Origin of the sequence: Neobacillus sp. (assembly GCF_031988165.1) — a bacterium.
Lineage (GTDB): Bacteria > Bacillota > Bacilli > Bacillales > Cytobacillaceae > Neobacillus > Neobacillus rhizosphaerae.
In genome coordinates, this window is sequence record NZ_DALZYO010000015.1 from 1 (window position 1) to 46,104 (window position 46,104).

Consider the following 46,104-nt stretch of genomic DNA (forward strand, 5'->3'; position numbering starts at 1 on the left):
GGGGAGACCCCACAGGCGCGCATTAGCGCCGAGGAGGCTCCCCCGGCACGCCCGCGGAAAGCGAAGCGCCTGGAGCGCAAATCAACAGACATATCGCATTAATAATATTACAACAAATTAGCGCGGTGAAATGTTAAAGCAAAACAAAAAAATAAAGGCTATCGAAGGTTTTTCGACAGCCTGAACACCTGTCTATAAAAAAGAGACAGGTGTTTTTTCATATATATCATCATAAATGAGCAACTTAACATTAAGACATTTGTAAACCTATGTCAGAAAAGATGGCAAATAGAATGAATTTGTTGATTTACAAAAGAACAATATTTATTTACAAAACCTTTACAATCCATTAAAACTCCGTTTACAGTAATCCGTTATTCTAAAACATGTAAGGCAGACAAACATTATCACCACCAAAAACCTTAGGGGGAATAAAGGAAATGAAAAGTGTGAAAAAATTAAGCCTACTTACATTATTAGCCGCGTTAATGGTATTCACGGCTGCTTGTGGAGGCGGAGCTTCTACAGATAAAACAACAGGAAAAGACAAACAAACTACACCAAAAACTGAAGAAAAGCAAGAACTTTCGGGCTCTTTATCTGTTTCTGGTTCATCTGCCATGCAGCCATTAGTAGCAGCAGCTGCTGAAGAATTTATGAATGCAAATCCAAAAGTTGATATACAAGTAAATGCTGGTGGATCTGGTACTGGCTTATCACAAGTTGCTGAAGGTTCTGTGCAAATTGGTAACTCAGACGTATTTGCTGAAGAAAAGCAAGGTATTCCTGCCGATCAACTAGTTGACCATAAAGTAGCGGTTGTAGGTATGACAGCTGCTGTTAATCCTAAAGTTGGCATTAAAGATATTAAAAAAGCTGATTTAATTAAAGTATTTACAGGAAAAATCACAAACTGGAAAGAACTTGGCGGAAAAGACCAAAAGATCGTTCTAGTAAACCGTCCTGACTCTTCAGGAACACGTGCAATATTCAATAAGTTTGCCCTTGATGGAGCAAAGCCTGCTGAAGGAATTACAGAAGATTCTTCAAACACTGTTAAAAAGATAATTAACGAAACTGACGGTGCAATTGGTTACCTTGCATTCTCATACTTTACCGATAATTCTGTAACACCTCTTGCAATCGATGGTGTTGAACCAACTGCTGAAAATGTACAATCAGGAAAATTCCCAGTTTGGGCTTACCAACATTCTTACACTAAAGGTGAGGCTAACGGTTTAGCAAAAGCGTTTCTAGACTATCTAATGTCAGATGATATCCAAAACACTCTATTAAAAGAACAAGGATATCTTCCTGTAACAAAAATGCAAGTTGAACGCGACGCTAAAGGGAATCAAAAAAATAAGTAATAATATGGTTCAAATAAGGGACGGGGTAAATGCGATTGTGCATTTACCCTATTATGACGTATTTTAGGGGTGTTTGGTGCATTATGGAAAAGTTGATTCCTGCCAAGGATAGGTTGTTGAAATCTAAAAATAATTGGATGGACGGTGAATTACGAGGGAAAGTTCTTGTTGTTTTGTGTGCAGTGATTATGATATCAGCAACCATATCAATAACAATATTCATAGGAACAAAAGGTCTGCAGTCTTTCATAAAAAATGGTGTAAGTCTTTTTGAGTTCTTAACCAGTACGCACTGGAATCCTACTGATCAAGCTAAGCCTGAATATGGAGCTCTCCCGTTTATTTTTGGCTCCTTTGCTGTTACCTTTCTATCAGCACTTGTTGCTGCACCATTAGGGATTGGTGGCGCGATATTTATGACCGAAATTGCTCCATCCTGGGGGAGGAAAATACTACAGCCAGTTGTTGAGCTTTTAGTTGGAATACCGTCTGTTGTTTATGGATTCATCGGGCTTACAGTACTAGTTCCTTTTATCAGAGAACATGTGGGAGGATTAGGCTTCAGCTTATTATCTGGTATGATTGTTCTTTCAATCATGATATTGCCAACCATTACCACCATTGCTACGGACGCAATAAGTTCGCTGCCAAATAGCTTAAGAGAAGGTTCATATGCTCTTGGTGCAACCAGGTGGCAAACCATTAGAAAAGTGCTTATCCCTGCTGCACTGCCAACCTTACTGACAGCCATTGTTTTAGGTATGGCGCGAGCATTTGGTGAAGCTTTAGCCGTTCAAATGGTAATCGGAAACGTTAGAAATTTACCATCAAGTATTTTGGATGCGTCAGCAACTTTAACGACGATTATTACATTAAATATGGGACATACCACATACGGAAGTGTCGAAAATAATACGCTTTGGTCGATGGGCTTAATTCTATTAGTGATGTCATTTGCGTTTATTCTACTCATCCGCTATCTATCATCAAGGAGGAAGCTGTAATGAAAAGTAAAACAGCTGACCGAATTGCAACCGGAGTATTTGTTGCTATTGCCATAGTTATCATTTCAATTCTTGTCGGATTATTCTCATATATTTTGGTTAATGGACTTAAACATATTTCATGGGAGTTTTTAACCACCCCTTCAAGCAATATTCGTGCAGGAGGGGGAATACGCGACCAACTATTTAATTCGTTTTATATTTTACTAATTACGATGATTATTGCAGTCCCACTCGGGGTCGGTGGGGGAATCTATATGGCAGAGTATGCAAAGCCAGGCAAAGTAACGGATATTATTCGTTCCTGTATTGAAGTTTTAGCATCGCTGCCATCTATCGTGATAGGAATGTTCGGTTTATTGATGTTTGTTAATGTTACAGGATGGGGCTATACGATATTAGGGGGAGCCTTAGCGCTGACAGTCTTTAATTTGCCTGTCATTGTGCGAGTAAGTGAAGACTCGATTCGTGCCGTTCCACGTGATCTGAAGGAGGCCAGTCTTGCCTTAGGAATTACCCATTGGCATACAATAAAAACCGTTATTTTACCTAGTGCTTTCCCATCTATTCTAACGGGTGTCATTCTTGCAGCAGGAAGGGTGTTTGGAGAAGCAGCAGCCCTATTATTTACAGCTGGTCTTTCCACACCAAGGCTCGATTATACAAATTGGAATCCATTTTCCGGTCAATCACCATTGAATATATTTCGTCCTGCGGAAACGCTTGCCGTTCATATTTGGTCTGTAAATACGCAAGGATTAATTCCCGACGTGGAAGAGGTTTCGAATGGATCTGCAGCTGTGCTAGTGATCTCGGTTTTACTATTCAACCTACTAGCTAGATGGATTGGAAGACTTATTCATAAAAAAATCACGGCGACTAAATAAAGGGCGGGTGAGCACTTTTGGCTTCAGCGTTAATGAATAAACCAATTGATAATAAAGTAGTACAATCAGTTAGGCAATTTAACAAGGAACTGATTTTAGAAGTAAATAATTTAGAGATTTTCTATGGTGAAAAACGTGCCGTAAACGAAATATCAATGGCAATTGAGAAAAATTCAATTACCGCTTTAATTGGACCTTCAGGTTGTGGGAAATCAACTTTTCTACGTAGTATTAATAGAATGAATGACCTGATCCCTGGTGCAAGGGCAGAAGGTGAAATCATATATGAAGATCTCAATATTTTGTCTGAGCAGATAAATGTTGTTGCTTTACGCAAGGAAATTGGCATGGTATTTCAAAAACCCAATCCATTTCCAAAATCAATTTATGAAAATATTACACATGCCCTAAAGTTTGCTGGAATGAAAAAGAAAAGCATGCTAGATGAAATTGTCGAAGAAAGCCTACAGAAAGCTGCTTTATGGGATGAGGTAAAGGACAGACTTCATAAATCTGCGCTCTCACTTTCGGGTGGACAACAGCAACGACTTTGTATTGCAAGGACCATTGCGATGAAGCCAACCATCATGCTCCTTGATGAACCTTCCTCAGCACTGGATCCCATTTCCAATGCAAAGGTAGAAGAGTTGATCATTGACTTGAAAAAAGACTATTCAATTATTATTGTGACACATAACATGCAGCAGGCTTCACGTATTTCAGATAAAACGGCCTTCTTTTTTAAGGGAGATTTAATTGAATACGATGCTACGGAAAAAATCTTTACAAATCCTTCTGTAAAAAAGACGGAAGAATATATTTCTGGACGGTTCGGATAAGGGGGGAATGTTGTGTCAATTAATACGTTAACAAGACAAGTGTATGACATTAATGATTTGAATTTATGGTACGGAGAACATCACGCTTTAAAAAATATTAACTTTCCGATAAATAAAAAAGAGGTTACAGCTATTATCGGTCCATCCGGCTGCGGAAAGTCAACTTTCATAAAAACACTAAATTTGATGATTAATATGGTTCCGCATGTAAAAATGACAGGCGAAATTAATTTTAATGGACAAAATATCTTAGATGACAAAATGGATCTGGTAGAACTTCGGAAAAACGTAGGAATGGTTTTTCAGAAGGGAAATCCATTTCCTCAAACAATTTATGATAATGTTGCCTATGGTCCGAGAATTCATGGAATCAAAAAAAAGACTCATCTTGATGAGGTTGTCATCAAATCATTGATGGATGTGGCTTTATGGGATGAAGTAAAGGACCGATTAAATACTCCTGCTTTAGGGCTATCAGGAGGACAGCAACAAAGGTTATGTATCGCAAGAGCATTAGCTACAAAACCAGGTGTTTTGTTAATGGATGAGCCAACTTCTGCCTTGGATCCGATTTCCACCTTGAAAATTGAGGAATTGATTTTAGAATTAAAAGAAAAATATACGATTGTTATTGTTACTCATAATATGCAACAGGCTTCACGGGTATCAGATAAGACTGCTTTCTTTTTAATGGGTGAACTAATTGAACTAGATACAACTTCTACTATTTTTTCTAATCCACATGACTCACGTACTGAAGGTTATATTACAGGAAGATTCGGATGATGGGGTGACTAATTTGAGTACCAGATCTAATTTTGACAATAATTTAAAACAGTTAAATGAAATGCTTTTAAACATGGCCAGTCTAACAGAAAAAGCAATAAAAGAGGCAATGCTTGCATTAATCAATCAGGATATGGAGCAGGCAAAAGCTGTTATTGATGGTGATAATGAAATTGATGATTTGGAACATGAAATTCATGATAAAGCACTATTACTAATTGCCAGAGAATCTCCGGTAGCAACGGATCTTAGAAAAATAAATGTAGCATTAAAAGTTTCATCAGAAGTTGAGAGAATGGCCGATATGGCAGTAAATATTGCAAAATCTGCGATACACATTGGCAGGGAAAAGCATATTAAAGAAATTGTTGATATACCCAACATGATGGAAATAGCGTTAGAAATGGTATCAGAGTCCATTACGGCCTTCTATTCTGAAGATATTTCACTTGCCCAAAGATGTGCGAAAAGAGATGATCAGGTGGATAAAATGTTTGGAAGTTTGATTCAGGAACTTTTGAGCTATATTCCGCATAATCCAAACTCAACGAACCAAATTATCCAATTAGCGTTTGTTTGTAGGTTTATTGAAAGGATCGCAGACCATTCAACCAATATCGCAGAGAATGTTGTTTACCTTGTAACAGGAGAACGGATGAATTTAAATGATTAGAATATAAATAGAGATTTTTTAAGATGGAGCTGATATTTTGGCTTCATCTTTTTTTTTGAAAAAAATGTCGAAATAAATAGAGAAACAACAAAGGGAAATGTTGATTTTTGTTGGAAAAAGAGTTATTTCAAGTCCTTTTAAAAAAATTCCCTCTCTTACATTTGCTGGTAGTAAGAGCATGCACAATACGACAAATTGTGTTTATTGTGTGCCTGTCAATCTGGTGATACGATTAAATTATCAACGAAAATGAATAATTTGGCTATTTTAGCATATATTGATTGGTTACGGAATGGAGGAAGTTATGAAAAAGGAACTTAATAAACTAAGAGAGGATGGTTTATCATTTCGAAAAATCTCCTCAGAACTCGACACAATGGTTGGTAAGGTTCAAAACAGCTTGAATAAATATCAGGATAGTGGAAGACCAACTCATATGACTAACGGTTGTCTTCAAAACAGTAAAGATGAAAAAATCTCCGATAGCAGCATGACACAAGCTTTTGTCCCTTTAAAGGGTGAGCTGGCAGCAAAGCTTGTCACACCTCGAAAGATGTTCATTTGGTGGGAAGTTTCCGAAACACCAAAAAGAATGATAGAACTATTTTTTAACAGAAAGTTTTCAGACCTCGTTCCGGTTACCAGAATTTATGATGTAACGGATATCATCTTTAATGGAAAAAACGCCCACCACTTTTATGAAATCACCGTGCCCTATCAAAGGGGGTATTGGTTTATTAGAGGATTGACAGAAAATCGCAGCTATGTAGCGGAATTAGGAGTTTATCTTTCTGAAACGAGCTTTTTTCCTATTTATCGGTCAAATTGCCTGCAAACTCCTGCGAATGTTTTATTGAACGAAACTGAAATGTGTCGGGATATGATTCAATATCAACAGTTTGAGGACCATCCTCCCAAATGGATTGATCATGTAAGTACCTACAGCTATTATTTGGAATCTTCCACCTTGGAGGGGGAAAATGGATAAAATAGTATCCCAGCATGTTACTAACAGTCTTAATGGCTGGAAATTTAGAATACTAATGTTTTGCTGGGAATATCCGCCTAATATGGTAGGAGGTTTATCAAGGCATGTGGTCGGCTTATCTGTTCAATTGGCCGAAATGGGGCATGAAGTGCATGTTTTGACTGCGGGAAATGGTGATCTTTCAGCTTATGAAAAAATGAATGGTGTGGATGTTCATCGGGTTAAACCCATTCATGCTTTCGATGATGACTTTCTTTCCTGGATTGGCGGACTTAATTTAGCCATGGCGTTCAAGGCCGAAAAATTAACAGAAGGGATTCAATTTGACTTCATACATGCCCATGATTGGCTAGTTGGTTCAGCGGCTATTGTATTAAAAGAGTCGCTATCAATTCCGTTATTAACGACAATTCATGCTACAGAGCACGGAAGAAATAATGGCATTCATACCGAAATGCAGCAATTTATTCATAATAAGGAACAACAATTAATAAATGAAACTGATCAGTTAATCGTTTGCAGTGATTACATGAAGGATGGACTCATTTCAATTTTTAAAACATCTGCTGAAAAAGTTTCCGTTATCCCAAATGGAATTGAACCGTTGATAATAAAAGACAAAGCAGTGGAGATTTTCCCCAATCTTAAGCAAAAAAAATATATTTTTTCAATTGGGAGGATGGTCCGCGAAAAAGGATTTGAAACGATAATTGAAGCAGCAGCTATAGCTAAGGAAAAGGGGTTGGACTCTTTTTTTGTTGTTGCCGGGAAAGGACCGATGCTAGAAACTTATCGACGGCAGATTGTTGATTGGAAATTAGAAAACTATGTTGAGTTTGTAGGATATATTAGCGATGAACAAAGGAATGCACTAATGGAGGGATGTGAGATGGCAGTCATTCCAAGCTTGTATGAACCATTTGGTATTGTTGCCCTTGAAACCATGAGCCTCGGGAAACCCACGATTGTTTCCAATACGGGGGGGATGAAAGGGATTGTGAAACATCTGCAAACGGGATTGCTGATGGTCCCAGGGAATGCCCGCAGTTTGCATGAACAGATTGATTTTTTATTGAAAAACCCGCTCGCGGCAAAAGCTATTGGCGGAAGAGGAAGACAAATTGTGATTAGTTTGTATGGATGGAAGCGAGTGGCTACAGAAACGATGCGAGTTATGGAAGACTCTTTGTTATCTAAACGTGTAAAAGGGATTAAGGAAATAGAAACACCAAATACATTGTAAATAAGGTGTAAATGATGATGAATCTAACTAATACTGAAAAAAATCAACTGACCCCAAAACAGCAGCTGTTAAACGATACACTGCAATTTATTCCTGGAATATGGGTAAATGGACAATATTATTGGCTGCAGAATCGCACAGAAATGGTCCTTTACGATGAAGAAATCATTATTAAGGTAAAGCAAGAGCAGCTCCATTCGAAAATCCGCTTTTGTCATATATATGTTAGTAATCATAGCATGCAAACGAAAGAGGTAAAGGTTTTAGTGATGCACCATTTTTCAAATGTAAGTCAAGATAACATCACATATATTTCACCAATCGATAATCGGATTTTTCACCACACGAAAAAAAATGTTTATTTAGTTAATGGGCAATTTAAGGGAGACGGTTTGACAGAGTATACGGCAATACCTCAATGGTATGCTTATACAGATCAAATATGGAATTCATTGCAAAAGGGAAGCTTAAAATATCAGCCGATTGCTAAGGGACCGGCAGCGAGTATCTTCACAATTAAAATGTCAATCCATCAACAAGAAACCAGTAAAATGAATACATGGACTATTACAGGCTCAAGTAAAAATGAATTACTTGCAATGGAGGAAGGACTTTTTAAAAACGCACTAGCATTTCCTTTTGAAAAATGATATTATAGAAAAGTCGTATGAATGAATAGCTTAATCGTTTGGAGGGAAATTAACATGCGTGTGAATATTACATTAGCTTGCACTGAGTGTGGAGATCGTAACTATATTTCAACAAAAAATAAACGTAATAACCCAGATCGTCTTGAGCTTAAGAAATATTGCCCAAGAGAGAAGCGTACAACAGCACATCGCGAAACAAAATAAGCAGTAGGGCTTCCTGCTGCTTTTTTTGTTGGCTGATAGGAAACGATAACTTTCCTATCAGGCATAAGGGCAACTACGCCTCTGTCTTCGCATTTAAAGCTCGCCAATCGGCGAGTTTTCTTTAGCTAAAAATAAGGAGGTTTCTAAAATGATTGATAAAAACTCCCTTCGAAAACAGATGAAAGAAACACTCTCAACACTTTCAAAACCCCTCTATGAAGATTATTCCTATAAAATTGCAACTAAGCTCTTTGAAGATAAGGACTGGATTCAAGCACAAGTCGTTGGTATTACTGTTTCGAAGGTGCCAGAAGTAGATACCTTTCAAATTATCCGAAAAGCATGGGAATTAGGAAAACAAGTGGCTATTCCAAAATGTTATCCGAAGGAAAGGAAGTTATCTTTCAGAACCTTAAGCGAATTTTCCCAACTGGAATCCGTATACTATGGGTTATTGGAGCCGATTGCCGAATTGACAACGGAAGTTCCTTCTGAAAAAATGAATCTCTTAATTGTTCCCGGAGCAGCATTTACAAGGGAAGGATATCGCTTGGGATTTGGTGGAGGTTATTATGACCGATATTTACCTAGTTACTCCGGCCAAACCCTATCACTTGCTTTTAATGAGCAACTAATTCCTGGAATCCCTGTGGAAGAACATGATATATCCGTTTCGAAAATAATTACAAATCTTGAGGTCATACAACCAAAATGATGGAAACAACGATTATTTTAACCGTTATTATGTTAACAGGACTGGTGGGATACATACTCAAATCATTGACGAGATCTGGAGCATTTGCTGCTGTAATGGTAGGACTAGCCGTCTTCCTTGGATTTGGTGTAAACGGTCTGGTTCTACTTGGTGCATTCTTTTTGACTTCAAGTCTTTGGTCCAAATATAAAAGTTCTGTAAAAAATCCCATCGAAGAAAAATTGGCAAAAGGTGCAACAAGAGATTGGCGTCAAGTGCTCGCAAATGGCGGGGCTGCCGGACTTTTTAGTTTCATCTATTATTTTAACCCTGATAGTACTTGGTTAATTGGCTTTGCTGTTAGCCTTGCCAGTGCAAACTCTGATACGTGGGCATCGGAAATTGGTCCGCTGAGCAAAAAGGCTCCCATCTACATACGAACCTTAAAACGAGTTGAAAAGGGAACATCAGGAGCAATAAGTTTATTAGGAACTCTAGCTGCAGTTGCTGGTTCGCTGCTCATTTCACTGCTCAGTTTTTGGCTGTTCCATTTGGACATCCTGCTTAGTTTCCTTATTTTTTTATTTGGTTTTATCGGAAATATAATTGATACCTTCATTGGTGCCTATTATCAACAAGTATATCAATGTGATCAATGTGGAATGGAAACCGAAAAAGAAGTTCATTGCGATTTACCGACGAGGCGAATCAAAGGGACTGCTTATGTGGACAATGATATGGTTAATTTTCTTTCAGGGTTTCTTGCGGCGATGATGGCGATTTTTCTTATTCATTTGTTGATAAATTTTTTCAGCCACTCATTTTAACAAAATTTGATCAATAGACAACGGTTACATTGAAATTACTTAGTGAAAAAATTTTATGAAATAATATACAATATAATTGTAGGAGAAAATAACCCAAGCTTTATCCTATTTTAATATCTTTGTTAGGAGGAATCTTTATGTTAAAACGTGTGAATAGAGTTGCTCTTATAGGGACAGGTTTTGTTGGTTCAAGTTATGCCTTTGCCATGTTGAATCAAGGAATCACAGAAGAGCTTGTCTTAATTGATTTAAATAAAGAAAAGGCTGAAGGGGACGCAATGGATCTTAATCATGGACTTCCATTCGCACCTTCACGTACAAAGATTTGGTATGGCAGTTATGCTGATTGTGGTGAAGCCGATCTTGTTGTAATCACTGCAGGAGCAAACCAAAAGCCTGGTGAGACGAGACTTGACCTTGTAGAGAAAAATACAAGAATTTTTAAAGCCATTGTCGAAGAAATAATGGCAAGTGGATTTGATGGTATTTTCCTCGTTGCTACTAATCCGGTGGATATCTTAACCTATGCAGTTTGGAAGTTTTCCGGACTTCCAAAAGAGCGAGTAATCGGTTCTGGTACGATTTTAGATACGGCTCGTTTTCGCTATTTGCTAGGAGACTATTTTGATGTGGATACCCGTAACGTCCATGCCTATATTATTGGTGAACATGGGGATACCGAATTGCCGGTTTGGAGCCACGCCGATATTGCAGGTACGTCCATCTCGGATTGGACAAAAAATAAAGAGGGATATAACAAAGAAGACCTTAATCAAATCTTTTTGAATGTTCGCGATGCTGCATACCATATTATTGAGCGAAAAGGTGCCACCTACTATGGAATTGCTATGGGATTAGTGAGATTAACAAAAGCGATTTTACAAAATGAAAACTCAGTTTTAACTGTTTCTGCCTATCTTGAAGGTGAATATGGGCAAAAGGATATATACATTGGTGTTCCTGCAGTGGTTAATCGTAAAGGGATTAGACAAATAGTAGAGTTAGACTTAAATGAAGATGAACAGGCAAAATTCATGAACTCTGTTAATGTATTAAAGAAAACAATGGAGCCAGTTTTTCAGAAAATATAAAACGAAAAGGGGCAGATTCTTTTGAATTTGGCCTTTTTTTACTGACATAGGGATAAAATTGATGTCATCTTCACAGAATAATCGTAGGAGGGATGACAATGTCTCGCATGTTAACATCCATTTTGATGATTGGTTCCATTGGTTATTTTGCCTTCCGGTACAGATACCGGATTCTCAATGTTCTACTTGCTTCTGGCTGGATGCGCCGTCTTGCGGTAGGCTCGATTATGAGCTTTCCAGGAATAAAAAACAAAATGATGAAATCAGTATTTGGAGGACCATCTGAATGGTGAAAACCACAGATGGTTTTTTATTTTGGGAATATGTCTAAATAGTTAATTATTATCATTTCAGGTTGTTACATTCATGTAAACTCTGAATTTAGTCTATAATGAAAGAAACGCTGTAAAAATGAATGTATATTTATTATCTGATTGTCATTTATCGATGAAGCCAATATGGCTCTAGTGATAGAAAGAAGGGGAGAAATGAATACGAGAGAGAGTTACATCTTTTGGAGGCTGGCCTATTCTTTCATCTCTGATCATGGTTATCGTATTATTCAATTATTTGAAAATCAAAAAGAACTATGGCTTGAAAAATTAGAAAATAAGAAAGCTCCCATTATACGAATGCTGCTCCATGATTTAGACTGGAGCAATGCCATGCAAAGAGATATAGAATTTACTGCTTCCAATGGGGAAAGAGTGCGCAAGCAAATAGGTCGAAATGAATTAAAGGTGATCAACATTTACATCAGCCAATTTCCGCCGGTTGATGAATATGAATATCGACTTGCCAAGCCATTTATCTATCCAGACGGAAATAAGACGGAAGTAAACTCGATATTATTGACGAGTGAAGATTATGAGCCGGGTTTTCAACGGCTGACAGATTGGCTTAAAAGCGAGTTAACCTTCCCGATTAATGATGAATACTCCGAGGAGGAAGCCGAGAATCAAAAAAAAGCAACACTCGAATATGCCATGAAAAAAGTAAAATCAGAAAAGGCGATTTTTACTAATGGCAAACCTTTTTTTACCTATTTATTGATGCTCATTCAGGTGGCTATGTTTTTCTGGCTAGAGACACATGGAGGGAGTACCAATACATCGACTTTAATTAAGTATGGGGCAAAATTTAATCCATATATATATAACGGTGAATGGTGGCGATTCCTTACACCAATCTTTCTTCATATTGGATTTGCCCATCTTGCAATGAATACAATCAGCTTGTATTTCTTAGGAACAATGGTTGAACGAATCTTTGGAAATATCCGCTTTTTATTTATCTACTTTTTTGCTGGAATACTTGGGTTCATAGGTAGTTTTTTGTTTGTTGATAATATTTCTGCAGGAGCAAGTGGAGCCATTTTTGGCTGTGCAGGGGCGTTGCTTTATTTTGGTTTAATGAATCCGAAGCTTTTTTCCCGGACATTGGGTCCGGCTTTCATTGTCATTATTTTAATCAATTTATTCTTTGGATTTTCAGGTAATGGCATTGATAATGCAGGACATATCGGTGGATTAATCGGGGGGTTCCTTGCAGCAGGAATGTTGCATCTTCCTAAGCAGAAAAAGCCACTAGTGCAGATGGCATTTTTAATTTTATCCATAGCCTTAGTTTGGGGTTCCTTAACTTACGGGTTTAGTCATTCAGCAAAAAGTAAGGATGAAAACTCTATGTTATTGTTGGCGCAGGAAAATATTAAACAAAAGAACTATCAACAAGCATATAATGAATTGAAAAAAGGGGAAGAAAATTCAAATCATCCTTCAGCACAAATATATTTTTTATTATCCTTTACAGAAATTAAGCAGAACATGATTGATGATGCTCGGACCCATTTGCATAAGGTTCTACAATTGGAGCCTAATTTCCCAGAGGCCAATTACAATCTGTCTCTTATTTATCTTGAACAGAATGATTTTGTACAGGCGAAAAAGTACGCTGAAAAAGCAGCGGAGCTAAACCCGGATAAAAAGGAATATACAAATTTGGTTCATGAAATTAATCAATATCTTCAATCATCTGGCGCAGGAAAATAGGCTCACCTCTTACTGTTTCAGTTAATACTAATAGATGTGATTTGTTATTGGCTAATAGGATAAGTGGGAGGGTGCTGCCAATGGGATTCGCAATGGTACCATTAGGCCCTTTTATTCCAAGGAAATAATTTTTATAAAGGCCTTCCCATAATTGACCGACAATCGTATCCGTTTCTTGTTTTGTAAAACCTGGAAGACCGGACTTTGCTCGCTTGTTGAATTGATTTAAAGGAAAAGCCTGATAGTCACGTAAATGAATACCATAGTACCTGACACCCTTATTCCAGCTGTATTGTAGCTTTCGTTCTGTCTGTTCATCCAATTCCTGTTTCGACTTGTTCTGTTCTCTTGTTTTTGGATCCCGAAAGGAATAAGCTGTGTTTTCGTCTTGAAGGACGATGTACAATTGATCAGCCGACAAGGCCTGTGAACTGTAAATCTGTCCTTCATTCTTATGAAGCTCGGCATAATGGAAGCTGATTGCTTGTAAAAAGGCACTTTTATCACTGGATACCCGTTTTTCTTGGATAATTGCAGCCTTGTTTTGTTTCCAATTACCAAGTTGTCCGATTAGCCTGCCATTTGAAAATAAAAATCCGACATCTTGGCGTAGATAAGCTTTTCGATCAAGAGTAGAGTCCATTTTCCAAAGTAAAGAATTATGGTTTACAAGCTCAAGGGACGTTTCAGTTGTTATAAAGGTTACTTTTGGATCAATTGGGAAAAAAGTAATACTTTCCTGTGCTTTAGGATTTTTTGAATGGAAAAAAACCATTGCAGTAATACCTAAAATCAATATGCCAATCAGAAAATATATTTTTTTCACAAGGACTTCATCCTCCCGTGGTTTTACGTACATACCTTGTTTGTCCTATTACTGTTATATGGGAAATCTATCGAAGAAATGACAGTTGAGGATGTGTTATCCCAGAAATGGTCAATAAAAATATTTATTAACATTATTGCCTTGAGGGGAAATGCCGCATGGGTTATACTTTTTTTAGAAATCTTAATTATTTTTCTCCATTATTAAAATTAAGGTGGGACTTCCTTGATGAAAACGGTTTATGAAATTCAGCAATTTTTAAAGCAATTTGGCACGATTATTTATATAGGCGATCGAGTTTCCGACCTTGAATTAATGGAAACAGAGCTAAAAGAGCTATATCAATCACAGTTGATAGAAACACGTGAATTTCAAACAGCACTTTTAATAATACGTCACGAAATTCAATTTCAAAAAGAAAAAAATAAAGATAGGTGAATAAATTGTCTAATCAATGGATTGTAGGGGTTGACTTAGGTGGAACCACTACGAAATTAGCTTTTATTACAATGGATGGGAAAATTGTTTATAAATGGGAAATATCGACTGATAATTCAAATGAGGGACAATTCATTACTTCCAATATAGAAAAGGCTATCAATGAAAAACTTAATGACCTTGGCCAAACAAAGGCAAAATTATTAGGCATTGGCATGGGTGCACCAGGACCAGTGGACTATGAAACTGGGACAATTCTAAACGCGGTGAATTTAGGCTGGAAGGATAACTTTCCACTAAAGGAAAGTCTTAAAGCTTCCACTTCACTAAAAGCGGCAGTTGAAAATGACGCAAACTGCGCGGCATTGGGTGAGATGTGGAAGGGTGCAGGGAATGGAGCGAAGGATCTTGTTTGTGTTACACTGGGAACTGGTGTTGGTGGCGGGGTCATCGCAAATGGAAATATTATTCAGGGTATCAACGGTGCCGCAGGAGAAATAGGCCATATCACGGTAATCCCATTTGATGGTGCTCCTTGTAATTGTGGTAAGACAGGGTGTCTTGAAACGGTTGCTTCTGCAACTGGGATTGTCCGGTTAGCGATGGGTGAGCTTAAAAAAGCTGAGTCAACGGGTGAATTAAGAGCACTGCTTGCAAAGAACGGAAAAGTTACCGCCAAAGATGTTTTCGATTCTGCTCGTAATGGTGATGAATTGGCGCAGCAGGTATTGAATGAGGTTTCCTTTCATTTAGGGTTCGTCACAGCAAATATTGCCAATACCCTTAATCCAGAAAAAATCGTTCTTGGCGGCGGAGTTTCAAAAGCTGGAGATATTTTATTAGACTCCGTAAAAGAATACTTTGCTAAGTTTGCCTTTTCAGCCGTTAGGAAGTCCACACAACTTGCTCTAGCAACCTTAGGAAATGATGCAGGGGTTCTTGGCGCTGCCTGGCTGATAAAAAATAAATTAAATCAATAAGTTATTCAAGAAAAACACAAGCGCCTTGGTACTTGCGCTGGACAATTCTCAAAGTCGAATGATATAAATTCTAATTCTATAAAAAAGCCGGTAATTTACGGCTTTTTTCCTATTTATTGAAACATTATGAAAACCTTGAAACATTTTTGTCAAAAAAACGTACTAACATATGTGAGGTATAAAGGGAGGGGGAAATGGTTTAAATTGAATCGACTCAAGTATAGAAAGTATATGTTAATAATCGTTTTTATTTTTTTGCCCCTCCTTTTAAGTGCATGTACAAGTAAGGAACAGGCAAAGCCTAAAATTCCCGCTAAAAATGAAAAACCGAAGGCTTCTCTTTTAACAGGGAGTGAATGGAAATTACCTATTTCTATCCCAGAAGGGGAATTTTACAAGCTTAGCGGCTGGATTTCAGATGAAGAGGTTCTTTATATCACTAATTTAGAACAAACTTCAACGGTATATCGGTATCAGCTTTTAACTGGCAAAAGTGAATTAATTTATAAAAGTGAATGTCCAATTGTTAACGTTCAAATTAGTCCATCCAAGAAATTAATCTTGATCCATTCAGCACCGTCATCTTATGAAGGATTAATTACTATCATCGATGCAAAGGGAAATGAGAAATATCACGAAGCCATCCCCTCCCATGACCTTGTATTTGAATGGAATCCAAATAATGAATCACAAGTCCTTGTGTCAAAATTTAATGAAGATTGGACCTTTCAAATCATGTTATTGGACATGAAAAATTCAAAATCAACCGTAGTTTCCTTGCCACAGCCTTTTGTTAAGTGGCTGGATGAAAAAAAACTTGCATTTCTAAATTGGGATGAAGATAATCCTGCATTATTTGCTCCCTTAATGGTAAAGGGTTTAGATAATGAAAACGAACAAACATTGTTTCCAAAAGTGTTCCAATTTTCTACCTTTCGTCACCTCCTGATGACAATCACAGTTAATGATCAAGATCAAACAAAAGCAACATATTCTTTTTTTGATAAGCAGAATAAAGAGATATTTACGTTTTCAATCCCGCAGCTAACAAAGTTTTCCGATTGGTTAGTTCCTTTTTATGACTTTAATGAGCAAAAGGGTCAATTTATGACTTTTAAGCCTTTAAATAGCGGGGAGGTTGATTCCTATAGGGGTGGCTTCGAGCTCATGGCTTATTATCTTAAGAAAGGGAGCAGCGAACGGATTATGAGCGGCCTGGAAAATGAGCCAATCAATTTTTCACCCTCAGGAGAGGCGCTTCTTTATGGCAATCGATATGAAAAAATTATCGACATTAAGGGAAGAAAAATATATAAGCTAATTAAGGAATGACATTATCCTTATTTATTGAAAAAAAAGACTGCCAACCGGCAGTCTTTTATCTTAGTGGGTCCCCATTGGAAATCCAGATTCTTTAATTGTCATAAAGACAAACCAGCCAAAAACAACGAAAGAAGCTAAACCCCAAAAAGCGCCTAATAAGTTTTTATTCTTTATTGCACTATATGCTCCGAATGCTGCAAGCAGGGTTACGATAGCAAAAATAATAACTAAACCCATGGAAAATCCCCCTTTTTAGTCGTAAGCAGGCAAACGCCTAATAATTCAAAGAAAATTATGTAACTATATTATATACATTCGTTTCCTATTTTATATTTTTTTCTTTCATTTGTCGAGGGCAAAAACGTGGAATGTTAAGCATTGCTTTCTTACTTTAGGTAAAATAGTGTAAAATGATGGTATCGCAATTTGTTATTGGAGGTATTATTAATGAAATGGCAGCAAATTCCCTTAGGGACTCTGCAAACAAACTGTTATATCGTAGAAAATTCTCAACGTTCCTGTTTAATTTTCGATCCTGGAAGTGAAGGAAAAAAGCTGATTCATTTGCTGAATCAGAGAAAATTAACACCTTGTGCGATTTTTTTAACACATGCACATTTTGATCATATTGGAGCGGTTAATGAAGTAAGAGATACCTATAAGATCCCCGTATATATACACAAACAGGAAGAAAAGTGGTTAGGTGACCCTGCCTTAAATGGCTCACAATTATTTATGTTTCAGGATTCAATCAGAGTAAGTCCTGCCGACCATATCATCAAAAATGAGGGACCGATGGAAATCAATGATTTTACATTCAGCGTTTTTCATACGCCTGGTCATTCCCCGGGAAGTGTTTCTTACTATTTTGAGAAGGAAGGGTTTGTTATCTCAGGTGATGCCTTATTTCAAGGCAGTATCGGCCGTACTGACCTTCCGGGTGGTAATCAATCACAATTGTTAAAAAGCATTCATGCCAAGCTTTTGTCCCTGCCAGAAGAAACGTATGTCTTGTCGGGACATGGCCCTGTAACAGCAATTGGTGATGAAATGGACAGCAATCCATTTTTAAATGGATTTTAAAAAAGAAAAGCCCTTCTCAGATTAAGAGAAGGGTTTTTCTGGGGGATGTTCTATTTCATATAATGGGAGGGGATATTGTTAAGCTACTATCCTAACAATATAATAAAGTTTTCACTGTGTCAATAGTGTTAATTCGAAAAGGAGCTTCTATGATTACATATTTACAACAGTTAATTTCACTTTCTCCAACAAAGCTGATTTCCTATGCTGATTATATCGGAGCTGTTCTATATCATCCTGAACTTGGTTATTACATGAAGGATAAGCAGAAAATTGGGCGGCAAGGAGATTTCATTACCACTAGCAATATTTCTGATGTTTACGGTAGATTGATGGCAAAATGGTTTTCCAATGTCTGTAACGAAACAAATTTGGAACCGATCTTTTGCGAAATTGGAGCTGGAAATGGCCGTTTTGCAAAAGCTTTTTTACAAGAATGGAATGAATCCATTAAAGGTCCTTTACAATATTATATTGTAGAAAGCAGTCCTTTTCATCGAAAACTGCAAAGCGAATTACTGATGCCCAATTTTTCGGTGGTCCAGATAGAGAGTTTGGACAAGATGAAGGAATTTCAAGGAATAATCTTTTCAAACGAACTTTTTGATGCATTGCCTGTCCATGTAATTGAAAAGATAGACGGCCAACTTTTTGAGGTGATGGTCGGCTATCAAGACGATGAATTGTTTGAACAGCAAATTCCATTATCAAATCCAGATATCTACTCCTTTTTAAAGGAGAGTAACATCGAATTAAAAGAAAATCAGCGAATAGAGATTCCCTTAGCAATGGAGATGATGCTCCAAGAGATTTCGAAAACTTTAACAAAAGGATTAGTTGTCTCAGCAGACTATGGGTATTCGAACACGGAATGGATGGACCCGCGAAGAGCAAAGGGGAGTTTAAGAGGATTTTATCAGCATAATATGATTGATGATGTATTGAAGTATCCGGGAGAAATGGATATTACCACCCATATCCATTTTGATTATCTGATTCAAAAAGGTGAGCAAGTAAATTTGGAGTTGCTAACAAAGTTAAGGCAGGATGAGTTTTTATTAAAGGCAGGTATCTTGAACGAATTAGAAAATAATTATGACCCGAATCCGTTTTCAGAGGTCAGTAAACGCAACAGGGCGATTCGGAGTTTAATTATGCCAGCGGGAATGAGCCCCTATTTTCACATAATTATTCAGCAAAAAGGTTTATCTTTGAGTGAAAGGGATATGTTCCCTGACAAATAGAAAAAACGCCGGAGCTAACCGGCGTTTTTTACTGCTTATTGACCTCCGCCAAGCGGCATCATGAACGTAGTCCAATAGGTGAAGCCTGCGAAGAAAACTGTTAAATATCCTCCGAATACCCATAAGTACATTCGCTCAGAAAGTTTAAGATAGCTAAGCAGAACGAAGAATCCTGTTTGGGCTAAGAATAACATTGCGGTTTTATCCATACCACCTAGATAAAACATTACGGTAAAAATGCCCGTCCAGAAACCACATACTCTGAACATGCGATCCATATGTATCCCTCCTTTTACCCCATCGATACCATCATTACAATATTATAAAGTAAAAGGAGGTGTAATGTAAATAATGGTTTCGAATTAGTTTGTTACAAGTGCTTGATAAGAGCAAGTTTCACAGCCTGTAATCATATTTTCTTTTTCAATTAACTCAACAGTTTCGAAAAGAGCACCGAACATTCCTTTGAGAAACTCATGGTGCATACTGCAAACTGTTTCCGAATGATCCTCGGCCACCTCTTTAAATGGACAATTAAATATTTGGAAGTAGATTTTTGTTTTTTCACCGTTTGCTTCAAATTCAGGATAGAAACCTGCAAGGGTTGCAGCACTTTTTAATATCGTTAGCTTTTGATCGAATTCTAATTCCTCACCAAGTGATCTTTTTGCCATTTCCTGCTCAATCACTTCGGTACCAAACCGTTTACCTGTTAAGAAAAGTGCTTCCTTACCAACTTCACCAAGTGAAATCATCGTTTGAATAGCCACTTTGGACAAAAGCATGTAGTCACGGTACGGAAAATGCAGCTGAATAACGTCGTCAGACAGACGATATAATCGGCTTGGTCTTCCACCTTTACCCGTTTTCTTTGTTTCAGATGCTAACATGTTAACATCCTCAAGTTTTGATAGATGTAGTCTAGCTACATTCGGATGAATATTAAAATTTTCTGCTACCTCTTGTACGGTTACTTCTTGATGGCGTTTCGTAATGTATTGATAAATGTAGTATCGTGTTGGATCTGACAAAACGTTTGTAATTTTTAATGTTTGTTCCATCTCTATTCACCTCGGACCCCCATAATTTATTACATTATAATACAGCCGTAATAACAAAGGAATGAGGTTAACAATGTTAACACTATATGTTTAGAAAATGTTCACAATTACTGCCTTTATATTGTAACAATATTATAAAAATGATGTGTATTTTAAAAGGTTTGTGTTTGTTACCACTTGTTTTTTAGATTTAAAGAAAAAAAAGAAGCAAGTGTTGTCCGCTTCTTTAAACCTTCCGTCTTTTCTTAACTTCCCAATAGAGGATATAGGGGAGAATTCCGAACCAGCGATACCAAAAAGAAGCTCTTGCCTGTTTTCGTTCCGTACGGATTCGTTTTCTTTCATCTTTTGGCTGATCCGCATATTTAACAATGGTTTGGGTCATGTATTTTACATAGTCGTTTGTCTTCATGGACATCCACCTTTTTATGAAGGAGTATAATATTTATACTTCCACGCCGCTAAACGGGCACTTGCGCTTTTCTTATTGTCCAGCTCCATAAGAGTAAGCTTCGGAAGCAATACCTCGCACGAAGGAAAAGCGTTAGCTTTTTCGAGGAGTGCCCAGCGGCTAGTGTATTGGTCCTCTCCTCCTTACGATAAGTCAACATCGACTCGCTTACGCTCTTCGTGTTTCCTTTATCTCATGCGGAGCGGCCCAATCCATACGCCGCTAAACGGGCACTTGCGCTTTTCTTTCATTATGCCCATTATTTTTATTTCAATTCTACCCATTTTATTAATTTTTTGGTCCTTGTATCAAAAAATCCACGCCCGATGATTGCTTCATCAGATCGGAGGCGAAGGGTGAAATTGACCTTTTGAACATACCCAGTTGGGGTTTCGGCTTGGTAATCCATGTTTCCATTTACATAGGTAATTGTTCCTTTTGAAGGGATGGTTCCTCCAGTCTGAAATATCCCTTCAATTTTTTTTACAGAAGAAAGGAAATAATATTCCTGTTGTAAAATTACAGCTGTTTCATGTGCCATCTTTCTTTCGGTTAGTAATTGTTCAACGTGTAGTGAGAAAAATAATAGAAAAAGTAACAACAAGCACAAGGTAAGTGGATAGGTAAACCCCTTTTCATTATTTTTCATGGGACTGTATTCCAGTCGACTAATGAGTAGACTACTACCGAATATTCTTTTCCCCAGAGATCCGTGACATTTATCTTAACGGAATTATTTAAAAGAGTGAAGGAGTATTGTGATACATTTTGGAGGAGAATTTCATGTCCAGTGGAATTCACACGCCTTCTTAGGTTTGAACCATACTTCTCATATTGAATGGTTTCCGTATCCTTTGTTAAAATCAATCGGTTTGCGATTACTTGTGCCCGGGTGGACAGGCGAATTTCCTTTTTTATTTGGCTACAAAAAACTTCCCACTCCATTGCTTGTATTTGTGCATGCGAATCCTTATTGTTTAGGATAATTTGAAAAAAAGGTGTCATAAAGAAAATAATGATGGTAAAAATAGAAAAGGCAAATAACACCTCAAGGAGCGTAAAGGCTTTTTCATTCGAGCAAACCGCATATTTCGGTTTGGGGTAGAAAAGCATTTCTTTCAACTTTCACGCACACCTCCATTTGGCCAGCCGCTCGAGAATCTTTCCAGATGATTTTGTATTCCACTCGATTTTGTCTCAATGTGTAATTTACAAAAGTTTGATTTTCGATTAATTTTGCTTGTAATTCTTCATACATAATTTGCCGTGTCCTATTCTCGATTTCCAATTTTATCGATTGGCCCCTTAGCTCCATCAATAACGGGAGCAAAAACAAACTAAGCATAATCAAAGCTGATAATGACAGGAGCAGTTCGAGTAAAAAAAAACCTTTATTGTTCCGCAACATAGAACCGTCCCTTTCCGATCAAAAAAGTAATTTTATAGTTCCTCTTTTTTGTTTGGATAAAGAAGGAGCCAAACTTGTTTATATTCCCATCAATTAGGAATTTGAAATATAAGGGAATGGATCCTTCGGTGAGATAAATATTGGTTGAGTAATTTCTCTCGACAATCGGTGGCAGCTCTGTATCCAAAATCATATAGTACCTGTATTGACTTGGCACAAAAACAACAGAAACTTCATGCTGATGCGAGATTGCATAGTTTTGCGCATAATATAAATCTGCTTTTAGTTGGGTTAAAAAGGACTCATCTTCAATCATGGAGTGGTGTGGCTTTAAGGAGAAGACTGTTACCGAGGAAATAATCATAAATATCGATAGAACCACTAATGACTCAATTAATGTGAACCCCTTTTGATTGATAATCATTTTTCAACAGTTGTAACATTTCCCTCTAAATCAATTACTACTTCCTTACCGTTTGGACAACCTTTTGCATCTTCCTTTAGATATCCCTCTGTTTTAAGCTCCGCAAGTGTTGGAATCTTGTTCTTATCCATTTCATACGCTTGGACTTGAGCCTGAACCATTTTCACGTATGCCTGACAGCCTTTATTGTTGATATTTGAATTATGTTTGGCGACGTTCGGAATCGTAACAATTAACAAAACAGAAATAACAAGCATGACAATCAACATTTCGATTAATGTGAACCCCTTTTCATTATTCCTCTTTTTTAAATTCATTTTTTAAACCTCCATTTTTTAAATTCCATCCAATAGATGGAACATTGGTAGTAGTATTGCTAAATACATTGACACTACAAGAAATCCAATAAACAAATATAAAATAGGCTGGATGGTTTTGAAGTTTTTTTCAATCATTTCCTCCATATTCGTAACACAGTGCTTGCTGAAAAATAATAACTCCTGTTCTAATTTTCCATTTTCTTGTCCATGTTTGACAATCATCGGGAATTCTCTTTCAAAAAATGAAAAAGCGGCAAGGATGGTCTCCAATTTTTCTCCGGTTACAAGCTTATATTTAATTTCCTTTGCAAGCTTGCTGTAAAAAAGTTGTCGTTGGTTTTTTTCAAAGAGACTTAAGGCTTCAGAGACCGATATTCCACCGGATAAAAGGAAGCTGAGTTGAATGGAAAAGTAGTGGGTAAACAGTAATTTGAGGATCCTGCCTGCAATTGGAATGCGAACGAGTTGTGACCTTTGTTGAAGGACGGAGAGCTTACGAAATACAAAAAAATAATAGAATACCCCTATTAATAGGATAATCAGGACAGACTCGATCACAATTGGGAAATATTGATCAAACTTATTAATGACCTTTGTGAAAAAATTCTCTTCAAGACCGAGAGATGAAAAAAGGCTTGTAAACTTTGGCAGTAATGTGTTTTCCACGAAAACAAAAAGAAAGCCAGTTATCATTAGGAGCAGCATGGGATATTGCAGTAATTTTAAAAGCTTTCTTAAATCCTTATCCTTTAATAAGGCGAGTTCACTGCCCTCAAGTAAGGCGTCCGAAAAACTGCCATGCTGTTCGGCAAAATAAACATACCCAATTAGATCTTTTTGAAAACTAAGATTACTTAAGACATCATGAAAGGGTGAGCCATTTTTTAACTCTACTAAACAACGATTTAATTCCTCCTTTCGTTTCAAAGGTAATTGTAATGCTATGGATTCAATTGCTTCCGCAATTGGATATCCCCTTGCGAGTAATTCACCAGTTCTTTTCAAGAACCGGGCTTGTTCATTTACAGACCATTTATGACGTTTCATCATCATACACCAGCCGTTCATATTCCGATTCTTGAATGTATCCAAGTGCGATTCCCTTGTTAATCACTTCTTTAATCGTTCGGTAATGTGTTTCAATTTTTTCGCCCTTTGCTGCTTTCATGGCGCTGTTTAAACTCCGGCCTGATAATAACTCAAACACACTTGCCCGTTTCCATCTGCCGTAGGAATAACAACATGGGGAGCACTCTCTTCCGCAAAATGGACATGTAAGTTCTACTAGTCTTTGTGCGGTAACGGCAATCAATGTCTGCTCAACTTCTAGCCAATTCACGCCAAATTCACGGAGTCTGTAAACCGCACCCTTAGCATCCCGAGTATGCATTGTAGAGAGAACTAAATGGCCCGTTAAAGCGGCTCGAACAGCAATTTTCGCTGTTTCTGCATCCCGGATTTCACCGACCATTATGATGTCGGGGTCATGACGAAGAATCGCCTTAAGGCCTGCAGCATAGGTAACGCCCGCTTTTTCGTTGACTTGAACTTGCAGAACAGAGTCATAGTTTTTTTCGATTGGATCTTCGAGTGTGATGACATTGCGATGAAATAAGTGGGCCGTTTCATTTAATAGGGAGTAGAGGGTGGTCGTTTTACCGCTGCCAGTCGGCCCGGTGAAGATTATTAAACCATGAGCATGTTTGAGTAGGGCAAGTAGTTTTCGCGTCATTGCAGGGAATAATGAGAGCTGATGAAAAGGAATCTGTTCTTGTTGGGGTAAAAGCCGGATGACAAGGCTTTCTCTGTTGTTAGATGGGAGTGTCGAAAGTCTAAGGCCCATTAATTGACCGTTTACCTCGCAAAAAATGGCTCCGCTTTGGGGGCGTCGTCTTTCTCCGATATCCATATTGGCTGTGAATTTAAAATGTGAGATTAATCTGTCGCATTCATCTTTTGGAAGGGATAATCGAGGAATAAGCTTGTTGGTTAAACGGATCTGAATAAGTGTGTCGTTTTTCCTTGGAATAATGTGAATATCTGTTGCCTGATTTCGTGCCGCATCTGTGACAATCCTGTTTGCTAATATTTCAATTGCACTAACAATGGCAAACACCACCTTTTTATTTTGTCTTTGCTTACTATTCGACACGGTTCTATCTTTTCCTTCTTTATTTTTAAAATTTTTTTTACAAAGATATGGATAAGGGTGTCAGGCACCATGTGAAAATTTCCCATGGTGCCTGACACCCTTATTGTTTAAATGGCCTTTTCGGTTAAATAAAAGAGTCCGCCGTTAATAAATGAAATGATAATTTTGGGCTCATATTGTTCCTGGAGTGCCTTCTTTTCTGTCTCGTAGCTCTCATTTTCTTCTTCAACTTCTTCATAAAAACGATCTAAAAGTTGTAAATCCTTATCCCAGCGCTTTCTGGCATCTTCAGCCCATAAATGGTCTTCCTCTTCAATTACCGATTTAAGATAGTTTTCAATTCTTGACATCCCGCTTTTGGGCTTTACTAGTGGGGATAATGTAAAGGAATAATCCGGTATTTTAGGCGTCAGCGTTATTTGCTGGAGGCGGTCATGAAAATTCTCAACCATTTGACCATTAATCAGCTGTAAGCCGATGGATTTAAAAATATCACGCTTACGGTCACATTGATACGAAATTTTAACATTCATACACAGCCAAGGGAGCAACGGAGTTTGTTTGCAGTGCTGCTGATGATTTTCATACAGACGAATGTAACGAGATAAGTTTTTTGTCGAAGCAAAAATTTGATGCAGCCTTGGTGAGCCAAAATGAATAATTTCACCCTGTAGTTTCTCGGGAGCTGCCTCTTTATTGGTAATGAAGGTAAGTCTCATCGGGTTGGGATTCCCGCCGGTTTTCTCTAAATAATGCCAGTAAAAAGGGCGGTTCATCAACTCTTTATCAAGTTCAATCGTTAACTGAACTGTTAAATATTCAGAATGGTTTTCAAGGATGGGGCATTCATTGGCCTGAAAATAGCTCAAAAGAAAGTTATGAATTTCCTGTTGCTGCATGTGAATCTCCTTTCTTCATTTTCTAGCTCCAGCGCCTGATCAAGGCGCTGGAGCTTTTCTAATACCTTCTGCAAATTCAATCATTGACGATAAATTTTCCATTTTAATTCGCATTTCACCTTCTGATGCGGATTGTCCAAATATATCAAGTAAATGATCCTCGATATTGCCAAAATCTAACTTAGTTAAAATATCATCAAGCTCGCCAATCACTTTTTCAAATAAATGTATTTTTTCGTATAATAGCTTTAAGATATGTTCTTCGATCGTATTTTTTATCGCAAAATTATAGATCATCACATCCTTTTCCTGGCCGAGACGATGAATACGTCCGATTCGCTGTTCAAGTCGCATCGGATTCCATGGCAAGTCAAAGTTAATAATATGGTTACAAAACTGCAGGTTAATTCCCTCGCCGCCTGCTTCAGTCGCAATTAGAACCTGGGCATGCTTTTGGAATAATTCTCGCATCCAATCTTTCTTTCCGCGCTTAAACCCGCCGCGGAAAGGGACAGAAGAGATGCCGTGCTGCTTTAAAAACCATTGCAGATACATTTGTGTTGCTCGATATTCTGTAAAAATAATAACTTTGTCATTTACATTTTGAATTAATTCAAGCGCTTTTTCTGCTTTAGAATTTGACCCGACGGCTTCTACTTTTTTAAGCAAAAATTGGATTTGTTCATCGAAGGCTTTTGTTGGATTTTCTTTCTTTTGCAACATGTTTTTTAGGGTATAATAAACTGCCTCTCGGCTGCTGCACGCCTCACGCTGCAACGTCATCACAGAGAAAGCACTCGTCTGGACCCAGTCACCCTCACTTTTTAACTGAGTAATCGACTCGTAGAGATTTTTCTCTTGTGCTGTAAATTCGATGGGGATTGTTTCTACATGTCTTTTAGTCCATTCAATTCCCGTATCAGCCCGGCGGTTTCGAATCATGACCTTGTTCACTAATTCCTTTAAATGCTCATCATCATTTAAGGAACGGGCATCCCGTTGGTATTTTTCATAAAAGGCCGTCTCACTGCCTAAATGTCCTGGCTTTAACAGGGAGACAAGGTTGAAAATTTCCTCGATTCGATTTTGAATCGGTGTTGCAGTAAGCAGTAAACAAAATTTCTTTTTCAGGTTTTGGACAAATTCGTAGTTTTTCGTTTTATTGTTTTTCAGCTTATGGGCTTCATCGATAATAATAAGATCATAATCTTGTTTGTAAATAATGTCCCTGTGAGGATTACGTTTGGCCGTGTCGATAGAGGAAACAACAACATCACACTGCTCCCATACATAACTTTTTCTTTGTGTAACAGCTGGGATAAAAAATTTGCTATTCAGCTCGATGGCCCATTGTGTGACCAAGGAAGCAGGGACGAGGATTAATACCTTTTTCACTAGTCCGCGAATCATGTATTCTTTAAGAATTAAGCCTGCCTCGATTGTTTTACCTAGTCCAACTTCGTCGGCAAGAATAGCCTTGCCGTTCATATTTTCAATTACTTGTTTCGCCGTTTCAAGTTGGTGGGGAAGAGGAGTTAAATTAGATAAATGATTCGGCGCCTGTAAGCCCTCAAATTCAGGGACGACAAGGTGTTTTTCGACGCCGATTGCTAGTTTAAAAAGCTCCCAATTTCCCCATGGACCATCATTCTCAATTTTATGTAAAAAATCATCCTGCCACGAGGAATCAAATTCGATTAAAACCGACATCATTTCAGCTCCTTTTCTCATAAAAGCTATTGCTCAATATATTGTTTTAATGGTAGGATGATATTAGCTTTGAAAGTTTTAAATATTTTAATAAGGTAATTTATTTTAGAAGTATAATTAGTATGGCCAAATTGGATAATTTTATGAATGCGAATGACAACAAGGGGAGAGACTACCTTGGTAGCGCCGAAGGAGCAAGCAGATGATGTGAATCTCTCAGGCAAAAGAACTCTTGTTTGACGCAGCTCTGGAGAGTGCTCAGAAACTTTGAGCCACCAAAGGGGAAAGCCGTTTAGGTAAACTTTCAGGTGCAAGGACAGAGACCTTCTTATGTTACAAGGAAGGTTTCTGTCCTTTTTTATGCTTGTTTGCCTTGTTATCAAGTATCTAAATGTTTTTCTAAAAAGAACATTAGGATAACAATTTCCCTAATCAATGAATGGGTTCAATCTCTTTTAAAGAGTCTTTTTTTAAAAATAATGAAGATGTGAATGATTAAAGGGGGATTTAGGGTGACTGAATTAAAACGTACTCCGCTTTTTGAAGTGTATAAGGAATACGGTGGAAAAACGATTGATTTCGGAGGCTGGGAGCTGCCTGTCCAATTCTCAAGTATCAAGGAAGAACATGAAGCTGTCCGTACAAAGGCTGGATTGTTTGATGTTTCCCATATGGGAGAAGTAGAAGTAAAGGGTACTGACAGCTTAATCTACTTGCAAAAAATGATGACCAATGACATTTCCAAAATAAAAAATGGCGGTGCCCAGTACACAGCGATGTGCTATGGAAACGGCGGGACAGTCGATGACCTTCTTGTTTATAAAATCGAGGATCATCATTACCTGCTGGTTGTAAACGCATCTAATATTGAAAAGGATTATAAATGGCTAGAAGAACATTTAGCGGGTGACGTCCGTATCGAAAACCTATCTGAGAAAACAGCTCAGCTGGCAATTCAGGGACCTCTTGCTGAAAAAGTTCTACAAAAGCTTACAGATACGGATTTAAGTGGAATCGGCTTTTTCAAATTTCAACAAGAAGTAAATATAAATGGTAAAAAGACACTCGTTTCTAGAACGGGATATACAGGTGAAGATGGCTTTGAAGTTTATTGTGCAACCAATGAGGCTGTGGAACTTTGGAAGGCAATTTTAAAAGTAGGAGCAGAAGAAGGCATTGTGCCAGTTGGCTTAGGGGCACGCGACACCCTTCGTTTTGAAGCTAATTTAGCCCTTTACGGTCAGGAATTGTCAGCGGAGATTTCACCACTTGAAGCAGGTATTGGTTTTGCAGTGAAATTAAATAAGGAAGCTGATTTTATAGGGAAAGAAGCTCTAGTACAGCAAAAAGAAAACGGGCTGCCAAGGAAATTAGTTGGAATTGAAATGATTGACCGAGGCATCCCTCGTCATGGATACCCAGTTTATAAAGGTGAAGAACTTATTGGTGAAGTTACCACCGGAACACAGTCACCAACCTTAAAGAAGAATATCGGTCTTGCGCTGGTTAAGACAGAATTCGCTGGTCTTGAGTCAGTGCTGGAAGTTGAAATTCGTGGTAAACGCTTACGAGCTGCAGTAGTTCCAACACCTTTTTATAAAAGAGAAAAGAAATAACAGAAGGGAGTTAGGTTTATGAAACATCGCTATTTACCTATGACTGAACAAGATAAGAAGGCTATGCTTGAAACCATTGGTGTTTCTTCAATTGATGAACTGTTTAGCGATATCCCTGAGAAAGTAAGATTTAAGGGTGATTACAACATTAAAGCGGCGAAGTCCGAAACGGCGTTAATGAAAGAACTTTTTATGCTAGCGGACCGCAATGCCGATCTTAAAAGAAATGTATCTTTTCTAGGTGCTGGTGTTTATGACCATTACATGCCAGTAATCGTTGATCATGTGATATCACGTTCTGAATTTTATACAGCCTACACGCCGTACCAGCCGGAGATTTCCCAGGGTGAGCTCCAAGCGATTTTTGAATTCCAAACGATGATTTGCGAATTAACGGGAATGGATGTTGCTAACTCCTCGATGTATGATGGCGGAACGGCTCTTGCAGAGGCGGCAATGCTAAGTGCAGGTCACACAAAACGGAAAACCATCCTTGTTTCAAGTGCGGTTCATCCTGAGTATCGTGATGTCCTTAAAACATATGCAAAAGGACAATATCTAGAGGTAGTAGAAGTACCTGTAAAAGATGGAATTACGGATGTAGAAGTTTTAAAAGGATTAGTAAATGAGGATGTTGCAGCAGTTATTGTTCAATATCCAAACTTCTTCGGGAGAATTGAGCCGTTAAGAGAGGTTGAGGAAATCATCCATGCCAATAAAGGGATGTTTGTTGTTAGCAGCAATCCTTTATCCCTTGGGTTATTAACACCTCCAGGAAAATTTGGTGCAGATATTGTCATTGGGGATGCACAACCGTTCGGCATTGCGACTGCATTTGGTGGTCCTCACTGTGGATATTTTGCAGTAACCAACAAATTAATGCGGAAGGTGCCAGGGCGTCTTGTCGGCCAGACTGTTGATGATCAAGGACGTCGTGGTTTTGTTTTGACTCTCCAAGCACGTGAGCAGCATATTCGCCGTGAAAAAGCGACATCGAACATTTGTTCTAATCAAGCCCTAAATGCCCTAGCAGCTTCCGTTGCCATGACAGCTCTTGGTAAAAAAGGTGTCCGCGAAATGGCTGCCGCCAATTTACAAAAGGCTCATTATGCAAAAATTGCTTTTAAAGAAGCCGGTTTTGAAGTCGTTTATGATGGCCATTCCTTCAATGAATTTGTTGTCAAATTTAACAAACCGGTGAAAGAAGTCAATCAAAAGCTGTTACAAAAAGGTATCATCGGGGGCTATGATTTAGGACGGGACTATACAGAGCTGTCAAATCATATGCTGATTGCGGTAACAGAACAAAGGACGAAGGAAGAAATCGATACTTTAGTGAAAGAATTGGGGGATATGCATGCATAATCAAGACCAAGCACTCATTTTTGAATCTAGTACACCTGGCCGAATTGGATACAGTCTCCCTGAAATGGATGTACAAGAATTAGATTTGCTTAGCCTTCTTCCAGAGGGGTATTTACGAGAGGAAGAAGCCAATCTTCCAGAGGTTTCTGAACTTGATATCATGCGCCACTATACCGCCCTATCAAAAAGAAACCATGGCCTAGACTCAGGATTTTATCCATTAGGCTCTTGTACGATGAAATACAATCCGAAAATAAATGAAAATGTCGCTCGCTTTAATGGCTTTGCCCATGTGCATCCGCTACAGGACGAAAGCTCTGTCCAAGGCGCTCTTGAGCTTTTATACGATCTACAGCAGCATTTAATTGAGATTACTGGAATGGACGAAGTGACATTACAGCCAGCGGCAGGCGCACACGGGGAATGGACAGGATTGATGCTAATCCGTGCCTTCCATGAAGCAAACGGTGATTTGAACCGCACGAAGGTCATCGTTCCTGATTCTGCCCACGGAACAAACCCTGCCTCTGCTACCATCGCAGGTTTTGATACAATTACGGTAAAATCAACAGACCAAGGTCTTGTTGACCTTGAGGATTTAAGAAGAGTTGTGGGTGAGGATACAGCGGCGCTAATGTTAACCAACCCAAATACGCTTGGATTATTTGAAGAACATATTCTTGAAATTGCCGAAATAGTCCACGATGCAGGCGGTAAAATATATTATGATGGAGCGAACTTAAATGCTGTTCTCTCAAAAGCCCGACCAGGTGATATGGGCTTTGACGTGGTCCACTTAAATCTTCATAAAACCTTTACTGGCCCTCATGGCGGCGGTGGCCCTGGTTCAGGTCCTGTTGGGGTTAAGGCTGACCTTATTCCTTTTCTGCCGAAACCGATTATTTCGAAGCGTGGCGATGAGTTTGTGCTAGATTATGATCGTCCACAATCAATCGGTCGCGTGAAGCCGTTTTATGGAAACTTTGGTATTAACGTCCGTGCTTACACGTACATCCGTTCCATGGGCCCTGATGGTCTAAAGGCAGTAACGGAGTATGCGGTATTAAATGCAAACTATATGATGAGAAGATTGGCTGAACATTTCGATTTACCATTTGATAAACATTGTAAGCACGAATTTGTTCTCAGTGGAAAACGCCAGAAAAAATTAGGTGTCCGCACATTGGATATCGCGAAACGTCTGCTTGACTTCGGCTATCATCCGCCAACCATTTACTTCCCACTAAATGTGGAAGAATGTATCATGATTGAGCCGACAGAAACAGAATCCAAAGAGACGCTTGATTCTTTCGTCGATATTATGATTCAAATTGCCAAAGAAGCAGAAGAAAATCCTGAGGTCGTTCAAGAGGCGCCACATACGACGGTTGTCGGTCGCTTGGATGAAACAACTGCAGCAAGGAAACCAATTTTGAAATATCAAAAGGCTTAATTAATGGAAAAGGTCAGATTCGAAGTGTGAATCTGACTTTTTCTATTGTGGAAGTGGTTTGGTTTTTTGGGATAATTGGTAAAAAATGTTTAAAAAGCCAATATTGCGAAAAAATGAGCCAATAATGATAAATTTTGAGCCAAACCATTCGAAAACTTGAAGCCGAAAATCGATAAATCTGAGCCATTAATGGTGAAAAATGAGCCAAAAGAATTTTTCGCAACAATAAAAGGCTCCGAAACGCACCCGGAACCTTAAATTTATCTATTATTTCTTTGCTTTTACTTTACCTGACCATTTCTTGAAACCGCCTTGCAACTGGGTAAGGTCTTTATAGCCTTTTTTGTGTAAAAATTGTGCCGCACGTGCGCTCCGCATCCCGCTTTGGCAATACAAATAAACAGGCATATCGTTGCGAATTTCCTTCATGCGCATTTTCATTTGTGACATGGGGATATTACGTGCTCCTAAAATATGGCCGCCATCGAACTCATTCGCTTCTCGAACATCTATTAGCTGTGCCTTTCTGTATCCCGCACGGAACTCTTCTTCTGAAACCGTTTTAACAATCCTTTTTTGATAGAAATAGGTGAAAACGGAGTAGATGATAACTGCTGCGATAATAATTAATAAGACATAAAGTGAACTCAACTTCTTTTTGCTCCTTTCAAGCTTTCTTGCACTAGTTTTTATTATATAAGCCATTTCCATAAAGATAAAGATGAATGCAAAAAATCTTTTATATTTGGCATAATAAAATTATACCAGAAACGTCACGTTTTGAATTCCTATTAGATTTTGGTAGACTAAAAATCGTATTAAACTACATCAGAATGAGGTTTTTGCATGAAAAAAGAAGTTTGGCGTTTTATTGACACAGGAAACAGTTCACCATCTTTTAATATGGCGTTAGATGAAGCGTTACTTGATTGGCATAGTGAGGGAAAGTTTCCTCCAGTGATTCGCTTTTATGGATGGAATCCAGCTACATTATCTATTGGCTATTTCCAAAAGGTTGAAAAGGAAATTGATATGGATGCCGTTAAGGCTCACGGACTTGGCTTTGTTAGAAGACCAACAGGCGGACGTGGCGTCCTCCATGAACACGAACTTACCTATAGTGTGATAGTTTCGGAAGAGCATCCAGAAATGCCAAAGTCCGTTACAGAGGCTTACAGAGTAATTTCTGAAGGGATTCTAAAAGGGTTTCACCATTTAGGACTTGAGGCGTATTTTGCGGTACCAAAAACTGCAGAAGAACGTGATGCGTTGAAAAATCCTCGCTCCGCTGTTTGCTTTGATGCTCCGAGCTGGTATGAACTTGTGGTTGAAGGCCGGAAGGTGGCAGGAAGTGCTCAGACGCGACAAAAAGGTGTCATTCTCCAGCATGGGTCGATTCTATTGGATTTAGATGAAGACAAGCTGTTTAGTTTATTCAAATATTCAAATGAGCGGGTCAAGGAGCGGATGCAGAAGGCCTTTAAGGACAAGGCGGTCGCCATTAATGCCATTAGTACGAAGCGGATCACACTCGAGGAAGCAAAAGAGGCTTTTAATAAAGGTTTTGCTGAAGGGCTGAATATTGAGCTTGAACACTATCAATTAGCAGATGAAGAATTGGAATACGTTCAAAAGTTAGCAAAAGAGCGATATGAAAGTGATGAGTGGAATTTTAAAAGATAAATTGGAAAAGCGGTGATTGCCGCTTTTTTGCTTTTACATCTTTTTAAAAAAAGAGGCAACCTGCGAAATTTGTTAAAATATCGTATATTTTAGCCAAAAACGTATAAAAGCTATCATTCTCTCTAAAATATAGATTTTTTTAGGTTTGACAAAACTTATGTTTTTTGCGTCGACCACAATATGTAGTGGTGTCGAAAAAAATCCAAACACTATATATTGATTTTTCCTGTTCATCTATGATAAATTATGTTTATTAAGACAGCTTGTTGCAGCAAAACTTACTAGGATCTTACACAAGCTTGAGATTTTATTTTTTGAAGGAGTTGTTCTAATGTCTGTAGTTTTTAGACAAAAAATGAATATTGATTTTGAAAGGTTGAATGAGGATATCCACTTATTCCCCCAGGTACACCCAGTAACCCCAGATATGAAAATAACTCACAAGGGTGTTTCGCGTTTGGTTATGTTGGACCGCTACACCTTTAAAGACACGGCAAAAATTACCCTGACAAATGGCGACTTTGTTGTTCTAACAATTAAAGAGGATCCAAAATTTCCAGCACGCGGCCTCGGTACCATTATGGAAATTGACTGGGAGAAGAAAAACGCTAAGGTTTTGGTTGAAGAGGAATTTAGAGCTGTGCTCGATGACCCAGAAGAAGCAAGAACAGGCTATATTTGGCGGTCACTTGATGTCATTGAAAAACCGTTAGAGCTTTTCTACGAGCAAATTGCGAAGCGGAATGCAACTGGTCTAGCATCGGTGGAAAAAACGGAAGAGAAGCGAATCGAGTGGTTTGAAAAGTTTTATCAAGAGCTTGTAACCCTGAATTTTATTCCTGCTGGCCGTGTTCTTTATGGGGCAGGGGCAAATACCGATGTTACATTTTTTAATTGTTACGTTATGCCTTTTGTTCCAGACTCACGTGAAGGAATCTCTGATCATCGGAAGCAGGTTATGGAGATTATGAGCCGCGGTGGCGGTGTTGGAACCAATGGTTCGACATTAAGACCACGAAATACCTTAGCAAGAGGCGTAAACGGAAAATCATCTGGTTCGGTTTCATGGCTGGATGATATCGCGAAATTGACGCATTTGGTTGAGCAAGGTGGCTCCAGACGCGGAGCGCAAATGATAATGCTAGCGGATTGAAAAAAAGTGACAATAAATGTAATCTTTGGTATGATTTAATTAGAATGTATGTTCTTCCTCAGAGGAGGTCAATCATGTTAAATCTTACTAAAGAGTTACTTTATCAAAGGTATATAATTGAGAATCAAACTATTCAGGAGATTTCTAAGGATACGGGGTATACAAAATCAACTATTAAGGGACGTCTAAGAAGATTAGGAATTAGGAAAAAGGAGTTATGCTTAGGAGACAACCTATATGATAATAAAGATTGGTTATTTGACCAATATATAGTACAGAAAAAAGGGTATACGGTAATAGCAAATGCACTAAATGTAAGCTATACAACAATCTTAGATAGGATTCTATATTTTGGATGGGAAATAAGAGGTCATAACGATATCGATAAAGGTGCACCTAGAAGAGGGAAGAAGCATTCCCAAAAGTCCATTCAAAAAATAAAAAATACCAGAATAAAAAATAGGATATTTTTTAAATGTAATAATTGTGGAGAGGAAATAGAAAAAGTTTTCTCTGCTTATAGTAAAAGCCAGAAAAGCTTTTGTAGTTACAATTGTTATATTGAATATCTTAAAAAGAATCGGGTTGAAACTGAAGATATTACAGACTCCGCAGAATATAAAGAATGGCGGAAAAAAGTCTATATTCGTGACAACTACAAATGTAAAATGCCTGGTTGTTCTTCTAATTCTAAGCAAATAGCAGCCCATCATATATACCCTAAAAAACTATATCCTGAAAAACAGTTTGATGTATCAAATGGAATAACTCTTTGTAAAAAGTGCCATGAGAAAACCTTTGGGAAAGAAACCATTTTTATTGATGCACTAGTCCGCGTCGTTCAGAAAATGAGCGACTAGAAAATCGGGTGAATTGCAGGGAAATCCTTAGAGACTTGCAAGCTACAACGTGACTGGAAACGGTGAGCGTGAATGCTATAAAAATTGTAAGTATTGGAAAATCTGCAGCCAAGCGTCATAGGGCATTGGTTATGGCGAAGGTCCAACGACTAGAGAGTGAGTCCCAACAATAAACTCTCACAAGCGCCCGGCCCCTAACAGAGTATTGCTGAGGGTGATGATATAGTCTAGTCCGTCTGCTAACGAATAAGCAGAGTAAATATCCTGAAAAGGACGGTATACACGTGGCATCCAGACATTATTGAATTTATTATTTCTAAGATGCAAAATCCTAGAATTTTACGATTCTTGATTGAAAATACAAATGATGAAACGATTAAAAAACATGCGAAGGATAAACTAAAATTCACACCGCTATCCTTACAGGAAACAGCTATGTACCAGGGAATTGTGAATTACAAAAATATTCCCGGCTTAGGTGGATTTGATGAATTTATCATTGCTGATGCTGAAGAAAAATTATTAACCGGCGGTAGCTACACTGTTCAAAATCCAGAATTCCTCACTGGCGCAAACATTTCCGTATGTTTAACAAAGGAATTTATGGAAGCTGTCGAAAATGATAGTGAATATGAACTTCGGTTTCCATATGTTGAACATTACAATGAAGAGGAAATGAAAATTTACAATGAAGAATGGCAGCAGGTCGGTGATGTCCGTGAATGGGAAAAACGTGGTCACAAAGTGCGTGTTTATAAGAAATTCAAGGCTAAAGAGCTTTGGAACTTAATCAATATTTGCGCTACCTACTCAGCTGAGCCAGGAATATTCTTCATCGATAACGCCAATGACATGACAAATGCCAAAGCTTATGGGCAACAAGTAGTGGCTACAAACCCTTGTGGTGAACAACCTCTTGCACCTTTTTCTGTGTGCAACCTTGCGGCGGTTAATCTCGCGGAAATGGCTGATAAGGAAACAAAAACGGTTGATTTTGAAAAACTCAAACAAACTGTCACTATAGGAGTAAGGATGCAAGATAACGTAATCAACGCTACACCATACTTCCTTGAAGAAAACAAAAAGCAAGCACTAGGTGAGCGGCGCGTGGGGCTCGGAGTTATGGGTCTTCACGATTTACTTATCTACTGTGAAACAGAGTACGGCTCACCAGAAGGAAACAAATTAATTGATCAAGTATTTGAAACAATTGCTACCACAGCATATAGAACATCTGTCGAATTAGCTAAAGAAAAGGGTAGCTTTCCATTCTTAACTGGAGAATCACAGGAAGACACCAATCGATTGCGACAAGCTTTCATTGACACAGGCTTTATGAAAAAAATGCCTGATGATGTCCGACAAGCGATTTTAGAAAATGGAATAAGAAATTCACATTTGCTAACTGTTGCTCCAACGGGATCCACTGGGACCATGGTTGGGGTTTCCACTGGACTAGAGCCTTATTTCTCATTCTCTTATTTCCGTAGTGGACGTCTTGGTAAATTTATCGAGGTAAAAGCAGATATTGTTCAAGAATATTTAGACCAGCACCCTGAAGCGGATCCAGACAATCTACCTAACTGGTTTGTTGCAGCAATGGAACTGGCACCAGAAGCACATGCAGACGTTCAATGTGTGATTCAGCGTTGGATTGACAGTTCAATCAGTAAAACCGTCAATGCACCAAAAGGATATAGTGTCGAACAGGTAGAAAAAGTTTACGAGCGCCTATACCGAGGCAATGCTAAAGGCGGTACTGTTTATGTAGATGGATCTCGTGACACTCAGGTTTTAACACTTAAAGCTGAGGAAAACACAAACGAACAATTATCAATATTTGAGGAAAAACCAAAGCAACATGTTGTACTAGTTGACACGATCAGCGACCTACGTTCAACCGATGTAACAATTGGCTCTGAGATTGGGAATACATGTCCTGTCTGCCGCAAAGGAAAAGTAAAAGAAATTGGCGGTTGTAATACATGTACAAATTGTGGTGCCCAATTAAGATGTGGTTTATAGATGAAATAAACGGGGATGGAGATTCATTTTTCCATCCTCTTTTCTATATTAAAAAAGACAAGTAGAAGGGGTCACAACTTCTGTGAACTATATCGAAATAGTTTTTTAATCGAACTGTAATCTTACTGTGACGTCCTTGTTATTCTTTCCTTGTATAGTATGAGTATCAAAGCAAATCACTTCAAGGGGGAATAACATTATGCTAAAAAAATTCATCTTTGCACTTGCAATCACAATTGGACTTAGCTCAGTGTTTGCCACTACGGGTGAAAAAGCAGAAGCGGCCTACTATCATACAAAAGCAATCTCAGTTGCAAAAGCAAATCTCGGTGTTCCATATCGATGGGGCGGAATAACACCGAGTGGCTTCGACTGCTCAGGTCTTGTTAAATATTCATTCGGTAAAGCTGGGAAGGTATTGCCACGTACGGCATCCGACATGTTCTACACAAAAGGGTATCGTGTAGGTTCATTACAGGCTGGAGACTTAATGTTCTTTGCACCAAATAAAGCAAGTAAACCAACACATGTTGCCATGTATATTGGAGCCGGTAAGATGATTATGGCATCATCGTCAAAAGGTGTTATCGTTACCTACACTTCTAACAGCTATTGGAAGCCAAAATATATTGGCGCAAAACGTATTTAAATAGTAATAGACCGTTAGAGTATCAGTACCTCCTGATGCTCTTTTTTTGTACCCCAAAAAAATGGGACCTGGTACTTTGGAAATTAACGACTATTATTGGAACAATCCCATTTCTCCACACTTTCTGCATTTTATTATGCTATCGTCATTCTATTAATAAAAAGTTTTGGGTGATTATATGTATAGCTTACTAAGTGAAATAAGTTCTATCCTAAGTAAACCGTTTTTTAATTTGGCCAATAATTTAGAATCCTGGCCTATTATTTTTGCGTTACTATTAGGACTTGTGGGAGCACTTGCACCATGTCAGCTTACTGGCAATATCAGCGCAGTTACGTTGTATGGAAACAGTTCCATTCAAACGAAAATTGTGTGGAAGGATGTTTTCTGTTTCACATTGGGGAAAGTAGTTGCATTCTCTTTATTAGGTGGATTAGTATGGTTGTTGGGCAAAGGGATTGAACAGAATCTAACGCTATATTTTCCCTGGATGCGGAAGATTATGGGTCCCATCTTAATCCTTGTGGGATTGTATATGTTAGGCTTAATAAAATTGAAAGGGACTGTCAATTTATTTAAGTGGTCCAAGGATTACAAGCAGGAAAATCGATTTGGTTCCTTTATGCTTGGACTTAGTTTTTCTCTAGCTTTTTGTCCGACAATGTTTATCCTATTTTTTGTCACATTAATGCCGGCCGTGTTGTCAAGCCCCTATGGATTTATACTCCCATCCATATTTGCTCTTGGAACGGCCTTACCACTTTTAATTATCATTTTCATTATTTGGTATCTTGGTGGGAGTGGTGTGTTAATGAAAAAGGGAAGAAAATTTGGTACCTTTGTTCAACGGTTAGCCGGCATTTTTATGCTACTCTTAGGAATATTTGACACATTAACATATTGGTCTCTATGATTGAATAAAAAGCAAAGTCCCTAATGTACAACTCATACTCCATACATGCCTATCTCTTCATGAAGGGATAAGAGATCATAGTATTTAAGACCTTAAAATTGCCTAGTTGGCATTTTAATGATGTGGATTGCACCAATCAAATAAATGGAGGGGGTTAATATGGTCATTCAATCTAATATGTCGCCAAAAGCTATAGTTGAAGTTTGGGAAAACACAGTAGATGTATTTAATAAGTATAAAGTGCCACTAACGGAAGAAATACTAGAAACATTTGTTGAAGCTGATATCCTTGGAACGCTGCTTAAAGAAATAAATACCATTGTTGGTAGTTCCACTGTTACTTGTGTAGAAGGCGGCTGACAAATGCCAACAAAAAAGGAATAGGATATTCCTTATCACAAAATAAAACTACTGAAATATAGTAAAGAAAGCACTGACTTATCAGTGCTTTCTTTGCCTTTGGAATTGGAATCGGATGCAAACGTTGTACCTATTTAAGTTTAACTTGTGAACAAAAATGGAAAACGGAAAAAATAATTGTAAAAAATAAAAATGATCTCTTTACATAGGGTAGGGGGGTATAGTAAAATGAATATGAAAAAGCATACCACAATTACAATAGAATCAAATTTTATGTTGAAAGGGTGTTTATTTATGGAAAAGGTAACGCTAAACGTACAAGGAATGTCTTGCAATCATTGTGTGAATGCAGTAGAAGGAAGTGTAGGTGGACTAACCGGTATTCATACTGTTAAAGTAAATCTAAAAGCTGCTACTGTTGATGTCGAATTTAATCCTCAACAGGTTTCATTGGAAAAAATAAAAGAAACGATAGATGACCAAGGTTTCGACGTGAAATAAATAGGTAAAAGACGTGCTAATTGCTAGCACGTTCTTTTTACAATAATATATACCTATATGGGGTATAAGGAGTTGGCTTTTATGAGTCAAAGCTTAAAAGAGACAAATTTGCAAATTTCTGGGATGACTTGCGCAGCATGTGCGACAAGAATTGAAAAAGGTCTTAATAAACTTACAGGTGTCGAGTCAGCTACGGTAAATCTTGCATTGGAAAAATCCGCAATCAAGTATGATCCAGAAAAAATAAATGCGGAGGAGATCGAACAAAAAATCAAGGATTTAGGATATGATGTTGTCACAGAAAAGGCAGAGTTTGATATTACCGGAATGACTTGTGCTGCCTGTTCAGCAAGAATTGAAAAAGGACTAAATAAGTTAAATGGCGTAGTCAAGGCAAATGTGAATTTGGCACTTGAAAAAGCAACAGTCGAGTTTAACGGCTCCATGCTCACGACTTCTGAAGTTATTAAAAAAGTAGAAGGCCTTGGTTATGGTGCACGAATTAAAGAAGATTCGAAAGATACGAGCGACCATCGGCAAAAAGAAATTGCCAAACAAACGAAAAAGTTTATTTTTTCGGCGATTCTGTCCTTTCCCCTGCTATGGGCGATGGTTGGCCATTTTTCGTTTACCTCTTTTATTTGGGTTCCTGAAATATTTATGAATCCTTGGTTCCAGTTACTTTTGGCTACTCCCGTTCAGGTTATAATTGGCGGCCAATTTTATATTGGTGCCTATAAAGCACTTAAAAATAAGAGTGCCAATATGGATGTACTCGTTGCTTTAGGTACCTCAGCAGCCTATTTTTACAGCCTATATTTATCCATGATGACCCTAAGTGAAAGTGCTCCCAAAGTTGATCTCTACTATGAGACAAGTGCTGTTCTTATTACCTTGATTATTTTAGGAAAGCTTTTTGAAGCGAAAGCAAAAGGGCGTTCTTCAGAAGCAATCAAAAAATTGATGGGTCTACAAGCTAAGACTGCAACGGTGGAACGTGGATGTATAGAACAGGAAATTCCACTTGAGGAAGTAGTCGTTGGCGATATCCTTCATATTAAACCTGGTGAAAAGATTCCAGTTGACGGAATAATTGTTGAAGGTCAATCAGCTATTGATGAATCCATGTTAACCGGTGAAAGTGTCCCAGTAGATAAAAAAATTGCGGATGACGTGATCGGTGCAACCCTTAATAAAAATGGTTTCCTAAAAGTCCAAGCAACAAAAGTCGGCAGGGATACTGCTTTAGCACAGATCATTAAAGTAGTAGAAGAAGCACAAGGCTCCAAGGCCCCTATTCAACGTCTTGCTGATAAAATTTCTGGTGTATTTGTCCCAATCGTGGTAGCTCTTGCTGTTATTGTTTTTATCATTTGGTATGTTTGGGCAGCTCCTGGAAATTTCGCAGAGGCACTAGAAAAAATGATTGCTGTCCTTGTCATTGCCTGTCCGTGTGCCTTAGGTTTAGCGACTCCAACTTCCATTATGGCCGGTTCCGGTCGTGCTGCCGAATATGGAATCTTGTTTAAAGGTGGAGAGCATTTGGAGATGACCCACCGAATCACCACAATTGTCCTCGATAAAACAGGTACGGTTACAAACGGAACTCCTGTTTTAACAGATATTTTCCCAGCCAAATCATGGTTAGAGGAAGAATTTTTAGCATTAGTAGGTTCTGCCGAAAAGCAATCGGAACACCCGCTTGCAGAGGCAATTGTTAAAGGCATTAAAGAAAAAGGGATTCCAATGAAGGATGTTTCAGAATTTGAAGCCATACCTGGCTACGGAATAAAAGCAGTTATTGATGGAAATGAAGTTTTAGTCGGTACCAAAAAATTAATGAACATGTATAACGTGGGTGTAGCGACTGCCCTGAAAAAAATGTTTGAATTAGAAACGGTAGGAAAAACAGCTATGCTTGCTGCAATAAATGGTCAGTACGCGGGTACGGTAGCAGTTGCCGATACCATTAAAGGAACGTCAAAAATGGCGATAAGACGTCTGAAAAAAATGGGATTAGATGTCATAATGATCACAGGGGATAATCAGCAAACGGCAAAGGCCATTGCAGTACAAGCAGGGATTGAACAAGTAATAGCGGAGGTTCTTCCTGAAGGAAAGGCTGATGAAATCAGAAAACTGCAAGCTGAAGGAAAAAAAGTTGCTATGGTCGGTGATGGAATTAACGATGCCCCAGCGCTTGCTGTGGCAGATATTGGAATGGCAATTGGTACTGGAACCGATGTTGCAATGGAAGCAGCCGATATAACGCTTATTCGTGGGGACTTGAATAGTATTGCCGATGCTATTTTCATGAGTAAAAGAACGATTACAAATATTAAGCAGAATCTTTTCTGGGCTCTAGCGTATAATTCGCTTGGTATTCCAGTCGCAGCCCTCGGATTACTTGCCCCATGGCTTGCCGGTGCTGCAATGGCGTTCAGTTCTGTCTCTGTTGTCCTTAATGCATTGCGACTACAAAAAGTAAAATTGTAATTTGGTTAACAACGAGGATTGGAAATTTCCTTCTCCTAAGCTATCAATCTAATTAAAAAATTTTATTCCTGTCCGCCGTACTATTTTCGCAATAAGTTGCTTAAAGATGTAACAATGAGTTCATCTTAAGGAGAGTCTGCCATGAAAATAGACGGCGTTTTTTCTGGAGGAGGAGTAAAGGGGATTGCTCTAATCGGAGCCTACGAAGAAATTGAAAGCAGGGGGTTACAGTTTGTAAGGGTCGCTGGAACAAGTGCAGGGTCTATCGTTGCCGCGTTTATTGCAGCTGGTTACACGAGTAAAGAAATTTTTCAATTGGTCGATGAGCTTGATCTTTCTAAATTGCTAGATGCCCGTAAAACAGTCATTCCTTTTCCGATTGCTAAATGGCTGTTTGTCTATTGGAAGCTGGGACTATATAAAGGAAATGAACTTGAAAAATGGATTAAGGAGAAGCTCGAAGCAAAGGGCTTAAGAACCTTCTCAGATTTGCCTCCCCAAACACTACGAGTGATTGCTTCAGACCTTTCTAATGGACAAATGGTCGTTCTACCTGATGATTTACGAAAATATGGAATCTCACCTGGTTCCTTTCCGATTGCAAAGGCAATCAGGATGAGTTGCAGTATACCTTATTTTTTTGAACCAGTTAAAATCCGATCAATGGATGGATGGAACATCATAGTGGACGGCGGGGTTCTAAGTAATTTCCCGATGTGGCTTTTTGATACGGAAAATGTTCAAAAGGAGAGACCCGTACTTGGCATCAAATTAAGCTCAAGTGAGTATGAACATGAAAAACATAAAATAAAAAATGCTATTCAATTATTTGCTGCCTTGTTTGAGACGATGAAGGATGCCCATGACTCAAGGTATATATCCAAAAGGCATGTAAAGAACATCATCTTTATCCCTGCGGAAGGTGTGCTAACAACCGAATTTCATTTAACAGAAGAAAAGAAGAAAAAACTTTTTGAGGTAGGCAGAGCTCAAGCAAAAAAGTTTTTGCAGAACTGGAGTTATTAATGAAAAAGGGAAAAAAACATAAAAAAATCGAGAGTCTAAAAGGACGCTCGATTTTTCTTTTTGCCCTTTTTGCCGTCAATTACTTTTAAATGAGAGGGAGATTTCTTTTTTGTCTTGCTGCTTTTCTTTAATGTTGTTAACGTCCCAAGAGAGGAGCTTTTAACAGTAGTATCTCCACTCTTTTGCTGCAATCGTTTTTTTGACTTTTTTGCTGCTTTAAGAAATGCCCGCTGCTCTTTTCTTTGAGGGCTGGAATGTAAAAACTTCCGAACAAGGAAATAAATGGCGAATCCGATTATTACAATGCCAGCTAATTTCTGAATGAAACCGGCAGGATTAACTGTAAATTGACTAAAAAGGCCAATAAGGGCAAGAATAATAAGTCCCCAGACAACAAAAACGGATGTCCGATTTTTCAAGAAAGCCACCTCCCTAAGAGCATCTTAAGCATTTTTATTATCTTTTAAACACTTACAAACAAAGATTTAAACAATTTCTTCATTATCCATTTCGTACTCCGTTTGTTTTTCCCTTTTTAACAACTCATTAAAGGAAAGAATTGCCACTTCTACTTGGTCGTTATTAGGCTCTTTCGTCGTTAATAGCTGTAGCCAAAGTCCCGGAAGCCCTAAATACTTTAGCACGGGAATATCTCTGAGCTTATTCGTAATTTGCAGGACTTCAAAAGCAATTCCTAGCACAACCGGTATTAATAGAAGACGATCTACGACCCTTAACCAAAGGGGAGTTGTTGGTACTAGCAAATAGACAAAAACACCAACGATGACTGTAAAAAGGATGAAACTGCTTCCACAGCGATAATGCAGGCGGGAATGGGCTTGAACATTTTCAACGGTCAATTCAACTCCAGCTTCATAGGTATTTATTACTTTATGCTCAGCACCGTGATATTGAAACACTTTTTTTATAAGCGGGGTAAGTGAGACAAAGTAGATATAACTTAGGAGAAGTAGAAGTTTAAAGAAGCCTTCCACTAAAACCTGAGCAAAATCCGATGGGAAAATTGGTTTTGTTAGCACTGCTAAGAAAACTGGAATTAACGTGAACGCAAATTTTCCAAATAAGAAGGAAATTACCCCAATCACAGCTACTCCTAAGTACATGGTCAACTTGGAGACTTCTTTTTCTTTTATCGTTTCATCATCTTTTGGATCAACATCAAATCTTTCTGTAGAAAAATTTAAATGTTTGGACCCATTTGCACTTGCTTCAATAATCGCAATAATTCCGCGAATAAACGGAATTTTTTTCAAGATAGTAAAATAAGGATTAGTCTTACGGGGCAGATGAAAGTATTCAACAGAGCGATCTTTTCTACGAACCGCAGTCACATAATGATGTTTGCCACCAAACATAACTCCTTCAACGACCGCTTGGCCACCATAAACGGGTTTTTGAGAATTGGACATATTTTTTACACCAGCCTAATCAAAAGTTGCACAATAGCAGAAAATGATAAAATCTGTTTGTACTTACAAGTATTCTACTAGAAAAATGAAAAAACCTCTAGGAATGACATAATAATTCCATTTAAATAATAATTTTTTTTTATATGTAAGGATTGAACTTCTAAGGGCATAATAGGATGGAATTTGCTATAGTGATTTCCTTTTTAGATGAAAAGCATGAAAAAGCCAGGGATATGATAAGAGTACAAATAGAGAATACGGAGGTTGTTTATATGTCATACGAACAGAAACCAACAAATTATCCGAAGCCCATGTCTTTTTCTGTTATGGTTTTTTGGACAGGTTTATTTGGAGGGGTTTTTTGGGGAATTATTGGCTATTTGGCCTACTATTTTAATTTTACAGAAATTCGCCCTGATGTCATACTAGAACCATGGATGCTGGGTGATTGGAAAAAAGGGTGGCAGGGAATAGTTCTATCAATTATATTAATTGGTGTGTTATCTATCATCGTTGCGTTTGTTTATTATGCAGTTTTAAGAAAATTCAAAGGTTTTTGGTTTGGACTAGGATTTGGAGTCATCCTATTCTTATTGGTGTTTTTTATTCTCAATCCTCTGTTTCCCGGAATAAAACCGTTGGCTGATTTAAACAGGGATACAATTATTACTTCGATTTGTTTATATATCGTATATGGAATTTTCATTGGTTATTCCATTAATTATGAGTATCAAATTAATAATGTACAAGTGAAAGAGGCTTCAACCTAAGTTCGGATTAGTCGGAATTGTCAGGTTGTGATAAAATATTTTTATCCTTAAGTGAATTAGAAATGGAGAGTGGAGACTAATGGAAAAAATAGATAAATTGAGATCGGATTTTTCGGAACAAGGAATTGATGGGATTCTGATAACGAGCCCTTTTAACCGCCGCTACATCTCTAACTTT

50 protein-coding genes, 2 pseudogenes and 1 riboswitch are annotated in these 46,104 nt (G+C 38.1%); of the genes and pseudogenes, 35 read left to right on the forward strand and 17 right to left on the reverse strand.

What is annotated here, in order from left to right; genetic code table 11:
- The first annotated feature begins 440 nt into the window (after positions 1 to 440).
- The 15 genes from RTR43_RS10585 to RTR43_RS10655 all read left to right on the forward strand — a co-directional run bounded on the left by RTR43_RS10585 (position 441) and on the right by RTR43_RS10655 (position 13,307).
- Positions 441 to 1,370 carry a phosphate ABC transporter substrate-binding protein gene (locus tag RTR43_RS10585; protein ID WP_312471708.1) on the forward strand — a complete coding sequence of 310 codons (930 nt, stop codon included), beginning with the start codon at positions 441 to 443 and terminating at the stop codon, positions 1,368 to 1,370.
- A gap of 137 nt (positions 1,371 to 1,507) precedes the next feature.
- Positions 1,508 to 2,374, forward strand: a complete 867-nt coding sequence (gene pstC / locus RTR43_RS10590; protein WP_396954565.1) for a phosphate ABC transporter permease subunit PstC — start codon at positions 1,508 to 1,510, stop codon at positions 2,372 to 2,374.
- The gene (gene pstA, locus RTR43_RS10595; protein WP_312471711.1) at positions 2,374 to 3,261 is read left to right on the forward strand and encodes a phosphate ABC transporter permease PstA; all 888 of its coding nucleotides are present in this window, start codon (positions 2,374 to 2,376) and stop codon (positions 3,259 to 3,261) included. The genes pstC and pstA overlap by 1 nt, the downstream gene beginning before the upstream one ends.
- Positions 3,262 to 3,293: 32 nt before the next feature.
- Positions 3,294 to 4,100: a phosphate ABC transporter ATP-binding protein PstB gene (pstB, locus tag RTR43_RS10600; RefSeq protein ID WP_312471920.1), complete on the forward strand. Its 807-nt coding sequence runs from the start codon at positions 3,294 to 3,296 to the stop codon at positions 4,098 to 4,100.
- A gap of 12 nt (positions 4,101 to 4,112) precedes the next feature.
- Positions 4,113 to 4,886 (forward strand): phosphate ABC transporter ATP-binding protein PstB, encoded by a 774-nt coding sequence (gene pstB, locus RTR43_RS10605; protein ID WP_312471713.1) that lies wholly within the window; start codon positions 4,113 to 4,115, stop codon positions 4,884 to 4,886.
- 4 nt (positions 4,887 to 4,890) lie between these two features.
- Entirely contained in the window at positions 4,891 to 5,559 is a 669-nt protein-coding gene (gene phoU, locus RTR43_RS10610; RefSeq protein WP_396954560.1) for a phosphate signaling complex protein PhoU, read from the forward strand.
- Positions 5,560 to 5,863: 304 nt separating this feature from the next.
- Complete coding sequence (locus RTR43_RS10615) at positions 5,864 to 6,547, forward strand: DUF4912 domain-containing protein (protein ID WP_312471716.1); 684 nt, start codon at positions 5,864 to 5,866, stop codon at positions 6,545 to 6,547.
- Positions 6,540 to 7,790, forward strand: coding sequence for a glycosyltransferase family 4 protein (locus RTR43_RS10620; RefSeq protein ID WP_312471717.1), 1,251 nt, complete (start codon positions 6,540 to 6,542; stop codon positions 7,788 to 7,790). Before RTR43_RS10615 ends, RTR43_RS10620 begins: the two co-directional genes overlap by 8 nt.
- A gap of 11 nt (positions 7,791 to 7,801) precedes the next feature.
- Positions 7,802 to 8,440 (forward strand): hypothetical protein, encoded by a 639-nt coding sequence (locus RTR43_RS10625; RefSeq protein ID WP_312471719.1) that lies wholly within the window; start codon positions 7,802 to 7,804, stop codon positions 8,438 to 8,440.
- Between the two features lie 54 nt (positions 8,441 to 8,494).
- The gene (gene rpmG, locus RTR43_RS10630) at positions 8,495 to 8,644 is read left to right on the forward strand and encodes a 50S ribosomal protein L33 (protein ID WP_015594975.1); all 150 of its coding nucleotides are present in this window, start codon (positions 8,495 to 8,497) and stop codon (positions 8,642 to 8,644) included.
- Positions 8,645 to 8,792: 148 nt separating this feature from the next.
- Complete coding sequence (locus tag RTR43_RS10635; protein ID WP_312471735.1) at positions 8,793 to 9,359, forward strand: 5-formyltetrahydrofolate cyclo-ligase; 567 nt, start codon at positions 8,793 to 8,795, stop codon at positions 9,357 to 9,359.
- Positions 9,356 to 10,165, forward strand: coding sequence for a DUF92 domain-containing protein (locus tag RTR43_RS10640; RefSeq protein ID WP_312471736.1), 810 nt, complete (start codon positions 9,356 to 9,358; stop codon positions 10,163 to 10,165). Before RTR43_RS10635 ends, RTR43_RS10640 begins: the two co-directional genes overlap by 4 nt.
- A gap of 137 nt (positions 10,166 to 10,302) precedes the next feature.
- Positions 10,303 to 11,256, forward strand: coding sequence for an L-lactate dehydrogenase (locus tag RTR43_RS10645; RefSeq protein WP_312471738.1), 954 nt, complete (start codon positions 10,303 to 10,305; stop codon positions 11,254 to 11,256).
- Between the two features lie 98 nt (positions 11,257 to 11,354).
- A complete protein-coding gene (locus RTR43_RS10650; RefSeq protein WP_248735672.1) occupies positions 11,355 to 11,549 on the forward strand; it encodes a hypothetical protein in 195 nt (64 codons plus the stop codon).
- Positions 11,550 to 11,744: 195 nt separating this feature from the next.
- Positions 11,745 to 13,307 carry a rhomboid family intramembrane serine protease gene (locus RTR43_RS10655; protein ID WP_312471740.1) on the forward strand — a complete coding sequence of 521 codons (1,563 nt, stop codon included), beginning with the start codon at positions 11,745 to 11,747 and terminating at the stop codon, positions 13,305 to 13,307.
- On the opposite strand, the gene RTR43_RS10660 is transcribed toward RTR43_RS10655, so the two are convergent.
- Positions 13,270 to 14,133, reverse strand: coding sequence for a hypothetical protein (locus RTR43_RS10660; RefSeq protein WP_312471741.1), 864 nt, complete (start codon positions 14,131 to 14,133; stop codon positions 13,270 to 13,272). The two genes, RTR43_RS10655 and RTR43_RS10660, sit on opposite strands and share 38 nt — an antisense overlap.
- A gap of 228 nt (positions 14,134 to 14,361) precedes the next feature.
- On the opposite strand from RTR43_RS10660, the gene RTR43_RS10665 reads away from it, so the two are divergent.
- The 3 genes from RTR43_RS10665 (at position 14,362) to RTR43_RS10675 (ending at position 16,883) form a co-directional block, all read left to right on the forward strand.
- Entirely contained in the window at positions 14,362 to 14,571 is a 210-nt protein-coding gene (locus RTR43_RS10665) for a YqgQ family protein (RefSeq protein WP_312471922.1), read from the forward strand.
- Positions 14,572 to 14,576: 5 nt separating this feature from the next.
- On the forward strand, positions 14,577 to 15,551 hold the full coding sequence (locus RTR43_RS10670) for an ROK family glucokinase (RefSeq protein WP_312471742.1): 975 nt from the start codon (positions 14,577 to 14,579) through the stop codon (positions 15,549 to 15,551).
- A 204-nt stretch (positions 15,552 to 15,755) separates the two neighbouring features.
- Entirely contained in the window at positions 15,756 to 16,883 is a 1,128-nt protein-coding gene (locus tag RTR43_RS10675; protein ID WP_312471743.1) for a YqgU-like beta propeller domain-containing protein, read from the forward strand.
- 51 nt (positions 16,884 to 16,934) lie between these two features.
- On the opposite strand, the gene RTR43_RS10680 is transcribed toward RTR43_RS10675, so the two are convergent.
- Entirely contained in the window at positions 16,935 to 17,111 is a 177-nt protein-coding gene (locus RTR43_RS10680; protein ID WP_248735666.1) for a DUF2759 domain-containing protein, read from the reverse strand.
- A gap of 210 nt (positions 17,112 to 17,321) precedes the next feature.
- Between RTR43_RS10680 and RTR43_RS10685 the strand changes: the two genes are divergently transcribed.
- Positions 17,322 to 17,957, forward strand: coding sequence for an MBL fold metallo-hydrolase (locus RTR43_RS10685; RefSeq protein ID WP_312471744.1), 636 nt, complete (start codon positions 17,322 to 17,324; stop codon positions 17,955 to 17,957).
- A 149-nt stretch (positions 17,958 to 18,106) separates the two neighbouring features.
- Entirely contained in the window at positions 18,107 to 19,201 is a 1,095-nt protein-coding gene (locus RTR43_RS10690) for a class I SAM-dependent methyltransferase (RefSeq protein WP_312471745.1), read from the forward strand.
- Positions 19,202 to 19,236: 35 nt separating this feature from the next.
- Here RTR43_RS10690 and RTR43_RS10695 read toward each other — a convergent pair whose 3' ends face one another.
- The 12 genes from RTR43_RS10695 to RTR43_RS10745 form a co-directional block, all read right to left on the reverse strand.
- Positions 19,237 to 19,479: a DUF2626 domain-containing protein gene (locus RTR43_RS10695; RefSeq protein WP_248735663.1), complete on the reverse strand. Its 243-nt coding sequence runs from the start codon at positions 19,477 to 19,479 to the stop codon at positions 19,237 to 19,239.
- A gap of 84 nt (positions 19,480 to 19,563) precedes the next feature.
- Positions 19,564 to 20,262, reverse strand: coding sequence for a helix-turn-helix transcriptional regulator (locus tag RTR43_RS10700; protein ID WP_248735662.1), 699 nt, complete (start codon positions 20,260 to 20,262; stop codon positions 19,564 to 19,566).
- Positions 20,263 to 20,488: 226 nt separating this feature from the next.
- Complete coding sequence (locus RTR43_RS10705) at positions 20,489 to 20,674, reverse strand: YqzE family protein (protein WP_248735661.1); 186 nt, start codon at positions 20,672 to 20,674, stop codon at positions 20,489 to 20,491.
- Positions 20,675 to 20,978: 304 nt separating this feature from the next.
- Positions 20,979 to 21,362, reverse strand: coding sequence for a competence type IV pilus minor pilin ComGG (gene comGG / locus RTR43_RS10710; protein ID WP_312471747.1), 384 nt, complete (start codon positions 21,360 to 21,362; stop codon positions 20,979 to 20,981).
- Positions 21,359 to 21,826: a competence type IV pilus minor pilin ComGF gene (gene comGF / locus RTR43_RS10715; protein ID WP_312471924.1), complete on the reverse strand. Its 468-nt coding sequence runs from the start codon at positions 21,824 to 21,826 to the stop codon at positions 21,359 to 21,361. Before comGF ends, comGG begins: the two co-directional genes overlap by 4 nt.
- Positions 21,783 to 22,121, reverse strand: coding sequence for a competence type IV pilus minor pilin ComGE (comGE, locus tag RTR43_RS25645; RefSeq protein WP_396954561.1), 339 nt, complete (start codon positions 22,119 to 22,121; stop codon positions 21,783 to 21,785). The genes comGF and comGE overlap by 44 nt, the downstream gene beginning before the upstream one ends.
- Complete coding sequence (gene comGD, locus RTR43_RS10720) at positions 22,105 to 22,545, reverse strand: competence type IV pilus minor pilin ComGD (RefSeq protein WP_312471749.1); 441 nt, start codon at positions 22,543 to 22,545, stop codon at positions 22,105 to 22,107. The genes comGE and comGD overlap by 17 nt, the downstream gene beginning before the upstream one ends.
- Positions 22,542 to 22,862, reverse strand: coding sequence for a competence type IV pilus major pilin ComGC (gene comGC / locus RTR43_RS10725; protein ID WP_312471750.1), 321 nt, complete (start codon positions 22,860 to 22,862; stop codon positions 22,542 to 22,544). The genes comGD and comGC overlap by 4 nt, the downstream gene beginning before the upstream one ends.
- 18 nt (positions 22,863 to 22,880) lie before the next feature.
- Positions 22,881 to 23,957, reverse strand: coding sequence for a competence type IV pilus assembly protein ComGB (gene comGB / locus RTR43_RS10730; RefSeq protein ID WP_312471752.1), 1,077 nt, complete (start codon positions 23,955 to 23,957; stop codon positions 22,881 to 22,883).
- The gene (gene comGA, locus RTR43_RS10735) at positions 23,899 to 25,017 is read right to left on the reverse strand and encodes a competence type IV pilus ATPase ComGA (RefSeq protein WP_312471754.1); all 1,119 of its coding nucleotides are present in this window, start codon (positions 25,015 to 25,017) and stop codon (positions 23,899 to 23,901) included. The genes comGB and comGA overlap by 59 nt, the downstream gene beginning before the upstream one ends.
- Positions 25,018 to 25,124: 107 nt before the next feature.
- Positions 25,125 to 25,916 (reverse strand): YqhG family protein, encoded by a 792-nt coding sequence (locus tag RTR43_RS10740; RefSeq protein ID WP_312471755.1) that lies wholly within the window; start codon positions 25,914 to 25,916, stop codon positions 25,125 to 25,127.
- A gap of 39 nt (positions 25,917 to 25,955) precedes the next feature.
- Positions 25,956 to 27,626 carry a DEAD/DEAH box helicase gene (locus tag RTR43_RS10745; protein ID WP_312471926.1) on the reverse strand — a complete coding sequence of 557 codons (1,671 nt, stop codon included), beginning with the start codon at positions 27,624 to 27,626 and terminating at the stop codon, positions 25,956 to 25,958.
- 153 nt (positions 27,627 to 27,779) lie between these two features.
- Positions 27,780 to 27,868, forward strand: a riboswitch (glycine riboswitch).
- Positions 27,869 to 28,138: 270 nt separating this feature from the next.
- Between RTR43_RS10745 and gcvT the strand changes: the two genes are divergently transcribed.
- The 3 genes from gcvT to gcvPB are packed head-to-tail and all read left to right on the forward strand — an operon-like array spanning position 28,139 to position 32,060.
- Positions 28,139 to 29,242 carry a glycine cleavage system aminomethyltransferase GcvT gene (gene gcvT, locus RTR43_RS10750; protein ID WP_312471756.1) on the forward strand — a complete coding sequence of 368 codons (1,104 nt, stop codon included), beginning with the start codon at positions 28,139 to 28,141 and terminating at the stop codon, positions 29,240 to 29,242.
- Between the two features lie 18 nt (positions 29,243 to 29,260).
- Positions 29,261 to 30,607, forward strand: coding sequence for an aminomethyl-transferring glycine dehydrogenase subunit GcvPA (gene gcvPA, locus RTR43_RS10755; protein ID WP_312471757.1), 1,347 nt, complete (start codon positions 29,261 to 29,263; stop codon positions 30,605 to 30,607).
- The gene (gene gcvPB, locus RTR43_RS10760; protein WP_312471758.1) at positions 30,600 to 32,060 is read left to right on the forward strand and encodes an aminomethyl-transferring glycine dehydrogenase subunit GcvPB; all 1,461 of its coding nucleotides are present in this window, start codon (positions 30,600 to 30,602) and stop codon (positions 32,058 to 32,060) included. The genes gcvPA and gcvPB overlap by 8 nt, the downstream gene beginning before the upstream one ends.
- Positions 32,061 to 32,327: 267 nt before the next feature.
- Here gcvPB and RTR43_RS10765 read toward each other — a convergent pair whose 3' ends face one another.
- Positions 32,328 to 32,711: a rhodanese-like domain-containing protein gene (locus tag RTR43_RS10765; RefSeq protein WP_312471759.1), complete on the reverse strand. Its 384-nt coding sequence runs from the start codon at positions 32,709 to 32,711 to the stop codon at positions 32,328 to 32,330.
- A gap of 195 nt (positions 32,712 to 32,906) precedes the next feature.
- On the opposite strand from RTR43_RS10765, the gene RTR43_RS10770 reads away from it, so the two are divergent.
- The 10 genes and pseudogenes from RTR43_RS10770 to RTR43_RS10815 all read left to right on the forward strand — a co-directional run bounded on the left by RTR43_RS10770 (position 32,907) and on the right by RTR43_RS10815 (position 43,726).
- Positions 32,907 to 33,743, forward strand: a complete 837-nt coding sequence (locus RTR43_RS10770; RefSeq protein WP_312471760.1) for a lipoate--protein ligase family protein — start codon at positions 32,907 to 32,909, stop codon at positions 33,741 to 33,743.
- Between the two features lie 331 nt (positions 33,744 to 34,074).
- Positions 34,075 to 34,893: pseudogene (locus RTR43_RS10775) on the forward strand (ribonucleotide reductase N-terminal alpha domain-containing protein); the annotation flags it as partial.
- Between the two features lie 77 nt (positions 34,894 to 34,970).
- Positions 34,971 to 35,756 carry an HNH endonuclease gene (locus tag RTR43_RS10780; RefSeq protein ID WP_312471761.1) on the forward strand — a complete coding sequence of 262 codons (786 nt, stop codon included), beginning with the start codon at positions 34,971 to 34,973 and terminating at the stop codon, positions 35,754 to 35,756.
- 285 nt (positions 35,757 to 36,041) lie between these two features.
- Positions 36,042 to 37,781: pseudogene (locus tag RTR43_RS10785) on the forward strand (vitamin B12-dependent ribonucleotide reductase); the annotation flags it as partial.
- 199 nt (positions 37,782 to 37,980) lie between these two features.
- Complete coding sequence (locus RTR43_RS10790; RefSeq protein ID WP_312471762.1) at positions 37,981 to 38,430, forward strand: C40 family peptidase; 450 nt, start codon at positions 37,981 to 37,983, stop codon at positions 38,428 to 38,430.
- Positions 38,431 to 38,608: 178 nt separating this feature from the next.
- Positions 38,609 to 39,343: an urease accessory protein UreH domain-containing protein gene (locus RTR43_RS10795; protein ID WP_312471764.1), complete on the forward strand. Its 735-nt coding sequence runs from the start codon at positions 38,609 to 38,611 to the stop codon at positions 39,341 to 39,343.
- Between the two features lie 159 nt (positions 39,344 to 39,502).
- Positions 39,503 to 39,703: a hypothetical protein gene (locus RTR43_RS10800; RefSeq protein ID WP_312471765.1), complete on the forward strand. Its 201-nt coding sequence runs from the start codon at positions 39,503 to 39,505 to the stop codon at positions 39,701 to 39,703.
- Positions 39,704 to 39,997: 294 nt separating this feature from the next.
- A complete protein-coding gene (gene copZ, locus RTR43_RS10805) occupies positions 39,998 to 40,204 on the forward strand; it encodes a copper chaperone CopZ (RefSeq protein ID WP_248735540.1) in 207 nt (68 codons plus the stop codon).
- A gap of 81 nt (positions 40,205 to 40,285) precedes the next feature.
- A complete protein-coding gene (locus tag RTR43_RS10810) occupies positions 40,286 to 42,700 on the forward strand; it encodes a heavy metal translocating P-type ATPase (protein ID WP_312471766.1) in 2,415 nt (804 codons plus the stop codon).
- Between the two features lie 141 nt (positions 42,701 to 42,841).
- Complete coding sequence (locus RTR43_RS10815; RefSeq protein ID WP_312471768.1) at positions 42,842 to 43,726, forward strand: patatin-like phospholipase family protein; 885 nt, start codon at positions 42,842 to 42,844, stop codon at positions 43,724 to 43,726.
- Between the two features lie 35 nt (positions 43,727 to 43,761).
- On the opposite strand, the gene RTR43_RS10820 is transcribed toward RTR43_RS10815, so the two are convergent.
- Together RTR43_RS10820 and RTR43_RS10825 are read right to left on the reverse strand one after the other, a co-directional pair.
- Positions 43,762 to 44,154, reverse strand: a complete 393-nt coding sequence (locus RTR43_RS10820) for an SA1362 family protein (RefSeq protein ID WP_312471770.1) — start codon at positions 44,152 to 44,154, stop codon at positions 43,762 to 43,764.
- Between the two features lie 57 nt (positions 44,155 to 44,211).
- Complete coding sequence (locus tag RTR43_RS10825) at positions 44,212 to 45,156, reverse strand: DUF1385 domain-containing protein (protein ID WP_312471772.1); 945 nt, start codon at positions 45,154 to 45,156, stop codon at positions 44,212 to 44,214.
- Between the two features lie 272 nt (positions 45,157 to 45,428).
- On the opposite strand from RTR43_RS10825, the gene RTR43_RS10830 reads away from it, so the two are divergent.
- A complete protein-coding gene (locus tag RTR43_RS10830) occupies positions 45,429 to 45,926 on the forward strand; it encodes a YqhR family membrane protein (RefSeq protein ID WP_312471928.1) in 498 nt (165 codons plus the stop codon).
- 79 nt (positions 45,927 to 46,005) lie between these two features.
- On the forward strand, positions 46,006 to 46,104 hold a 99-nt coding region (locus RTR43_RS10835; RefSeq protein WP_312471930.1), incomplete at its 3' end, for an aminopeptidase P family N-terminal domain-containing protein.

What these genes read in the sequence shown, in the direction of transcription:
- RTR43_RS10585 (WP_312471708.1), top strand. Translation starts at nt 441, where the DNA reads ATGAAAAGTGTGAAAAAATTAAGCCTACTTACATTATTAGCCGCGTTA.
- pstC (WP_396954565.1), top strand. Translation starts at nt 1,508, where the DNA reads ATGGACGGTGAATTACGAGGGAAAGTTCTTGTTGTTTTGTGTGCAGTG.
- pstA (WP_312471711.1), top strand. Translation starts at nt 2,374, where the DNA reads ATGAAAAGTAAAACAGCTGACCGAATTGCAACCGGAGTATTTGTTGCT.
- pstB (WP_312471920.1), top strand. Translation starts at nt 3,294, where the DNA reads ATGAATAAACCAATTGATAATAAAGTAGTACAATCAGTTAGGCAATTT.
- RTR43_RS10615 (WP_312471716.1), top strand. Translation starts at nt 5,864, where the DNA reads ATGAAAAAGGAACTTAATAAACTAAGAGAGGATGGTTTATCATTTCGA.
- RTR43_RS10620 (WP_312471717.1), top strand. Translation starts at nt 6,540, where the DNA reads ATGGATAAAATAGTATCCCAGCATGTTACTAACAGTCTTAATGGCTGG.
- RTR43_RS10625 (WP_312471719.1), top strand. Translation starts at nt 7,802, where the DNA reads ATGATGATGAATCTAACTAATACTGAAAAAAATCAACTGACCCCAAAA.
- rpmG (WP_015594975.1), top strand. Translation starts at nt 8,495, where the DNA reads ATGCGTGTGAATATTACATTAGCTTGCACTGAGTGTGGAGATCGTAAC.
- RTR43_RS10635 (WP_312471735.1), top strand. Translation starts at nt 8,793, where the DNA reads ATGATTGATAAAAACTCCCTTCGAAAACAGATGAAAGAAACACTCTCA.
- RTR43_RS10640 (WP_312471736.1), top strand. Translation starts at nt 9,356, where the DNA reads ATGATGGAAACAACGATTATTTTAACCGTTATTATGTTAACAGGACTG.
- RTR43_RS10645 (WP_312471738.1), top strand. Translation starts at nt 10,303, where the DNA reads ATGTTAAAACGTGTGAATAGAGTTGCTCTTATAGGGACAGGTTTTGTT.
- RTR43_RS10650 (WP_248735672.1), top strand. Translation starts at nt 11,355, where the DNA reads ATGTCTCGCATGTTAACATCCATTTTGATGATTGGTTCCATTGGTTAT.
- RTR43_RS10655 (WP_312471740.1), top strand. Translation starts at nt 11,745, where the DNA reads ATGAATACGAGAGAGAGTTACATCTTTTGGAGGCTGGCCTATTCTTTC.
- RTR43_RS10665 (WP_312471922.1), top strand. Translation starts at nt 14,362, where the DNA reads ATGAAAACGGTTTATGAAATTCAGCAATTTTTAAAGCAATTTGGCACG.
- RTR43_RS10680 (WP_248735666.1), bottom strand. Translation starts at nt 17,111, where the DNA reads ATGGGTTTAGTTATTATTTTTGCTATCGTAACCCTGCTTGCAGCATTC.
- RTR43_RS10685 (WP_312471744.1), top strand. Translation starts at nt 17,322, where the DNA reads ATGAAATGGCAGCAAATTCCCTTAGGGACTCTGCAAACAAACTGTTAT.
- RTR43_RS10690 (WP_312471745.1), top strand. Translation starts at nt 18,107, where the DNA reads ATGATTACATATTTACAACAGTTAATTTCACTTTCTCCAACAAAGCTG.
- RTR43_RS10695 (WP_248735663.1), bottom strand. Translation starts at nt 19,479, where the DNA reads ATGGATCGCATGTTCAGAGTATGTGGTTTCTGGACGGGCATTTTTACC.
- RTR43_RS10700 (WP_248735662.1), bottom strand. Translation starts at nt 20,262, where the DNA reads ATGGAACAAACATTAAAAATTACAAACGTTTTGTCAGATCCAACACGA.
- RTR43_RS10705 (WP_248735661.1), bottom strand. Translation starts at nt 20,674, where the DNA reads ATGAAGACAAACGACTATGTAAAATACATGACCCAAACCATTGTTAAA.
- comGG (WP_312471747.1), bottom strand. Translation starts at nt 21,362, where the DNA reads ATGAAAAATAATGAAAAGGGGTTTACCTATCCACTTACCTTGTGCTTG.
- comGF (WP_312471924.1), bottom strand. Translation starts at nt 21,826, where the DNA reads ATGCTTTTCTACCCCAAACCGAAATATGCGGTTTGCTCGAATGAAAAA.
- comGE (WP_396954561.1), bottom strand. Translation starts at nt 22,121, where the DNA reads ATGTTGCGGAACAATAAAGGTTTTTTTTTACTCGAACTGCTCCTGTCA.
- comGD (WP_312471749.1), bottom strand. Translation starts at nt 22,545, where the DNA reads ATGATTATCAATCAAAAGGGGTTCACATTAATTGAGTCATTAGTGGTT.
- comGC (WP_312471750.1), bottom strand. Translation starts at nt 22,862, where the DNA reads ATGAATTTAAAAAAGAGGAATAATGAAAAGGGGTTCACATTAATCGAA.
- RTR43_RS10740 (WP_312471755.1), bottom strand. Translation starts at nt 25,916, where the DNA reads ATGCAGCAACAGGAAATTCATAACTTTCTTTTGAGCTATTTTCAGGCC.
- RTR43_RS10745 (WP_312471926.1), bottom strand. Translation starts at nt 27,626, where the DNA reads ATGTCGGTTTTAATCGAATTTGATTCCTCGTGGCAGGATGATTTTTTA.
- gcvPA (WP_312471757.1), top strand. Translation starts at nt 29,261, where the DNA reads ATGAAACATCGCTATTTACCTATGACTGAACAAGATAAGAAGGCTATG.
- gcvPB (WP_312471758.1), top strand. Translation starts at nt 30,600, where the DNA reads ATGCATAATCAAGACCAAGCACTCATTTTTGAATCTAGTACACCTGGC.
- RTR43_RS10770 (WP_312471760.1), top strand. Translation starts at nt 32,907, where the DNA reads ATGAAAAAAGAAGTTTGGCGTTTTATTGACACAGGAAACAGTTCACCA.
- RTR43_RS10780 (WP_312471761.1), top strand. Translation starts at nt 34,971, where the DNA reads ATGTTAAATCTTACTAAAGAGTTACTTTATCAAAGGTATATAATTGAG.
- RTR43_RS10790 (WP_312471762.1), top strand. Translation starts at nt 37,981, where the DNA reads ATGCTAAAAAAATTCATCTTTGCACTTGCAATCACAATTGGACTTAGC.
- RTR43_RS10795 (WP_312471764.1), top strand. Translation starts at nt 38,609, where the DNA reads ATGTATAGCTTACTAAGTGAAATAAGTTCTATCCTAAGTAAACCGTTT.
- RTR43_RS10800 (WP_312471765.1), top strand. Translation starts at nt 39,503, where the DNA reads ATGGTCATTCAATCTAATATGTCGCCAAAAGCTATAGTTGAAGTTTGG.
- copZ (WP_248735540.1), top strand. Translation starts at nt 39,998, where the DNA reads ATGGAAAAGGTAACGCTAAACGTACAAGGAATGTCTTGCAATCATTGT.
- RTR43_RS10810 (WP_312471766.1), top strand. Translation starts at nt 40,286, where the DNA reads ATGAGTCAAAGCTTAAAAGAGACAAATTTGCAAATTTCTGGGATGACT.
- RTR43_RS10815 (WP_312471768.1), top strand. Translation starts at nt 42,842, where the DNA reads ATGAAAATAGACGGCGTTTTTTCTGGAGGAGGAGTAAAGGGGATTGCT.
- RTR43_RS10825 (WP_312471772.1), bottom strand. Translation starts at nt 45,156, where the DNA reads ATGTCCAATTCTCAAAAACCCGTTTATGGTGGCCAAGCGGTCGTTGAA.
- RTR43_RS10830 (WP_312471928.1), top strand. Translation starts at nt 45,429, where the DNA reads ATGTCATACGAACAGAAACCAACAAATTATCCGAAGCCCATGTCTTTT.